Annotated in this window: 44 protein-coding genes and 1 pseudogene (1 of these 45 running past the window's edge); 21 read left to right on the top strand and 24 right to left on the bottom strand. The window is 40.1% G+C overall.

What is annotated here, in order from left to right; translation table 11 throughout:
* Together GQR53_RS09470 and GQR53_RS09465 are read left to right on the top strand one after the other, a co-directional pair.
* Positions 1-472, top strand: the 3' portion of a protein-coding gene (locus tag GQR53_RS09470; protein ID WP_165743780.1) for a carbohydrate kinase. The gene continues 446 nt to the left of window position 1, outside the view; 472 of the gene's 918 nt are visible here — the last part of the coding sequence; the start codon falls outside the window, past its left edge; it ends in the stop codon at positions 470-472.
* A gap of 258 nt (positions 473-730) precedes the next feature.
* The gene (locus tag GQR53_RS09465) at positions 731-2,200 is read left to right on the top strand and encodes a carbon starvation protein A (RefSeq protein ID WP_165743779.1); all 1,470 of its coding nucleotides are present in this window, start codon (positions 731-733) and stop codon (positions 2,198-2,200) included.
* Between the two features lie 84 nt (positions 2,201-2,284).
* On the opposite strand, the gene GQR53_RS09460 is transcribed toward GQR53_RS09465, so the two are convergent.
* A complete protein-coding gene (locus GQR53_RS09460; protein WP_165743778.1) occupies positions 2,285-2,803 on the bottom strand; it encodes a TetR/AcrR family transcriptional regulator in 519 nt (172 codons plus the stop codon).
* 390 nt (positions 2,804-3,193) lie between these two features.
* Here GQR53_RS09460 and GQR53_RS09455 point away from each other — a divergent pair, with 390 nt between their 5' ends.
* From GQR53_RS09455 to GQR53_RS20865, 4 genes are all read left to right on the top strand, one after another.
* Positions 3,194-3,814, top strand: coding sequence for a glutathione S-transferase (locus tag GQR53_RS09455; RefSeq protein WP_165743777.1), 621 nt, complete (start codon positions 3,194-3,196; stop codon positions 3,812-3,814).
* A 49-nt stretch (positions 3,815-3,863) separates the two neighbouring features.
* Positions 3,864-4,556: a cupin domain-containing protein gene (locus GQR53_RS09450; RefSeq protein WP_165743776.1), complete on the top strand. Its 693-nt coding sequence runs from the start codon at positions 3,864-3,866 to the stop codon at positions 4,554-4,556.
* A gap of 98 nt (positions 4,557-4,654) precedes the next feature.
* A complete protein-coding gene (locus tag GQR53_RS09445; RefSeq protein WP_002960091.1) occupies positions 4,655-5,035 on the top strand; it encodes an STAS/SEC14 domain-containing protein in 381 nt (126 codons plus the stop codon).
* 156 nt (positions 5,036-5,191) lie between these two features.
* Entirely contained in the window at positions 5,192-5,428 is a 237-nt protein-coding gene (locus GQR53_RS20865) for a hypothetical protein (protein ID WP_231619874.1), read from the top strand.
* A gap of 260 nt (positions 5,429-5,688) precedes the next feature.
* Here GQR53_RS20865 and GQR53_RS09435 read toward each other — a convergent pair whose 3' ends face one another.
* From GQR53_RS09435 to GQR53_RS09425, 3 genes are all read right to left on the bottom strand, one after another.
* Positions 5,689-6,636, bottom strand: coding sequence for a carbohydrate kinase (locus GQR53_RS09435; protein WP_010553611.1), 948 nt, complete (start codon positions 6,634-6,636; stop codon positions 5,689-5,691).
* 113 nt (positions 6,637-6,749) lie between these two features.
* Complete coding sequence (locus tag GQR53_RS09430; RefSeq protein ID WP_165743775.1) at positions 6,750-9,140, bottom strand: TonB-dependent receptor; 2,391 nt, start codon at positions 9,138-9,140, stop codon at positions 6,750-6,752.
* Positions 9,141-9,310: 170 nt separating this feature from the next.
* The gene (locus GQR53_RS09425; protein ID WP_165743774.1) at positions 9,311-10,537 is read right to left on the bottom strand and encodes an MFS transporter; all 1,227 of its coding nucleotides are present in this window, start codon (positions 10,535-10,537) and stop codon (positions 9,311-9,313) included.
* 176 nt (positions 10,538-10,713) lie between these two features.
* Between GQR53_RS09425 and gtfA the strand changes: the two genes are divergently transcribed.
* Positions 10,714-12,186: a sucrose phosphorylase gene (gtfA, locus tag GQR53_RS09420; protein WP_165743773.1), complete on the top strand. Its 1,473-nt coding sequence runs from the start codon at positions 10,714-10,716 to the stop codon at positions 12,184-12,186.
* Between the two features lie 95 nt (positions 12,187-12,281).
* Here the strand turns inward: gtfA and GQR53_RS09415 are convergent, their stop codons facing one another.
* Both GQR53_RS09415 and GQR53_RS09410 read right to left on the bottom strand, forming a co-directional pair.
* Positions 12,282-13,313 carry a LacI family DNA-binding transcriptional regulator gene (locus tag GQR53_RS09415; protein WP_165743772.1) on the bottom strand — a complete coding sequence of 344 codons (1,032 nt, stop codon included), beginning with the start codon at positions 13,311-13,313 and terminating at the stop codon, positions 12,282-12,284.
* 114 nt (positions 13,314-13,427) lie between these two features.
* Positions 13,428-14,327, bottom strand: a complete 900-nt coding sequence (locus tag GQR53_RS09410) for a LysR family transcriptional regulator (RefSeq protein WP_165743771.1) — start codon at positions 14,325-14,327, stop codon at positions 13,428-13,430.
* Between the two features lie 97 nt (positions 14,328-14,424).
* Here GQR53_RS09410 and GQR53_RS09405 point away from each other — a divergent pair, with 97 nt between their 5' ends.
* A complete protein-coding gene (locus GQR53_RS09405) occupies positions 14,425-15,300 on the top strand; it encodes a DMT family transporter (RefSeq protein ID WP_010553617.1) in 876 nt (291 codons plus the stop codon).
* Positions 15,301-15,382: 82 nt separating this feature from the next.
* On the opposite strand, the gene GQR53_RS09400 is transcribed toward GQR53_RS09405, so the two are convergent.
* Positions 15,383-16,603 carry a Xaa-Pro peptidase family protein gene (locus GQR53_RS09400; protein ID WP_011329847.1) on the bottom strand — a complete coding sequence of 407 codons (1,221 nt, stop codon included), beginning with the start codon at positions 16,601-16,603 and terminating at the stop codon, positions 15,383-15,385.
* A 188-nt stretch (positions 16,604-16,791) separates the two neighbouring features.
* On the opposite strand from GQR53_RS09400, the gene GQR53_RS09395 reads away from it, so the two are divergent.
* Entirely contained in the window at positions 16,792-17,187 is a 396-nt protein-coding gene (locus tag GQR53_RS09395; RefSeq protein ID WP_033012968.1) for a hypothetical protein, read from the top strand.
* 680 nt (positions 17,188-17,867) lie between these two features.
* A complete protein-coding gene (locus GQR53_RS09390; RefSeq protein WP_165743770.1) occupies positions 17,868-19,190 on the top strand; it encodes a carbohydrate porin in 1,323 nt (440 codons plus the stop codon).
* Between the two features lie 110 nt (positions 19,191-19,300).
* On the opposite strand, the gene GQR53_RS09385 is transcribed toward GQR53_RS09390, so the two are convergent.
* The gene (locus tag GQR53_RS09385; RefSeq protein WP_165743769.1) at positions 19,301-20,203 is read right to left on the bottom strand and encodes an AraC family transcriptional regulator; all 903 of its coding nucleotides are present in this window, start codon (positions 20,201-20,203) and stop codon (positions 19,301-19,303) included.
* A 185-nt stretch (positions 20,204-20,388) separates the two neighbouring features.
* Between GQR53_RS09385 and GQR53_RS09380 the strand changes: the two genes are divergently transcribed.
* The 5 genes and pseudogenes from GQR53_RS09380 (at position 20,389) to GQR53_RS09360 (ending at position 26,255) form a co-directional block, all read left to right on the top strand.
* Complete coding sequence (locus GQR53_RS09380; protein WP_011329851.1) at positions 20,389-21,909, top strand: aldehyde dehydrogenase family protein; 1,521 nt, start codon at positions 20,389-20,391, stop codon at positions 21,907-21,909.
* Between the two features lie 483 nt (positions 21,910-22,392).
* On the top strand, positions 22,393-22,722 hold the full coding sequence (locus tag GQR53_RS09375) for a hypothetical protein (protein WP_165743768.1): 330 nt from the start codon (positions 22,393-22,395) through the stop codon (positions 22,720-22,722).
* Complete coding sequence (locus GQR53_RS09370) at positions 22,722-23,459, top strand: hypothetical protein (RefSeq protein WP_165743767.1); 738 nt, start codon at positions 22,722-22,724, stop codon at positions 23,457-23,459. Before GQR53_RS09375 ends, GQR53_RS09370 begins: the two co-directional genes overlap by 1 nt.
* A gap of 581 nt (positions 23,460-24,040) precedes the next feature.
* The gene (locus GQR53_RS09365; RefSeq protein WP_165743766.1) at positions 24,041-24,553 is read left to right on the top strand and encodes a YetF domain-containing protein; all 513 of its coding nucleotides are present in this window, start codon (positions 24,041-24,043) and stop codon (positions 24,551-24,553) included.
* A gap of 229 nt (positions 24,554-24,782) precedes the next feature.
* Positions 24,783-26,255, top strand: a pseudogene (locus GQR53_RS09360) (S41 family peptidase).
* Between the two features lie 51 nt (positions 26,256-26,306).
* Here the strand turns inward: GQR53_RS09360 and GQR53_RS09355 are convergent.
* The 10 genes from GQR53_RS09355 to GQR53_RS09310 form a co-directional block, all read right to left on the bottom strand.
* Positions 26,307-29,240 carry a TonB-dependent receptor gene (locus tag GQR53_RS09355; protein ID WP_165743765.1) on the bottom strand — a complete coding sequence of 978 codons (2,934 nt, stop codon included), beginning with the start codon at positions 29,238-29,240 and terminating at the stop codon, positions 26,307-26,309.
* A 78-nt stretch (positions 29,241-29,318) separates the two neighbouring features.
* The gene (locus tag GQR53_RS09350) at positions 29,319-31,445 is read right to left on the bottom strand and encodes a glycoside hydrolase family 16 protein (RefSeq protein WP_165743764.1); all 2,127 of its coding nucleotides are present in this window, start codon (positions 31,443-31,445) and stop codon (positions 29,319-29,321) included.
* Between the two features lie 365 nt (positions 31,446-31,810).
* A complete protein-coding gene (locus tag GQR53_RS09345; RefSeq protein ID WP_165743763.1) occupies positions 31,811-32,602 on the bottom strand; it encodes a sterol desaturase family protein in 792 nt (263 codons plus the stop codon).
* A complete protein-coding gene (locus tag GQR53_RS09340) occupies positions 32,595-33,239 on the bottom strand; it encodes a CDP-alcohol phosphatidyltransferase family protein (protein WP_165743762.1) in 645 nt (214 codons plus the stop codon). Before GQR53_RS09340 ends, GQR53_RS09345 begins: the two co-directional genes overlap by 8 nt.
* 16 nt (positions 33,240-33,255) lie before the next feature.
* Positions 33,256-33,894, bottom strand: a complete 639-nt coding sequence (locus GQR53_RS09335; protein ID WP_010553632.1) for an ATP-binding cassette domain-containing protein — start codon at positions 33,892-33,894, stop codon at positions 33,256-33,258.
* A gap of 39 nt (positions 33,895-33,933) precedes the next feature.
* The gene (locus GQR53_RS09330; RefSeq protein ID WP_165743761.1) at positions 33,934-35,688 is read right to left on the bottom strand and encodes an ABC transporter permease subunit; all 1,755 of its coding nucleotides are present in this window, start codon (positions 35,686-35,688) and stop codon (positions 33,934-33,936) included.
* Complete coding sequence (locus GQR53_RS09325) at positions 35,685-36,983, bottom strand: ABC transporter substrate-binding protein (RefSeq protein ID WP_165743760.1); 1,299 nt, start codon at positions 36,981-36,983, stop codon at positions 35,685-35,687. The genes GQR53_RS09330 and GQR53_RS09325 overlap by 4 nt, the downstream gene beginning before the upstream one ends.
* Positions 36,970-37,788, bottom strand: coding sequence for a DUF547 domain-containing protein (locus GQR53_RS09320; RefSeq protein WP_165743759.1), 819 nt, complete (start codon positions 37,786-37,788; stop codon positions 36,970-36,972). Before GQR53_RS09320 ends, GQR53_RS09325 begins: the two co-directional genes overlap by 14 nt.
* A gap of 1 nt (position 37,789) precedes the next feature.
* A complete protein-coding gene (locus tag GQR53_RS09315) occupies positions 37,790-39,943 on the bottom strand; it encodes a bifunctional TVP38/TMEM64 family protein/FAD-dependent oxidoreductase (RefSeq protein ID WP_165743758.1) in 2,154 nt (717 codons plus the stop codon).
* 24 nt (positions 39,944-39,967) lie between these two features.
* Entirely contained in the window at positions 39,968-42,328 is a 2,361-nt protein-coding gene (locus GQR53_RS09310; RefSeq protein WP_165743757.1) for a TonB-dependent receptor, read from the bottom strand.
* A gap of 417 nt (positions 42,329-42,745) precedes the next feature.
* Here GQR53_RS09310 and GQR53_RS09305 point away from each other — a divergent pair, with 417 nt between their 5' ends.
* Positions 42,746-43,159, top strand: coding sequence for a hypothetical protein (locus GQR53_RS09305; protein WP_002960120.1), 414 nt, complete (start codon positions 42,746-42,748; stop codon positions 43,157-43,159).
* A gap of 94 nt (positions 43,160-43,253) precedes the next feature.
* Here GQR53_RS09305 and GQR53_RS09300 read toward each other — a convergent pair whose 3' ends face one another.
* On the bottom strand, positions 43,254-43,679 hold the full coding sequence (locus GQR53_RS09300; protein WP_008134499.1) for a hemerythrin domain-containing protein: 426 nt from the start codon (positions 43,677-43,679) through the stop codon (positions 43,254-43,256).
* A gap of 346 nt (positions 43,680-44,025) precedes the next feature.
* Here GQR53_RS09300 and GQR53_RS09295 point away from each other — a divergent pair, with 346 nt between their 5' ends.
* The 3 genes from GQR53_RS09295 to GQR53_RS09285 are packed head-to-tail and all read left to right on the top strand — an operon-like array spanning position 44,026 to position 44,842.
* Complete coding sequence (locus tag GQR53_RS09295) at positions 44,026-44,280, top strand: hypothetical protein (RefSeq protein WP_165743756.1); 255 nt, start codon at positions 44,026-44,028, stop codon at positions 44,278-44,280.
* Positions 44,281-44,339: 59 nt separating this feature from the next.
* Complete coding sequence (locus GQR53_RS09290; protein ID WP_165743755.1) at positions 44,340-44,594, top strand: hypothetical protein; 255 nt, start codon at positions 44,340-44,342, stop codon at positions 44,592-44,594.
* A gap of 29 nt (positions 44,595-44,623) precedes the next feature.
* Entirely contained in the window at positions 44,624-44,842 is a 219-nt protein-coding gene (locus GQR53_RS09285; protein WP_007377212.1) for a DUF6500 family protein, read from the top strand.
* Between the two features lie 36 nt (positions 44,843-44,878).
* On the opposite strand, the gene GQR53_RS09280 is transcribed toward GQR53_RS09285, so the two are convergent.
* Together GQR53_RS09280 and GQR53_RS09275 are read right to left on the bottom strand one after the other, a co-directional pair.
* Complete coding sequence (locus GQR53_RS09280; protein ID WP_165743754.1) at positions 44,879-46,798, bottom strand: GGDEF domain-containing protein; 1,920 nt, start codon at positions 46,796-46,798, stop codon at positions 44,879-44,881.
* Positions 46,799-46,974: 176 nt separating this feature from the next.
* Positions 46,975-48,630: an RluA family pseudouridine synthase gene (locus GQR53_RS09275; RefSeq protein ID WP_165743753.1), complete on the bottom strand. Its 1,656-nt coding sequence runs from the start codon at positions 48,628-48,630 to the stop codon at positions 46,975-46,977.
* Positions 48,631-48,945: 315 nt separating this feature from the next.
* Between GQR53_RS09275 and poxB the strand changes: the two genes are divergently transcribed.
* On the top strand, positions 48,946-50,670 hold the full coding sequence (gene poxB, locus GQR53_RS09270; protein WP_165743752.1) for a ubiquinone-dependent pyruvate dehydrogenase: 1,725 nt from the start codon (positions 48,946-48,948) through the stop codon (positions 50,668-50,670).
* Positions 50,671-51,647: 977 nt separating this feature from the next.
* On the opposite strand, the gene GQR53_RS09265 is transcribed toward poxB, so the two are convergent.
* The 3 genes from GQR53_RS09265 to GQR53_RS09255 all read right to left on the bottom strand — a co-directional run bounded on the left by GQR53_RS09265 (position 51,648) and on the right by GQR53_RS09255 (position 55,212).
* Complete coding sequence (locus GQR53_RS09265; RefSeq protein WP_002960134.1) at positions 51,648-52,874, bottom strand: threonine/serine exporter family protein; 1,227 nt, start codon at positions 52,872-52,874, stop codon at positions 51,648-51,650.
* 116 nt (positions 52,875-52,990) lie between these two features.
* Positions 52,991-54,220: a glycosyltransferase gene (locus GQR53_RS09260; RefSeq protein WP_165743751.1), complete on the bottom strand. Its 1,230-nt coding sequence runs from the start codon at positions 54,218-54,220 to the stop codon at positions 52,991-52,993.
* Complete coding sequence (locus GQR53_RS09255) at positions 54,217-55,212, bottom strand: LacI family DNA-binding transcriptional regulator (RefSeq protein ID WP_165743750.1); 996 nt, start codon at positions 55,210-55,212, stop codon at positions 54,217-54,219. The genes GQR53_RS09260 and GQR53_RS09255 overlap by 4 nt, the downstream gene beginning before the upstream one ends.
* Positions 55,213-55,378: 166 nt before the next feature.
* On the opposite strand from GQR53_RS09255, the gene GQR53_RS09250 reads away from it, so the two are divergent.
* Positions 55,379-57,671, top strand: a 2,293-nt coding sequence (locus GQR53_RS09250; protein ID WP_165743749.1) for a prolyl oligopeptidase family serine peptidase, incomplete at its 3' end; no start/stop codon positions are given.

The following is a 57,671-nucleotide window of genomic DNA, read 5'->3' as shown; positions in this document are numbered from 1 at the left end:
TGATGTAGCAAACTTTAAGGTATTTGACGTAAATCTACGTGCACCGCATTACAAGCTAGAAACACTTGTAGATTTAATGAATAAAGCAGACTTTATTAAGTTAAACGATGAAGAGCTATACGAAATTGCAAAAGCGATGGGTTGTAAGTTTCATTCGCTTGAACAAAATTTAGCGTTTATAGCACAGCAAACAAATACCGATTACTTATGTGTAACCAAAGGCAGCCACGGTGCTTTATTAACAATCAAAGGCGAAAATTTTTATAATTCAGGTTATTTAATTAGCGTAATTGACACTGTTGGCGCAGGGGATTCGTTTTTAGGTTCGTTAATTTATCAGCTTTGTAGCAACGACGACGCGCAATATGCCGTTGACTTTGCATGTGCCGTTGGAGCAATGGTCGCCGAAAGTTCTGGTGCAACACCTACTTTAACGCATCAACAAATTAGTGAGTTTATGAACCCACTTTAAAAAACATTGTGTGTGAAAGCGGTTATACGTAAAAGTTTAACCGCTTTTTTTGTGCCTAAAATAAGACGCAGGCGATAAGTGAGTGTTAAGTGCGCAGGTTGCGTAAATAGTGGCTTATATTGATTATTGTATTAGCTAAACGTCTTATTGTTTGAGGGTTAAAGCTTTGTTATCGTTCGTCGATTATTCACGGATTGAAAAGGCGGGGCGACACACAATGCGCTCTATAACTAAAATACAAAAAGAGAAACGTGCTTTATGATCATCTTTTTTATCTGCCTCACTATTTTAATACTGGGCTATAAGTTTTACAGCCCATTTGTTGAAAAACAAGCCGGTTTGGATTCAACTGCTGACACACCACAAAAACGCTTTAGCGAAGGTGTTGATTACGTAGCTATTCACCCTGTACGAGCATTTTTAATTCAGTTTTTAAACATTGCTGGCGTAGGTCCAATATTTGGCCCAATTTTAGGTGCTTTATATGGACCCGTTGCACTAGTATGGATTGTACTTGGTAATGTTTTAGGTGGCGCTGTACACGACTTCTTCTCAGGTGTAATGAGTATAAAAGAAGACGGTAAAAGCCTACCAGAAATCGCAGGTCATTATTACAACGTCGTATTTAAAGGCTTTATGCTAGTATTTACTGCCATGCTACTGTTTTTTGTAGGTGTAGTATTTATTATGAGCCCTGCAGGTTTGCTAAGTAACCTTGATTTTTTTGAAGGTACAATACTGGCAAACAACACCTTTTGGGTACTTGCTATTTTAGCGTATTACTTTTTAGCGACCTTGCTACCAATTGATAAAATTATCACTAAGTTTTACCCAATTTTTGGTGCGCTAATGATTGTAATGACAGTGGCAATTGCTATTTCATTACTTATTAATGCGCCGCACTTACCGGTACCAAGTGACTTTTTAGCTTACTTTGAAGCTGACCACGCACATGACTTTTTAGAGCCAAACCCAGATGGACTACCAACATGGCCACTGTTATTTATAACAATTACCTGTGGTGCTATTAGTGGTTTTCACTCTACTCAAGCGCCTATTATTGCGCGTTGTTTAACTAACGAAAAATACGTACGTCCAGTTTATTACGGCGCTATGATGTGTGAAGGTATTGTAGGTTGTGTATGGGCACTTGCTGGTATTGCAGCGTTCCCAGATGGTTACGCGGGCTTAAAAGCATTGCTTGACCAAGGTGGTCCAGGCTTAGTTGTTAACCATGTAGCTAACAGTTACTTAGGCGTATTTGGCGGTATAATGGCAATTATTGCAGTAGCCGTATTCCCAATTACTTCTGGTGATACAGCGTTCCGCTCACTACGTTTAACAGTTGTTGATGCGTTTAATATTCCACAAAGTTTACGTAATCGCTTATTAGTGGCGGTGCCTATACTTGCTATAGCGTACTTTATGACTAAGCTCGATTTCTCATTAATTTGGCGCTACTTTGCATTTTCAAACATGCTGCTTTCTACAAGCGTATTATGGCTTGCTACTAAGTACTTGTTTGACCGTGGTACATTCCATTGGATTGCCAGTGTTCCTGCTGTTATAGCAACAGCGGTAACGGTTTCTTATATTGGCACTGCGACAATTGGTCTTAACTTATCAAGCGATTTAGGTAAACCTATTGGCGCTGTAGTAACAGTGATTGGCTTAATTGTTTTAGCTATTGTGCACTCTAAGCATAAAGTTAAACCAACAGCGGTTTAATAATCACATAAGTTATTTCAAGCATTAAAAAAGCGAGCTATTGATTATCAATAGCTCGCTTTTTTTGTGTACTAAATTTAGGTATTACTGAGTTGCAAGTTCAAAGTAACTATTATCATCGAGCGTTTTGCTTATCATCATAGCGCCCTCAAGCAGGCTCACTGTTTGAATAGCTGCTTGAGCGGGGTTAGGCTCACCATTAGTTAAGTGTGCAGCGCTAAGCCATGTTAGGTTTTGATTAAAAAAGCGTTTTACTTCAAGGCGTACTTTATCTGGAAGGCTATCGCTTTCGGCTCCTAGTAAACCACATAAACACATTTTTTTATCGGTTACTAATGCACGTCTAAAAAGCTGTGTGTACACATCAATAGGATTTTTACCGTTTGCTTTAAGTTCGTTTGGCTCGCCTAAAGCTGCTAAAAAAGAATCAGTATATTGATGAGCAAGCTCTGCACCTAAATCGGCCTTAGTCGGAAAGTGATAGTGCACACTGGCGCTTTTAATGCCGACTTCGCAGGCTAGCTCTCTAAAACTAAAATTACTGTACCCGCCAAGTCGCACCTTGTTTTCAGCGGCTTTTAATAAAGCTTCTTTTTTACTCATTTTTAATATTTCCTATCTGCAGTAATACCAGTTTTTTTAAAAACATGATCATTGTATCGCATTAAATAACTCACTAACTGCGTTAAAAATTATTCATACAGAACAACTGCATGTCATGATTTTCGCCTTGTTATTGCGCTATTTTCTTAGCGCAACAATAGAACACTTATTTAATGCAATTGGTACAGCAAAATTATCGACCAGTAGGTAGTTATTTACAAGTGTTTTTACTTTTAAGCAACTCCCTAATTTTATTATGAATTAAGTTAAATCCCATAAATCAGAAAAATTTAAACGTTGACTTAAATTTAGTTTAATATTATAAATTACCTATCAGTAGGTAGGTAGCTGCCATTAACTCACTTTTAAACAATAAAGATAGAGATTGCTATGAAAATTTATGATGTAGAAAACTTTCCAAATCCACTTCGCGTTCGTATCGCTTTAGCTGAAAAAAATGCCACTTCAAATGTTGAGTTTGTACCTGTTGATTTATTAAATGGTGAACACAGAACAAAAGCCTTTTTAGCTAAAAATCCATTAGCAGGTGTACCCGTATTAGAGCTAGATGACGGCACGTTTATATCAGAAAGTACCGCTATTACTGAGTATATTGATACCGCATTTGAAGGCACATCTTTAATGGGTGAAACCGCAAAAGAGCGTGCAGTAATTAACATGATGCAAAAGCGTGCAGAATCTATGGTGCTTGACGCTGTGGCAACTTACTTTCATCATGCAACTGATGGCTTAGGTCCTGAGCTTGAAATATATCAAAATGTGGCTTGGGGTGAAAAACAAGGCGAAAAAGCGCGCCAAGGGTTTAGCTATTTTAATGATGTACTAGCGCAATCGGCGTTTGTTGGCGGCGAGCAGTTTAGTATTGCTGATATTACATTGTATGCTGGGCTGGTATTTGCTGGATTTGCACAAATAGTAATCCCAAATGAGCTTACCCATTTAGTTGCATGGCAAGAAAAAGTAGCAAAACGCCCAAGTGTTGCAGCTTAATTAGGTTATTAATTTAAAATTTAAGTGAAGTTACGCTTAGGAGCCAAACATGAAAATAGCTGCCGATTTTAGTAAACGAGTTGTGGTACATAGCGAATCGCTCCCGTGGGTTGCATCGCCAATGGCGGGCGTTGATAGGCGAGCGCTCGATAGAGTGGGCGACGAAGTTGCTCGCGCAACGACCATTGTTCGTTATGCACCTGGCAGTGAGTTTTCGCCGCATGTACATACAGGCGGTGAAGAGTTTGTTGTGCTTGAAGGGGGATTTCAAGATGAGCATGGTGACTTTGCGGCAGGTTCTTATATCCGTAATCCACCGCAATCAAAGCATAAGCCGGGGTCTGAAAATGGCTGCGTTATATTTGTAAAGTTATGGCAGTTTCAACCAGATGATCGAACGCACGTGCGTTTGCAAACAAATTTGATGCAAAGTACGGTGCATCCTAGTTTTAAAAATGTTGCCGTAACCCCTTTATACAAAGACGACTTTGAAGAGGTAAGCTTGTTGCACTTTAAGCCCAACGCCTGCATGGTTATAAGCGCAAAAGGTGGAGCTGAGCTGCTAGTACTTGAAGGCTCATTTGATGAGCAAGCCGATACCCTTGTAAAAAACAGTTGGTTAAGAGTACCTGTTAATAGCTCCGTTAACGTTAAAGCGGGAAGTAATGGTGCAAAAGTATGGCTTAAAACGGGTCATTTAACTGATGTAGAAAACCAGATATCTCGCGTACAAAATGCGTGATTGAGTCGTTTATTTGAGATTGTTTATTGATCTAGTTCAGGACTAATTAATTTTAGAAGGTGTACTTTTACCGCTCAGCCTATTTAAGGAGAGCAGTAATGGTACACACAACACATGGTTTATCGATTGGTCTTGAACGTGCAGGAAGAGAGTTTTTTTTAAAACTTAAAGCCGTTGGTACGCTTACTCACGACGACTACAAAATAATTACCCCAATGATAAATTCAGCTCTTGGCGAAGTTAAGCACCCAGTTGTAAACGCCTTAATAGATGGTAGCGAACTTGAAGGTTGGGAATTACGCGCAGCGTGGGACGACCTCAAGTTAGGTGTTAAGCACTCTAAAGAATTTAAAAAAGTAGCTATTTACGGTAATAAAGAGTGGCAAGCTCGAATGGCTAAAATAGGTAACTGGTTCATATCGGGTGAGGTTCAATACTTTGAAAATGCTACCGCAGCCATAGATTGGCTAGATGAATAGCTTTATTGAAAACTTAAATTAAAGCACTCTTTTAGAGTGCTTTTTTGCTCTATGGGTAACATTGTTAGGTAGTTACATTCGGTTTATTTCAATTGTTAACACTGCTGTATTAAAATACACTAATTATTATTGAGCAAACTACACATTATAAAAACAATGAAACAAGTACTTACCTTTATTACATTCCTGATATTTTCTACATCGATACATGCAAAAGACAGCACCATATTTACGCCCGTAAGCGATTTATTTTTAGCTGTATCTAACTTTGATCACGCAAAAATGCGCGCGGCTGTTGATGATTCATTCCTGCTTTTAGAGCACGGAGAAGTGTGGACTATTGATGACTTTGTAAATGTTGTTAAGCCCGCTGATTACATACGAACAAATTAATTTAGTGTTATAAATTCGCGTGTAGAAGGAGATGTTGCTTTTATTAATTACTGGAATAAAGCCAATATTAAAAACACCGAAAGAAGTATTGATATTTATTGGTTAGAAAGCGTTGTTGTATCAAAAGTGGGCGATAAATGGTTGTTATCGCAAATGCACTCTACTCGGTTACCTCAAGATGAAATACCTAAAGGTGTCACCTTTATAAAGCAACAGATATAACTCTGATTTAAAGCCCCGTAATATGGGGCTTTAATCATTTAAAGTACATCAGCCAGTACAGGTAATGCCGGAAATGCCCCTTTTGCTAAACACGCTTTAGAACCACATTTAAGAGCAAAGTGCAGGGCGTCTTTTACGCTCGCTTTATCATTTAGTTTATCTGCTAGTGGTAAATCACTTCCTAAGTTATTTAAGTAGTATAAAACCCCCGCTATAAATGCATCCCCTGCGCTTGTTGTATCTACGGCGTTTATTTTTGGTGCAGATTCGTTAAGTGTAAATGCGCTGTGGTAAACCTTGGCAGGCTCTGGCCCATCGGTTAAAAACACCAGTTTTACTCCGGTATTTAATAGCGTTTGAATGTAATCATCGCTCGTTGTATCACTATGCTGAGCTAAAAAATTAAGCTCATCACGCGAGAGTTTTACTATGTCACAATAGGTGTAACAAGCTTTTACATTGCTTGCTATATCGCTTGTGTTTTCCCACAAGCTGTAGCGTAAATTTACATCAAAACTGACGAGCTTATTATTCGCTTTTGCAAGTTCTAGCGCTTTAACTGTTGTGTTGGCAATTGCTGATTCGGTTAATGTGTTTGAACAAAAGTGTAGTGTGCTTATTTCTTGCCAATTTATATGCGTTAAATGCGCCGGGGTTAATAGTACATCGGCTGTGTTATGGCGATAAAAGCCAAAACTACGCTCGCCGGTTTCATCAAGGCTTACTATAACCATAGCGGTTTGTGAGCCTGCAATGGTAAATAAATAGTCTGTATTTACATTGTATTGCGCTAATGCATTACTTAATTGATTGGCAAAATGATCGTCCCCTCTACCACCACAAAATGAAGCTTCACCTCCGAGTTTTGCATAGCCAACAGCTACATTGGCAGGTGCGCCACCTGGTATAGGTAAATAGGCAGAGTTATTAGCATCTTGTGGCAGCATATCAATTAATAGCTCGCCTAAGCACAGAAGTTTGGTCATTTGGAATATCCTAAAAAGCCTAGCAAGGCTAGGCTAAAAAACGTGAAGGGTGTTAATTATTCATTCTTTAAAAGGCGCTACAGTGATTACTCACTGCAGCGCAATACACACATTTAGTTAAAAGCGTATTTTAAAGTTACCGACGTTGTGCGGCCGTTAATAGCACGGGCACGAATAATGTTGTTTTCAGGTACTGAGCCTTCTTCGGCTTCTGTAATACCTACTGTATCGAAGAGGTTATTTACATTAAGGGCAATGTTAAGGTTTTCAGATAAGTCATAACTTACAAAGCCATTTACTTGTGTGTAACCGTCAAGTTTAAGGTCGTTATTATCTTGTGCATATGCATCGGTAGTACCAATAAAGCTAAGGCCAGCAGAGCCTTGCTCATAGTTATAACGTGCCATTAATGAATAAATTAAATCAGCTTGACGACGCGGTGTATTACCTACTACCTCAGGAGCAAGTGCGTCTTTGGCTATTTCTGCGTCGGTCCAGGTTAAATTACCACGGAAATCCCATGCATCAATAAAGTAAGTAGATTCTATTTCGATCCCTTTTGCTTCGTATTCACGGTCAAAAAATGTTTGTGATGTTGCTTCAAAGTTTTGCTCTTCAGTTTCGGCAAAAAACGCAGTAGCAAACACTGATAATGAATCAAAGCGCTTTTTAACACCAAACTCAAATTGGTTCACTTCATCAACAGCGTCTTCTTTTGCAACAGAGCCGTCGGCGCGTACTTTACCAAATAAAAGTCGGTCGGCGTTTGCTCGCCCGCCCTTACTTATACGTGCAAACGTGGCAAGGCTTGGGTCAATTTGGTAATTAGCACCAATTGAATAAGACGAATAGTTCCAGTCATAGTTTACTGGGCTTGCGTTTGCAGTATCAATTCCAGCAACATTTTGTTCCGGCACAGAGATCACACCGTCGCGGTTCATATCTACTGTTGAAGTCACTGCACCTGCGTATGTTCCGCGAGCTTCACCGCTATCGTAGCGAGCACTTGCATCAATACTGACATCACCTAGCTTAGTCGAAAATGCTACGTAAGGGGCGCGAGTATCGTATTCTGTATCGTAATCACGTTGACAACAGTTACCAAATGCACTGTAGGCGTATAAACCGTTTTCAGATAACTCAGTGCCATCGGCACCTGTTACATTTAATAATGCAGCATTGTCACCCTTGAGCTCCATTACGTAAGAATTCCATAACCACGACATAGCAATGTTTTGCGTAGATGCATAGTAACCAAATGTAAGGCTGGTATCATCGTCGAACGATTTAGTTAATTTAAAGTCATTAACTATAGAGCCGAAGTCATTCATTGTGACATCAAATGTCACCATCTTCATTGCTAAACCATCGTTAAACGCTTCACCGGTGTTCGCGTTACTCAAGGTTGCACCTGCGCCACCAATGCTTTCAGCTATTGATGTTGCACTACCGACTTGTTCTGTGAAAGGTGAATTAAAGTTACCGCTAATTGATGACTTACGGAAACGGTTTTCAATACGCCAATCGTTATCTAAATCAAATACAGCTTCAAAACCAACAGAGTCAACCTTTGGATTCATACCATCACGGATATCGCCGCTGCTAATTTGGTTTTCACCATTTAAGCGCACTGTTTTAGTAAATAACGCTGAGTGAGGGGTGTCTGACTGCGCATCAAAGCCAGCAATAGAGTCACCATTTGAGTACATTGGCATAGGAAGGTAGCCAACACTCTTATCGTCTAAGTGTTTGTAATAAAGGCGAACGTAGCCATTTTCAAAATCTTTTGTAAGGTTAGCTTTAATTTGGCCACCTTTATTAGACGTGTAACCTGTTTCGCGCGGGCCTTCGCCTTGTCGAACAAAACCACCAACATGAAAACGCACGCTATCGGTTAAGTAAGTGCCGTATTCAAAGTCTGTACGAACGCTGTCGTAATCTAAGCCTAGTGTTGTAGACACACTGCCAGATTCGTTTTCGCCATTTTTAGAGATAAAGTTAATAATGCCACCAGGTGCATTACTTGCTGCAGTAGATGCTGAGCCACCACGAATCGATTCAATTGTTTGCACCGTATTATCTAATCGCATAAAAATATCAGAATTACCAAAAGCGATGTCACCGTATTGCATTACAGGTAACCCATCTTCTTGTAATTGTAGAAATTTAGCACCGCCTGATGCTACAGGTAAACCACGAACAGCAATATTTGCATTACCTTCGCCACCTGTCGATTCTGCACGAATACCAGGAATGATTCTAAAAGCCTCGGCTGTTGAGCGAGGAGTAGACACCTGAACTTGTTCAAGTGATACGCTACTAACTGAAACGCTTGAAGCCATGATTGTTGTTCGACGTGGTACGCCGGTTACAACTATTGTTTCAAGACCTTTGTTTTGTGATGCTTCAGGTGTTGCTTGGTCTGTTTCTTGTGCGTTAACGCCTTGACTTACGGCAAGTGCTAAAGCGCTGATTAAATATAAAGGTGTATTGTGTGTTGTCATGTGAACGCCTCGTTGTGTTGATCCCAGTAGGATTTGTTATTTTCACTTAATCGATTAAGTAAAAATAACAAATATTTTACAATAAGCAAATCATTTTGTGTTTAATTTGTTCTTTTATTATTCATATTTTGATTTTTAAGGTGTTTTTATTGTATTGAAATACAAGTTTATTAAGCTGTTGGGTTACTTTCTTGTAAAGCACTCATTGATGGGTCGCGTAAATAATTGAACAACATAGCTACAAATAAAATCACGGCAAACCCTGTTGCTAAGTAAAAGCCATAGCGCACATGGCCAAAGTAATCGCTGATCATACCCATAAATAAAGGAGCTAAAGCAGCCGATAATGCGGTAAAAAACAATATAACGCCGGCTACGGCTCCATGGCGCTCAGCAGGGAAACACGATATACCTTTAGAGTTTAAAGTTGGATAAACCATAGACATAAATAAACCTGAAAGAGGTAGTAACCCTACAGCCCAGTCAACACCACCAATAAGTGTACCCACATAACAAAGCGCAATGCCTAAGCTTAAATAAGCCATAACACCTTGCCAGCTATAACGGTTTAGTAACCATACGGCAATAAAGCGACCTGCAGCACGTAGTATAAAAAATATAGTAAGTGCATAAGTGGCAAGGAGCGGCCAAGAGCCTGTGTAGTCTTTTAATAGCGTTGGCATCCATACATAAATAGCCACTTCAGTCGCTACATACAGTGCAATGGCTAAAGAAAAGCCAAGTGCATAAGGGTTTTTTACCATTTTCAGGGTAGTGGCAAGCGAAGCAGGCTTTTCAGTTGTTTTAACCACGTCAGGGTAGTCTGCGCGCCATGCTAATAAAGCAAGTATTAAACACATTACGCCCGCAGTAATATACAGGTATGTCCAACTTACGTTTTGCACTAATAAAACACCAACTAGGGCAGGGCCTACAATAGCGCCAATGCCAAAAAATCCCTCAACCTTGTTCATGGTTTTAGTATGGTCGTCGTTACTATGTGAAATATCGCCAAGCAATGCCAGTGCGCCGGTTTTAAATAAACCAATGGCCAGACCTATGCAGCAAAGCAATACTAAAAAGAAGGTAAAACTGGTGCTAAATGCAAATAAAAAACAACTAGCAGAAAATATTAATAAACCCAGCATAATGGTTTTTTTACGGCCAAGGCTGTCAGCTAAAAAGCCTAAAAATAATCCACTAAAGGCTATTAATGCCATGGGAGCGTAATGAAATGCACTAGCTTGAGTCATGCTCAAACCGAAGTCCTTTATAAGTTCGGGGATTATCATGCCGACTGCGTCAGAGGTCATGGCAAACATAAAAAACATCATATATGTAAGCCAGCGTATTTGTTGCAGTGGGCCGCTGCTTACGTGTGTGTGTGATTTTGTCATGTGTTTATTCCTCGTTAAATTCTCTATTAACACTTCGTAAGTCAGTCAGTTGCTTACTGTAGTATTACGTGAGCCACGAAATTTGTATGTAAAATTATTAAAAATTACTTGTAAATTTTTACTCGCTAGTTAAAGATATATCTTAATCGATTAAGTTTCAACATGGTAATCACACAATGATGAAGAATAAAGTTCAATTGATCACATATGCTGATCGAATCACTGGCCAAAATATAGGCGCGCTAACCACACTTTTAAACGGTCCTTTAAAAGGCGTATTTGGTGGTGTGCACTTATTGCCATTTTACAATCCTATTGATGGCAGCGATGCTGGCTTTGACCCTATTGATCATAGTGAAGTTGATTCTAGAATAGGCACTTGGGAAGACATACAAGTATTAGGTAAAGATCTCGACTTAATGGCAGACCTAATTGTTAACCATGTATCGGCGCAGTCTTTTCAGTTTCAAGATGTATTAGCTAAAGGTAAGCAATCAGAATTTTGGGATTTATTTTTAACCAAAGAAGATGTATTTCCAAATGGTATGAGCGAAGCTGAGCAAAAAGCAATTTACCGCCCACGCCCAGGTAGCTGTTTTACGCCAATGCATTGTGGCGACGGCCAAATGTATGATTTTTGGACCACTTTTACCGACAATCAAATCGATATAAACGTAAAAGTAGAAGCCGGTGTTGCGTATTTAAATAACGTACTTACTAAATTTTCGGCTAACAATGTAAATATTATTCGTTTAGATGCGGCGGGCTACGCCATTAAGCAAGCGGGCACTAATTGCTTTATGCTTGATGAAACATTTGGTTACCTAGATAACTTATCTAAGCAAGCAAACGATTTAGGCATGGAAACCATTGCAGAAATACATAGCCATTATCAAACTCAGGTAGAAGTGGCAAAACGTGTAAATATGGTTTACGACTTTGCGTTACCACCACTTATTTTACACAGCTTATTTAACAACGATGTAGATGCACTGCTCAAATGGTTACAAATTTCGCCACGTAATTGCTTAACTGTACTTGATACACATGACGGTATTGGCATTATTGACGCAGGTCCAATGGGCGACAAACCAGGGCTATTAAATGCACAGCAGATTGATAACCTAGTCGAAACAATGCACGCCAACAGTAACAACCAAAGCCGCCAAGCTACGGGCGCTGCGGCGAGTAATGTCGACTTATATCAAGTTAACTGTACGTACTACAACGCATTAGGCGCTAAAGACTTTGATTACTTACTGTCGCGTGCAATTCAATTTTTTGCACCAGGTGTACCACAAGTGTATTACGGCGGCCTATTTGCTTGCGAAAACGATATGGAATTACTGACAAATACAAATGTTGGCCGTGATATTAACCGCCCATATTTAGATGCAAATATAATCGATAAAGCCTTAAATAAGCCTGTAGTAAAAGGTTTAATTGAATTAATTAAAATTCGCAATTCACACCCTGCATTTGCAGGTGAGTTTAGTGCGCAAGGTGAAGGCAGTATGTGTTGTTTATCGTGGCAACTAGGTGAGCAAACTATTTCACTTACTGTTGATTTTAAATTACGCCATGCACTGATTACGCAGGTAAACGGTGATGAAGAAACAACGATTAACTTAAATTCATTTTTAGCTTAATGCTATAAAAGTAATTTACAAACGCCATGTAAAGCAAAAGCCAAGCTACTTAAGCTTGGCTTTTTAACACATAAAACAATTACAAGGCTTGTAAGCTAACTACTGGCACCAATCTCTAATTCGTAACTGACTTCCTGAGTTTTTTCTTCTTTAGAAATAAATAATTCAGCGGCTATAACGCCTTTTTCTTGGCTGTTTTGATGAATGGTGGTGAGGCGAGGTACAAACCGGGCTGCTTCATCAATACCATCAAAGCCTACAATACGCAGTTCTTTACCTATTTTTATGCCTTGTTTTATTGCTTCTCGCATTGTGGCAAGGGCAATTAAATCACTCATACAAATTATAACGTTAGGACGAGGGGAGGCACTTAAAACTTCTTTAGCAGCAATAATTGCAAAACGTTCGCTACTTTCAGGAATGTTCCAAATACGATCGTCAGCTACCGTAATATTTGCCTCGCTTAAAGCACGTTGATAACCACGTAAACGTTGATGCGAAATAGATTGTCCGGTTTCAAATTCGTGATGCTCATACACCCGGCACAATACGTTTTCATCAAGTAATCTAAGGCCTAATATAGCCACTTTATCGTTTTGATTATGCAGTACGTGTTTAGCTATTTCGTAACTTGCTTGCTCGTTATTAATATTTACAGAGGCATTGCGAGCAATATCAAAATCAATTGTCACTACATGTTTAGACACAGTTTTTAACTGCTCAACTAACGCGTTATTACGAGGGCGGCCATAACAAATAAAGCCATCTACAAAGTCGACTATGTTATTAAGGGTATCGCTATTACCTGAAAACAATAAAACATTAATGCCGTTTTTTTCAAGCACTGAGGTAACACCGCGCATAAAGCTACTAGCTACAGGGTCCGACACCATGTATTCCACACTATCGGGCAGTACTAAAGCGACAATATTAAATGTGCCATTACGCAATGATTGCGCGGCCTTATTAGGCCCGTAATAGCCCAAAGTTTTACACGCTGCAAGAATATCTTCTCGGCGTTTAGCCGATAGCTGATCAGGGCGATTAAACGCATTAGAAACCGTAGCATTAGACACACCTAATTCTAGAGCGATACTTTTTAAGGTCCAGTGGGCCGGTTTTCTCATGAGTTATGATTATCCTTTAAAAAGACTGTGCTTAAATTAATAGAGATAGTATAAAATCAAATAATAGTTATAGCTATAAACTGGCATGAAGTATGATGACTTAATACTTTCATTTTATTTTTTAACCTCGGCCCACTGGGCTTTTAGCCAGCGGCTTAGGGTAATAATATCGGTTTGTTTTGCTCGCGATTTTTTATATACAAAATAAAATTTACAGCCGGTTTCAACTCCATGCAGTGGCAACTTAACTAAGTGGTTATCGTGCTGTGAGGCAATAAAAAACGCATCAATAAGCGTAATACCTAAATTATAACGCGCAGCTTCTGCGGCCAGTATAACGTGACTAAAGTGATTAACTCTTACGTTTTTAGGTAGCTCAAAGCCGCCGCTTTTACACCATTGCTGCCAGTCATTGGTGCTACGTTGCTCTGACTCATCATACTGCACCGACAACAGCGGGTGCTTCCATAATTCATTGGGCAGCGATTGATTTTTTAATTGCTGCCACATGCCTTTGCCACAAGCAGGGTAAAGCTTTTCTGCAAATAAAAATAAGCTGACAAACTCACCTTTAGGTGGCGTTGTGGTAATAAAACAATCGGCAACACGGTCGCTAAAATCCGCCTCATCTACAATCATATTTAAAGTTAAGTCGATATCTGGCGAGTCATGTTTAAAGCTTTCTAATCGCGGTATTAACCACTTAACAGCTAATGAGCTATAAAGTGCTAAACGAAGATGCCCAGGCTCGCCGTAACGTATTTTTTGTGTGGCAGAGGCTAAACTGGTTAATGAATGACTCACTTCTTGATAGTAACGATTGCCCGCGTCGGTTAACGAAAAGCTACGACCACTGCGGTTAAATAGCGGCTCGTTTAAATATTGCTCTAGTAATTTAACCTGATGGCTCACGGCACTTTGCGTCACATTTAGATGTTCTGCTGCTTTAGAAAAACTATTTAATCGCGCTACAGATTCAAAACACTGAACAGCACGTAATGGGGGTAATTTCATTATTAGTTAAACTCATACTAAAAGTATTTTAATCATTATACATAATTAAACGAATTGCTCTATGCTAGCGTTTTTAATTTGCGGGCACGGAGTAACAATGCAAAAAATATCGGTTGGCTTAGGCATGACATTACTTGTGGTGGGTAATATTATTGCGGTTTTTTCTGATGCTATAATCAAAACTTTACCAGCAGAAAGCCCCACGTTTCAGTTTGTATTTATGCGCCAACTTACCGCAGTATTAATTTTGCTCCCGTTTTGTTTGTCGGCGAATAAAAAACATTTATTTGCCGGTTTAAAATGGCATGCGGTACGCGGACATGTATGGTTATTTGGTATTATATTTATGGTGTTTGCGCTAAAAGCTTTACCGCTTGCAACCGCTAACGCTATTTTTTATGCAGCGCCTTTATTAATGCTGCCTTTAGCAGTAATGATATTTCGTGAACAGCTAACAAAAAGCAGCATAGCTGTGGCTGTTATTGGCTTTATAGGGGTACTTATTGTTATTCAGCCTACCGACATTAATTGGGCGGCTATATTTGCACTTGTAGTCGCAATTACACTGGCAATAAATAATGTACTAATACGAAAGTTACCTAAACACCATAGTATTATGCAAACTTTGTTACTTACCAATTTAGTAGGTATGCCTGTGGGATTAGGTTTGGCGCTGTGGGAAAACGAGCCATGGCATTGGGCCGCACTTATTACTGCGTTTGGCTCTACACTGTTTATTTTAATTTATGCGGGAATTTGCGTGTATGTTTATAGCAAAATCGAATCGAGCCAAGTTGCTAGCGCTGAATATAGTGGCTTAGTGGCAGCTGTCGTTGTTGGGTTATTTTGGTTTGGCGAAGTACCTACACTTGGCTTAATAATTGGCGCATCGTTAATTATTTTACCCTTAGTATGGTTGGCTAACGTACAAAAAAACAAACAGCGATTGGTTAAACGTCAACTCACAAAATAAACTACTGCGCGTGGTGTGCACTGCGCAGTAGTAAATAGTCGTTTAAGCCAAATAAACAAATATAAGTTAATTAGAGCTTATATTACTTTTGTAAACCAAACGGGTCGTCAATACTGTGGCTAGGCTCGGTAAACCATTTTGCACCACTGTCGGTCATATAAAAATGATCTTCTAAGCGCACCCCAAATTCATCCGGTATAACCAGCATTGGCTCGTTACTAAAACACATGCCAGCGGCTAGTGGCGTTTTATTACCGCCTACCAAATAAGGCCATTCGTGAATATCTAAACCAATGCCGTGGCCTGTACGGTGCGGGCAACCAGGTGTTTGATAATCAGGGCCTAAACCTTGCTCAGCTAAGTAGCTGCGCGCAGCTGTATCTACGTCTTCACATGGCACGCCAATTTTTGCTGCATTGAAAGCTGCAATTTGTGCTGCTTTTTCATTATTCCAAAATTGACGTTGGCGATCAGTTGCTTCACCAAACACATAAGTGCGGGTAATATCAGATAAGTAATCATGTACTTTACAGCCAGTATCAATAAGTACCATGTCGCCTTTTTTGAGGATTTGCGGATCTTTTACCCCATGCGGAAATGACGTTGCAAGCCCAAATAACACGATACAAAAGTAGTTACCCGGCGCGCCTACTTTTTGATGCGCTAGCTTTATAAACTCTTCAACTTCAGTGGTACTAATACCCTCGTGCAGCATGCTTGCCGTAGCTTGGTGAACCACTAAGGTCATATCCATAGCGCGTTGCATTAATGCCAGCTCATTGGCTGATTTATGCATTCTACAATGTGCTGTAACAGGTTGAGCATTCACTAAATTTAAGCCCGTTTGCGCTTTATTAATACCATCAAAAATAAAGAACTGCGCGCTTTCGTCAATACCAATAGTGCCATTAGCCGCAATACCCATTTCCGTTAATATATTAACAAATAACTGATATGGGTTTTGATGCTCTTGCCAACCACGGATTGGCCCGTCAATTACTTTAAAACCATTGAGTGAGCCAATTTCAAAATAAGGAGCTATGTATTGCACTTCACCTTTAGCAGGCAAAATTGCGCCAACTAAACGCTCACTTGCATACCAACGCATACCGGTAAAATAGGCGAGGTTAGTACCTGCATTTAAATAAATGGCATCAATGCCATTGTTTTGCATATACGTTTGCGCTTTGGCTATACGAGATAAATATTCTGCCGGTTGAATAGGGGTTAAATCGCTGGTCATATTGCTTAAGCTAGCGAGTGCTTGTTCTTTGGTTTGGGTGCCAATACCAATTGTGGTCATAATGATCTCCTCTTTTATGCGGCTATTGTGCTTGTGCGGCAGGTTAACTGCAAGTTGCTTGCGGTAAAACTTTGTAATCTGAGCATGTATTTAATAAAGCCAATGCGCTATATTAATCTAAGTGCTAGGCAGTTTGATTGCTGCGTATGTTGTTAGTAAACTATAAAAATAAAAACAAAGGTGGGTGTATGGCTCTGTTGTGGTTGGGGGTTTTATTTATAATAATTGGCACTTTGCCATTTGTACGCTGGTTAAAATGTAAAGTAAGTAAACGCCACTGGCGGGTTTGTGTGGTAGAACAAATAACTGCCGTGGCAAATAATCAAATAACAGCACCCGAAATGTTGCATCAGCCAACTATGCTAGTGAGTTTTCGTTTTGATGGGCAGGTGCACAGTGTATTAGTGGAATATCGTGAAAAAATGTTTACCCGTTTTAAACAAGGTAAAACCTGCACACTGTTAGTTGACAAAAATAACCCGCAGCAGGTTTATAATAACGCAATACTTTGGCAAAGCTACGGATTAGTATGGTTATTAGCCGGTATTAGTTTATGTGCTTTTAGTTATTTCAGCTTGATTTAAATCCTCTCGTTATCCCTTAATAGCGTTTAAGTGCAGCGCTTTTGAGGGAGCTTACCATGCGTTTTATTACTCTGTTTACTCTTCTTTTATTTCATCCTAACACTCGTTTTACAGCTACCAGATTAATTTTACAGTTGCGCAGATAATCAAAAAACTCGTCATTAGTTTAATTATTGCGCGGTGGTTTTTCACGCTGAAATGTAAGTAAGTGGGTTCATTGTTTTCTCTGTGTTTTTGTTATGTTTGCTTTGAGTTTTTCTTTGTTAATCAATGGTTTGTGACCCATGTAAAATATTATACTATCGCTGTTTGCTATATTGAATAACCCCCAGTGGTTGGATAAAATCCTTTTCAAATTGGTTATTACTGATCACAGCTCATTTACTACGAGTTATCGTAGCTGATCATTATTAGCGCCAAAATAGTTAGCTTAAAGTTAACGGCTTTATGCCTTTAATTTTTACTGACACAAAGTTAACTAAAAACTCCATCTTTAAAAGTAACTAATTTCGTATTTGTAGCTAGCAACCAGCACTGCTTAGCTAAATTACGGCTGCATTTTAATTAAATAGCGCTGCAAATACATTTAATGTAACCCCACAACGACTATGGTAAACATGAAATATAACAAACGAATTAAACCCTCTTTATCACTACTTTCAATATGATGCGAAGCTACAATGAGTGTTCACGCAGCAGAGCGCCCCGCTGGTTTATCGGATGAAGATATTGCATACGTTAAACAGTTAATTAATAATGAAATGCAAGCTCAGGATGAGGCTAAAGCTAAGCAAGAATTGGATAATGGGTTTGAATTTAATGGGTATTTTCGCTCAGGTACAAACACCATTATAGGGAGTGGCAGTAAAAATAATGGCTCTTGTTATTCACTAAACTACCCTAAAAATGATGGGGTTTATTATCGCTTAGGTAACGAATGCAGAGACTACAGCGAGTTTCAGCTGACTAAAAAACAGCAGCTAAATGGGGTTAATTTTAAAGCCGTATTTATGATGGACTTTGCCGGGGATTCAAGAGATCCAACCGCAACGGAGGAGTGGTCTAGACGCTCAAGGCAGCTTTATGTAGAAACAGACAACTTACTCGATAATGGTACGCTATGGATTGGCCGCAGATATTATTACGATAAGGCCGTTGGTAGCGTACATATATTAGATTACAAACATATGCAAAGCTCGGGTAACGGCGTGGGTGTGTCCGACATTACGGTAAATGAAACCGATAAGCTGCATCTTGCTGCCATCACTTATGGTGGCGAGGGCGAACTTACAGGTAACAAAGCCACTGCAGATACTAACTATCAAAACTTTATGGCCGACGTACGCTATGAAATGGATGTAGGCGATGCGGGTAAAGTGGTATTTGCACTGCAAAACTTATTTGTAAATGATGCAATTGATGAAACAGGGCTTACCGATGGCAGAACGTTTACAGTGCAATGGCAAAAGCAGTTAGGCAATGTTGATCAAAAAACAGTGATTCAATATGGTACCGGCGCCATGGCGCAAAACCCAGGCGCTGCCGGTACTGATGGCGGAAGCTTTGATTATGCGGCAGATAGCAGCTCAAGTGGCTTTCGTATTTTTAATAATGGCTTAATTGATATTACTGAAAAATTTAAACTAGATTACATGGTAATGTACGAAAAATCATCTGATTACCACACCCTAAAAAGTGTTGGTGTGCGCCCGCATTATTCAATATCGCCACATTGGAGTGTGCTTGGTGAGTTGGGTTATAACGCTTATCAAACCAAAACAAACGGCATTGAAAATGATGAGCAAACACTTATGAAATATGCGCTAGCATTACAAGCAACAGCCGACTCTACCGAATATTGGTCGCGTCCATCATTACGCTTTTATCTAAGTAACTTTGATTGGAACAAGGCTGCTGGGCAAGAATCTGGGTTAAGTGTTGCAGGCAAAGAGGGCGACGAAAGTGCCTTAGTTGCAGGCGCTCAGGTTGAAATTTGGTTTTAATACGCAGTATTAATGCGCCATAAAAAATACAATAAAATAAGTTTCGTAGGCGTATTTAGTGCCTACGAAACGTTAATTAACCTCGCTATAAAATTAATCTAAACCACCACTTAATGGTTTTTCTTGGCAATGTTTGCTGGTGGTACGCCATAGGCTTGCTTAAATAATCGGCTAAAATGGCTAGGGCAATTAAAACCCAGCTCATAACACGCTTGGCTAACCGTGCGCCCCTGTAACAATTTACTATAGGCTTTTTTAAGCCTAAGTTGCTGTTGCCACAGTGATGGGCTCGTACCAAACGCCAACTTAAATTGTTGATAAAACTTGCTGCGACTCATACAGGCAATTTTACACAGCCTCTCTATATCCAATGCTTCATTTAAGTGCTCTTCTATGTATTGCAACGCATTATTTACCGGTGTTTTAAGCTGCGGATTATTGCCGTGTTTTAGCAATAAATCTCGACTTTGCTGCTGTAGCAAACGGGTAATAAGCTCGTTTAACGATAAGTCGATTAAATAACCTCGCTGCTCGTCGGGCTCACTAAATAAATGCACCATACGCGCTAAAAGTTGTTGGGTTTGGCTATTGTGCTGGCTATGTACCAGCTGTGGTGTATAGGCAAATAAGTCATCGCTGGCAAAGCGTTGCTCAATATTGAGTGCATTAGCCACCTGCGTTATTTTGTCTGTGCTTATTTCAATAGCAAGGCAGGTAGTAGGCGCGTTTAAAGATGCTTGTTCAAAGTCAATTAATACCCCTTGCTCTGGTGCTAATACAAAGGATTCGTGAGGTAAAAATGCCTTATGATATTGGCAGCTCTCTACATGCATTACCTTTTTACCACTAAGCATGGCGCAAAAAAGTAATTCTTTTGAATGCAAAGCTACTTTTTGCGCATTTTCATAAGTATCGTAAATACTTAGCTCGCTATTATCGGCAGCAAAGGTCACTTTATTTTCAATTAGCACCTTTAATTGCTGACGTTGCTTATTTAATTGCGGAGTATGCATTTTAATCCCTTTTAAATCTGGACTCATAGACAACTTTTGTGGACAGCAATACATGCTTTTAAGTGTTTGATAGTCTAATGTCAATCAATGCTGATTAATTATAAAACAGCACTTGATTAAATATAAAGCAAAAAGACTTATTTAATAGCTCGACTTTTAGCTAATAACAACAAGAGAGTGTCACTATGATTTATGCAAATCCAGGCGAAAAAGATGCACTAATTACCTTTAAAGCGCAATACGAAAACTACATTGGTGGAGAATGGGTAAAGCCAGTAAACGGCCAGTACTTTGAAAATATTAGCCCTGTAAACGGCAAAGTGTTTTGCAAAGTAGCGCGCTCCGACAAAGACGACATTGAGCTTGCGCTCGACAAAGCCCATGCAGTAAAAGCGCAGTGGGGCACTACATCGGTTACCGATCGTAGTAACGTATTACTAAAAATAGCCGACCGTATTGAACAAAACTTAGAGTTACTTGCAGTTGCCGAAACGTGGGACAACGGCAAAGCAATTCGCGAAACACTCGCGGCCGATATTCCACTAGCCGCCGATCACTTTCGTTATTTTGCAGGTTGCCTGCGCTCACAAGAGGGCGGTATTAGTGAAATTGATGAAACTACCGTTGCCTATCATTTTAATGAACCGTTAGGTGTAGTTGGGCAAATAATTCCGTGGAACTTCCCAATACTAATGGCAGCGTGGAAGCTAGCCCCAGCCTTAGCTGCGGGTAACTGTGTAATACTAAAACCAGCAGAGCAAACCCCTGCCTCTATTTTAGTGTTAATGGAAGTGATTGGCGACTTACTGCCAGCGGGCGTACTCAACGTAGTTAATGGCTTTGGTAAAGAAGCAGGTGAAGCCCTGGCTACCAACACCCGTATTGCTAAAATCGCCTTTACGGGGTCTACCCCAGTGGGTTCACATATTTTAAAATGCGCCGCCGAAAACATAATTCCATCAACGGTAGAGCTAGGTGGTAAGTCACCCAATATTTTCTTTAGCGATGTAATGGACAAAGACGACGCTTTTTTATCTAAAGCAATAGAGGGCGCAATATTGGCCTACTTTAACCAAGGTGAAGTATGTACTTGCCCATCGCGACTATTTATTCAAGAAGATATTTACGAGCAATTTATTGAACGCATTTTACAGCGTACAGCACAAATTAAACGCGGTAACCCGCTAGATACCGAAACCATGGTAGGTGCGCAGGCGTCTAAAGCGCAATTTGATAAAATATTAAGCTACATCGAAATTGGTAAAAAAGAAGGCGCCGAAGTACTTACTGGTGGCAACGTAGAGCAGTTAAGCGATGATCTTAACGGCGGATATTACATTCAGCCTACGCTATTAAAAGGCACCAACGACATGCGGGTATTCCAAGAAGAGATTTTTGGCCCGGTTATTTCAATGTCGACCTTTAAAGACGAAGCCGAAGCGTTGGCACTTGCCAATAGCTCTGAGTTTGGACTAGGCGCCGGTGTATGGAGCCGCAACATGAACCAAGCGTATCGTATGGGGCGTAAAATTGAGGCAGGCCGTGTATGGACTAACTGTTACCACATGTATCCGGCTCATGCCGCGTTTGGCGGCTATAAAAAATCAGGTATTGGTCGCGAAAACCACAAACTCGCACTGGGTCACTACCAACAAACTAAAAACCTATTAGTAAGCTACAGCGAAGATCCGCTCGGCTTCTTTTAATTTTAAGTACAAAGTTTAAATAAACAACCGTTAAGTAATGACAGCGCTGCATATTTGCAGCGCTTTTTTGTACATTGGTTTAATGAATTTAAAATGACTCAACGCGTTATCGCTCTTAGCACCAATCGTGTTTTTTGCATGTTTTTATTATATATGTGTTCTTTTTTCAGTGTTAAAAAAGGGTGTTTCATACAAGCTAAATTTATAACTAATAACTGTATAAATTGGCAATAGTTGCGGCTTTGTCGGATAACATTATTAAAAGTCGTTCTGAGGTATTTAAACAAGGGCAATTTTATAACACACGTAATTACTTGTTTAAATTAGAGTTGTTTGATGGAATTATTAAGCAATGTAATATACGCCGTTTTGGGGTGTTATAACCCCCCATAGTGGTGTTCAATAAGCTGTTATGCGCCTCTACGACGACAATCTGTCGCCCAGATGTCGTAAGCTAAAGAATAACGAGTACAAGGAAACAATATGCCAAATTTTGACCAAGGCTTTGAAACCACTCGCCTTACTATGCTTGCCAAGCAATATCCTGAGATTGTGAAAGCAACCGGTGAAGTGATTTTCTGTGCGGAAGATAATGAAGATCGCTTGAGCATCACTCGTTGGAAGATTGAAGACGACATTTTTGAGGAGGCCACTGAATCAGGGTTCAAAGTACACCTGATTGAATTGCTTGATAATTTTATCGAGTATCGGGGGCAGTTTAATGAGCTACCGAAAAAGGAAGGTGTCGTACGTTTTGGTGATGGTTGCCTGAATATTGAATGGCTTCCAGATGGCTCTACGGAGCTTTCTTAATGGATGCATTATTTAATGATTACGCAACGATCTTGAGAGATCTTAATATTAACTCATTCAACCTTGAGGAGGACAAATACTCTGGTGTTTTTTTACCGGTTCCATTTGATGAGTACTGGAGTTCAAATCTAAAAATTATGTTGGTTGGTCGGGAGACTGCCGGATGGAATACTGATAGCAACAAGAATAAGATTAATCGTGTCGCTGATTTTGTCGAAAAAGATAAAGTTTGCGAGCTTGTGTGTGAAGCAACTGAGCGTTATAAAAAACATCTTCTGGTGAGCAAGGGTGGAAAAGTTATTACAAAAACGCGAAGTCGCTTTAAGCAATATTTTTTCCGGCTGGCGAAGGAGCTTGAAGTTGATCCCAAATCCATTATCTATGCAAACTTGTTTGCGTGGGACTACAACAAGAAAAGCCCTAGAACACGCCCGAAAAATGAGCTCGAAGAAATAACGTCAATATCAAAAAAGTTGCTTGCAATACAGATCATACACTTTAAGCCAGATGTTGTAATTTTTGCGGCTGGCTTCGCTGGTATTGATCCAGCAATAAAAAAATTATTCAATGATAACTTTGGTGGCTATCGAAATAAAGAAGTGATTTCTAGAAAGTTCTGGGAGTTTGAGGCAGCCGATGCCATATGCTTTAGAATTGCCCACCCCAGAGCAACGCATGGGCATGGTGAGTTTCGCGAGAAGGTAATTCATAGGATTAAAGCTTGTGCGGCAGGTTAATAATTCGCATAACAAAGCATTGCAGCGGACATGCCGCTGAATGCGGCGTTGAGGCTGTAGAATTACTCTTTTTAGGAACGTATCCAACTATTCTTGGTTGGTTGCTTTTTAATCTTGAATCCATCTGTTTGCTGTGATCTAATAGATATTATTCACCTATGGTAAACCGTAATGGTTCTTTCTTTGGGTGAGAAGTCAAGCCTGACTTACCCTGTCAAAATAAATTCATTCCTATCAATTTCGCTGAGCAGATTCTGCCTGGCACCTTTGAGTATGCCCTTTGTTATATTGTCGAAAAAAGAAGAATTAATCAGGCACCCATCTTAAACTTTGCACTTTTTGATGCCTAGATTTTAATAGGCTAAATAAAGTGGGTGTCATCATAATTTGGTGCCCTGACATAAATAAAAATTATTCGTAAAAGTGACCTATTAATAAAAGATAGATGCTGTATTTGTATGGCAGATTTAGTTGCATAGTGTTGTTTGATTTATTAAGGTGACTGCCTAGTTTGTGTGATTCAGGTGGCTGTTTAGCTTATATGATTCTTAATTTATTCAGCACCTTAAGTAGAGGGAAATATGTTTTTTGAATCTTGGAGTGAAATAGCGCGCATTGTCACCACAACTTTGATTATTTATCCCTTTTTAATCCTAGCGACGCACTTAGTGGGTAAACGCCCATTTGCCAAAATGAACAACTTTGACTGGATAATCACCGTAGCAGCGGGCTTCATCTTAGGTTCAGCTATTTTATTGAAAGACGTAGTCATAGTTGAGGTTTTAGTTGCGGTTAGCCTGCTCCTCTTTTTACAGTATTTACTCACTTGGATGAGCGCCCATTTTTCGACCTTCGACAAAGTAGTAAAAACCTCTCCACAATTAGTTTTTTTCGACGGTGAATATATAGAGGCCGCTATGAAAGATGCTCGACTCACAAGCACTGAAGTGGAAGCAAGTGTTAGAAAAGCCGGTTTTGGTGATTTAAGCACAGTTATGGCGGTGGTTTTCGAGGCCGACGGTGAGTTAAGTATTGTGCCGAAAAGTGAAAACTATGCTCAACTGATTATGAAGTTACGAAATCCTCGGGATTAATTGGACAATTTTTAGCGGCCGATGATTACCATAAATCGCGTAACTTAATTGGTATGGCTTTTTTACTGTATCAGACACATTGCTCACCTACTAAATAAGGTTGGACGATTCTTAAGTTTTTAACTTAGGTGTCAGGTATGTATTTACACATGTACCTTAAATCGCTTTTTTAGTATTGTTAATGAACAATAACGTAACCAGTAATTTATTTTTAGCTAAACGGATTTTCATGACTATAAAAACAAAAATAACCAATCATGTATTGCTCTGCGCTTTACTACTATCACCATTTATAAATGCTGCACAAGAACCCATTCTACCTACTACACCTGAGCAGTGGCGCAGCATAACAGAGCGCGATATTAACGCGGCTTATAGTATTACTGCACAAAATCATCCTGGTATGTTTGATGTTAATAACCCAACTTTCCCTGATTTATTAAAACAAGCAAAAGCAGAGGCGCTTGCACTCTCGTCACAAGCGAGCGGTCCGCAAGCTCATGTAGCGGCAATTGCACGCTTTAGCACTGTGTTACAAGATGGTCATGCTGGTGCGTTTTCAAGCGTAGATAGACCCGCGCGCCGCTGGCCCGGCTTTAGAGCTGTATGGCGAGGTGATGCGCTAAAAGTGTATTACAGCGAAACCAACAATATTAGTAAAGGCGACGTTGTAAGCCAATGTGATGGGCAAAGCACTGATACCTTAATGCCTGAGAGAATATTTAAGTTTCATGGTGAAGTTGCACAACCTGGGCATTGGTGGCAGCAAGGTTGGCGGTTACTCATTGACGAGGGCAATCCATTTTTAACTCCTCTAAAAGAATGCGAATTTGTTAAAGCCAATGACGATACCTATACACACGTATTAAATTGGTCTGTGAGGCCTAAGTCAGCAAGTAAGCATTTAGAAAATGCCTACAACGGTGATGAACTCCCCATTGATTTAACGTGGCCTGAAAAAAACATTGGTTGGATTGCTATGCTTAGCTTTTCATCAACCGATAAACAAACTACTGCCTACAATAAAGTGTTTGAAAAAATACAACAGCAACGTAGCAAGTTACTTACTGCAAAAGCCGTGGTATTAGATTTGCGCCATAACCAAGGTGGCTCATCTTATTGGAGCTCACAAATAGCAAAAGGATTATGGGGCCAAAAAGTAGTAGAGCAAAAAGCAAATAATACTTCTCAAAACACGCAAGTGTGGTGGAGAGCATCAAAAGATAATACTGACTATGTATAGTCTTTATTGGACGTTGTAAAAGATCAATCCGAAGTACTGAAAACTCTCAAAACCGTCTCTACTGGCATGGCTTTATCACTTAAAAATGATGATCCATTTTATGTAGAGCAAGAAACTAATACGCTAAATAACATACCACAAAAGCCTTTAGTGAGTGACTTTAAAAACAAGGTGTTTGTTATAGTGCCGCCGCAATGCGCCAGTGCTTGTTTAGATGCACTTGATAAGTTTAAGCTTTTTGAAAATACAACGTTATTTGGTGCACCAAGTAGCGCTGATTCTATGTATATGGAGGTACGCTTAGCCGATTTACCTTCAAGCTTGGGGAAAGTGATTGTGCCAAATAAAGTATATGTAAATAGAGCGCGTGGGGCAGGGGATTTTTACAAACCCGATGTGGCGTATAAGGGCCTTGATTGGACAACCAATGTGTTGCTTGAGCAAATAAAAACGCTATAAAAAAAGCCGCTTGTTGTAACAAGCGGCTTAACCTTCTAACTAGGAAATAGTTTAGAACGTGTAACGAGCACCAATTGAGTAACGAGGACCGTATTGATTAGCAAATAAGAACTGCTCTTCGTAACGTCCGTAGCCTTCTTCGGTTGCATTGTTTAAGTTTATGCCATCAAAAAATACCGTTACGTTTTCGTTTACATCGTAGTTAACGCTCATATCCCATTGGCCATACGCTTTAGCATATTGCGGAGGCGCATCAGCTGAACCTTGCGCTTGGCCTACACCAATTAGGTATGAGTCGCGCCATGCGTAAGTAATTTTCACTGATAGGCCGTCTTTTTCGTAAAAACCTTGAAAGTTAGCTGAGTCACTTAAGCCTGTAAGCGGTGCTTGTTGATCAAGGCTTTCGCTATTAAATTCAACGTCGCCATCTACAAACGTCGCGTTTACACCAACACCAAAACCGGTTTCACCAATTAAGTGCTGAACAGCAACTTCAAAACCATCTACCGATTTACTGTCGGTGTTTTGTGGTTGACTAATATTCCATGTAATTAGCGGATCGTCGCTGCTTGGCTCAATAACGCCATTTGCATTGCCGTAACCGCTGGCAATCATCTGTGCAAAAATAGCGTCGGTTGTTGCTTGCTCACCACGTGATTCAATATCGCTTACGGCTTGTAAGTAACGAGGGCCGTTTAAAATATCGTGCAAGCCATCAATAGTAGTTTGCGTAATGGTGGTTTGAATAAAGTTATCAACGTCTTTTTTAAAGTAACCAACAGATGCGTAGCTGCCTTCTGCGTAGTAATACTCAAGTGATAAATCAAGGTTTGTTGATTCAAACGGCAATAAGTTTGTATTACCTTGGCTACCTGTGCGAGAACCTGGTTTTGGGCTGCCTGTTAAGCTGCGGCCACCGGCTAAATTACCCAGTGGTGCACGCGACATTGTTTTACCCCAAGATACGCGGGCTACTACGTCTTCAGTTAAATCAACACTTACGTCGATTGAAGGCAGTAAAACATCATAATCACCTTGTTGCTCTAAGAAGTTATCATCGCCGCCAGCAGCGTATTGCATGATCCACTCAGAAGCACTGATCCAATTAACTTGATCTTCAACGCGTTGACGTACAGTACTGGTTACGTCTGTTTGCTCATAGCGTAGGCCTGCATTTACTTTTACGTAGTAGTTACTTACGTCAAATTCCCAGCTTGATTGAACATAAAAGCTATTAGTGATTTCTTCTACATAACTTTCGCTATCTATGCCATCCATATAGGCATTAGCTGCGTATGCATCGCCGCCTGTTACATCTGCTGTTAAATAAGCAATTTGGCGTGCAACAGCTTCATCGAAGTCATACGTGTAGTAGTAATTAGGTTGTAAGTCACTACCGCCGCCAGCAAATTGGTCTAAAAGACCCGATGTATCGTGACGGGTAAACATGCTATCTGGGAATATTTCTGTATACGACGGGTTAAAACCAGGGCCACCTACTAAACCACTCCATGCGGTATAGCCGCCGGTGTTTTGCTCAGTACGTGATGCGCCAAATTTAACTTTAACTAAACCAATGTCGTAGCTTTCGTTATACCACGTAGTATGTAGTTGTAACTGTTCAATGTTTGACTCACCCGGTGAGTGAGTAAACTGACTAAAGTTTGAGTCAATTTCGCCTGGTGTTAGTTCGCTTGTGCCGTTTAACCAGTTAACTTGAGCACTTGGAATATCGCCTGTGCGGTAATCGTAAATTTTATTAGCAAGCTGATCTGAGCCCAAAATCACTTGGCCGGTACTGCCTAGCCCGTCATCGGCGCCGTTGTCAGTCTCATTTTTAGAGTCGTGGTAATCAAGCTCTACGTGCCATGTGTCGTTAATTTCCCAATCAAGATTTAAACCAAGTGAGCGTGCTTTTACTTCTGTAGTACCTTTATTGGCTGTGAATGACGCATCGTTACCGCTAATATCAGCATAAACAGCTGTACCATTTTCATCTAGTTCGTAGCCATTAATATTGCTACCAAAGTCGTTCCAAATACCCCAACCAATGCTCTGAGAACCTGTAACTGCTTTACTTGCAGTGTAATCAAGTGTTGCTACAAAGCCATCTACCGGTGCATATTGAAAGGTAACTTGTCCGTTTGTACGTTCACGTTCTACATCTTCAATAGCGTAGTTCATGTCTTTAGGGAAGTAGTAGTTACCTGCAGGGTCTGTGCGGTTATCAACTACGTTGCTGCTATCTAATTCAGGTAAGTCTACGTTTGCCTGCCAGCCTTGAATATTGGCACTTTGTTTTTGAAAGTCACGCTCTTGGTGCGAAAATGAAAAACCAAAACCAAAAGTGTCATCTACAAAAGTATTGCTGTAAACAGTAGAAAACTCTGGTGTTACGTCATCGCCAGCTTCGTTTGACGAGTCGTGATTTGCTTTAACGGTAGCTGAAAAGTTTTGACCCGGCTTTTGAAAAGGGCGCGCGGTAGAAATATTTACCGTTGCACCTAAGCCACCGCTTGGTACGTCTGCACGTGCTGTTTTAAATACTTCAAGCGCACTTACGCCCTCAGAGGCAACGTTTTCAAGATTATATGAGCGTGTATAACCTGTGCCTGGCATTTGGCGGCCATTTAGGGTAATTAAGTTAAACTCAGGACCAAAACCACGTACAGTAATTTGGCTACCTTCACCGTTTGCACGACTTACCGATACACCGGTAATACGTTGTAATGATTCTGCTAAGTTGGTATCTGGGAATTTACCCATTTCTTCAGACGAAATGGCATCAACAATGCCAGAAGAGTCGCGTTTCATATCCATAGAACGAATAAGTGAACCACGAATACCTTTTACTTCAATAACTTCTACATCAGATGAAACGTTTGTTTGTGCTTCTGCCGCAATAGCTGTGTTTAATGTGCTCGCAGCAATGATGAGAGACACAGAAGCCGCAAGTTGGCTCTTTTTAAAATTGAATGTGTTCATAATAGCTCTGCTTTATAAAATGTTGTTCAAGAGAGGAGGTGCAGTGTAAGCACCTAGAATTTGTCAGTGAAATCTTAATTATGGGTTTGAAACTGTCACATTATCAACACGATATGTTGCGCCAGCCCCTTGGCCCCAATTAGGAAAAATCATTAATACATCTATTGCACTTACATCTAAACCGGCAGCTGATAAATCAGAAAGCGTATAAGTATATGTTTGCCATTCGTTTAAAACAGGGGCAATGCCTTCAACACTTTCAGTAAGTGCAAGCTCTACAGCAGAATCACCTTCGTTTGACTCAACTTTGAAAAACCATGGGGCATCGGGTGTGCTTGGCATACTCGTAACTTTCATATCAAACGTAATTTGACCAACCGTTATGATAGCGCTTGCATCAAATGCCTCGCCGCTTCCACCAACAGATGTGCGGCTATTAAAGCCCATTACGGTAGGCGTATCATTTATTGTAAATTCTGCTGTTATACCATGCTCTTCATCATCCATTACTTCCACGGGTGTTGAGCCGCTACAGCAGTCCCACATTGGCCAATCAAGATTTTGGGTATCAGAGAACACATCAAGTTCTGGGAAATCTTGAGTTATTTTTACATCATCAACTCTATAAACAGCACCATTACCAGTGCCCCATGCGGGGAAAATCATAACTACATCAATAGCACTAATATCTAAGTTTGCTGCAACAAGATCGGTTAATTTAAATGTGTATGTTTGCCATTGACCTACAACAGGCGCAATACCTTCAACGCTTTGGGTAATAGGCAATTCGGCTGCAGTAGGGGCATCTCCTGCGCTTTCAAGCTTAACAACCCATGTAGAGTTTGCATCAGCAGGTGCGCTAGTTACTTTCATTTTAAATTGAAAATACCCTTGTGCTAACAGGGGGGTTGCATCAAAAGGGGAGGCTACACCAGCTTCATCAGTAATGTTTGCCGCTCTTGAAATAAAACCGTTTACAGTTGGGTTTTCACCAACACTAAATTCAACTGTATTACCTTGCTGTTCATCAACAACTATTGCAGGAGTTGAACCTCCGCAACAATCCCACGCAGGCCAATTAATATTAAAAGAATCACCAAATATGGTTAATGGAGTAACTCCTCCAGCTATAGGAACTGGTGCATCACTCTCAAGCAAGGCATCGTCTAAGCTATCGTAACCTGGGCGAATGGTTTCACAACCTTTACCTGTATCAGGGTTTGATGCACATTGATAAACACGTACATAATCAATAGCAAAGGTTTGGCCGTTTTCAAATGCGCTAGCATCTATACCTAAATCATTAACGTTTTCAGGCCAGTCGCCACCTACGGCAAGATTTAATAATAGGTGAAAGTCTTTATCGAAAGGAGCGCTATCCCAATGCGTTTCAAGCTCGCCAGAACCTTGTTCAAAATACTCTGCAAACCAACCACGATGTTTTAAGCCTGCAGGCTCACCTTTTGAATTATACAAAACTTCTGATTGGCGCTGCGTTGCGTAAAGGTAACCATCTACGTACCAACGAATTTCGCCTTCTTGCCATTCAATAGCGTAGGTGTGAAAGTCATCTGCTGGGTTAGTATCTTCAGGGAATTTGTATTCTTGCCCTGTGTAGCTGTTATCTGGCCACGCGCGTCCGTAATGAAGAGTGCCGTGAATGCTTGACTCTATACCGCCGTCTTCATCCGGTGTTTTAAGGTTTACTGATTCTAAAACATCTATTTCGCCAGAACGAGGCCAAGTACCATAAACTTCATCAGTTGGCAGCATCCAAAATGCTGGCCAGCTACCTTGTCCTGATGGAAGTTTGGCGCGCACTTCAAAGCGACCATATGTAAAGTCGGCGTTGTAACGCGTATTTAAGCGCGCTGAAGTGTAAGGTTTTTCTGCACCTTCTGTCGCTGGTAGGGCAACAATGTTTAACACACCGTCTGCAATAAATGCATTTTGCTCACTATCGGTGTAACACTGTTTCTCGTTGTTACCACCGCCATCGCAGTTTAATTCATAGTTCCATTTGTTTGTATCAATGGCAGAGCCTTCAAATTCGTCGCTCCAAACCATTTGCCAATCTGATACTGGCTCAGAGGCATCTACATTTTCAAAATTTGATTTAGTGGCAGAGTCGCCACCACAGCCAGCTAACGTAACTAGAGAGATAGCGGCAAGTAAACGTGTAATGTGCGTTGTTTCAATGTTCATAACTGAACCCCGGTTTCAACAGATTATTGTCAGATTAATTGTTTTTCATACTGTAAGCGCTTACATTTTTGCATTGTGTTTTGTAAGCGCTTACAAATGATATTGTGCAGTGCGTTAATGGTCAACATATTTGTTTATTTTATTTACAATTAGTTTACGGTAAGACCAGTTTACCAATTGAGCTACTCATAAAAAATAACATTATATTAATAGATTAATCTCATTTAAAAAGATTTTAAAGTGGTATTTTCAACTCTTTTTTTGACTGTGGTTGAAAGAATATATTAATTTTATAATTTGGTATGCATTATTAAACCTCTAAAAACTGGCTTTTTTTTAGGCAAGCCGGTTACAAATATTATCAGTTATTTGTTTTTAAATGGCATAACGAGTAATCCCCAAAGGGAGGCGTTTTGTTTTTGGTTTGGGTATTCTTTTAAACCAATATCGATGTCGTAATCTGCTTTTTTTGCTTCACTTTTGTAGCTACCAAATAATTTATCCCACCAAATTACACTAAAACCATAGTTTGAGTTAGTTTCATTAACTACTTGGCTATGGTGAATTCGATGCAATATTTGCGTCATTAATATTAAACGCAGTGGTTTTTCAATGGCATTAGGTAGGCGTATATTTGCATGATTAAATAGTGCTAAACCATTAAGTGCTATTTCAAAAATAAGTACCGCAATAGCAGGTACGCCAAGAGCAGTTACTGCAATGAGTTTTATTAGTATGCTCAGTACAATTTCGATAGGGTGAAAGCGCAAGCCCGTACTGGTATCTACATGTGCATCGGCGTGGTGTACACGGTGCAAACGCCATAAAATAGGCACCTGATGAAATAATCTATGCTGCCAATAAATTAATATATCGAGTAAAAGTATGCTCAATATAATAATTAAACTGCTTGGTAGGGCTATTTGATTAAATAAGCCAATGCCGTGCTCTTGAGTGTAAAGTGCGATAGCGGTTAACCCAATAGGGGCCACTAAGCGCGCAATAACTGATGAAGCAAACACTAAACCAAAATTAGCAAACCAACGTGTACTGCTTTTAATAGGTGCTTGGCGAGCAGGCTTTTGCCATTCTAGCAGCATCATAATAACCAAAATGCAAAAAAAGAACCCTAAACGCCACCAAATTTCATTACTCATTGGCTTGTGTAACCTCATCAGCTTCTTGGAGTTTTAACGTGTTATAACCACCATGTATACGTGTAAAAATAGTAATAGCGCACGCAGTGGCAAAAATACTCGCCATTATGGCAAAGTGCTGCGGCCAAATACAAAAGGCAATAAACAGCGCTATGGTTTCTGTGCCTTCGGTTAAGCCGTTTAAGTAGTAAAAGCTTTTGTATTTAAATTGCGGTTTTTCGAGTTTAAATTTTTCGGCGGCTATGGCAAAGGCTAAAAAGCTTGAGCCTGTACCAATAAAAGTTACAAGTAATAACGATCCTGCTATCGAGTTTTGCTCAGGGTTTGCCAAAATAAAGCCAAGCGGAATAGCCGCGTAAAATAAAAAGTCGAGTGTAATATCTAAAAAGCCGCCGGCGCTTGAACTTAAATTAGCATGGCGTGCTAGTGCGCCGTCAAGCCCATCTAAAATGCGATTTAAAGCAATGGCAGCTAATGCGCCGTACCACATTTCAAAAGCAAGTAATGGCACAGCGAGCAAGCCAATTAAAAAGCCAAATACTGTTAGCTGATCGGGTGTTATGCCGCATTTATGTATCAGCATTACCACAGGCTTTAACAGTGGTTTTATTACAGGGGTGATAAATTTATCTAACATAGGGTGCCTTGTGCGCTTAAAGTACAGTATTTAAGGTGAAAAGTTTACCGTTTGCAGCGTCGTAATCGCTATGATCGTGCGTTACCATAATGGCAGGCAGTTTATGTTGGCGTATTTGGCTAAACACCAGTTCACGTGTATCAACGCGCAGTTGCGTGTCGAGCTTACTAAAAGGCTCATCGAGTAAAATAGCTTTTGGCTCACTTAATAACAGTCGTAATAGCGCAACGCGTGCTTGTTGGCCGCCCGACAAGCTATCGGGATGGCGATTGGCCATTCCTTTTAAACCAACTTGCTCAAGTGCGTGTGCTATTTTTTCAATGCGTTGTTTTTTATCCCCTTTGGGCATAGCAAAAGCAATATTACCCGTCACACTTAAGTGCGAAAACAATAAAGCGTCTTGATACAGTACGCCAATATGGCGTAAATGCGTGGGTAAATCATTTATATTTTTACCGTTAAGCCACACCTCTCCAGTGGCTTTAAAGCCACTGGGTAAAGTACCTGTAAGCCAATTTAATAAGCTTGATTTACCACTGCCCGATGGGCCCATAATTGTTAGAATTTCACCGCCATTAACTTGCTCGTTTAAGCTAAGTAGTCGCTCATTTTGGCGATAAAGCTGACAATTTTTAATCTGTAAAGATGACTGCATTAAAAAACCTTTAACTCAATACTGTTTAATATAGGTACTTTACACTCGTGCACTTTTAAAAAAGTACTTAGGTAAAACCCATGCCAGTATAAATCCAATAAGCGGGAGTGCCATTTGCATAATAGCGTATACGGCACTAGTGCGCCTACTTGCGCCATTTGCCAGGGTAACGGCTTCGGTTGTTATGGTGGCTATACGCCCGCCACCGGCTAAAAGAGTTGGTAAGTATTGGCCAAAACTGATCGCTAACCCCAATGCGGCTGCAATTAAAATAGGTGCAAATAACTGCGGTAATTTCACCTTAAAAAACACTTTGCTAGGCGCTGCGCCCAAACTTGCTGCAACGCGCGCAAAGCGAGAGTCTAACCGCCTATAAATGCTCGCGAGTGACAAAAATACGTAAGGCAAAACAAACAGTAAATGGGTAAACACCACATTAAAAAACGCGGCTTGGTTATTTACCCATTGTTGTATCCATACTAGGCCAAACAAAAAGGCAATACTGGGTACTAATAGCGGTAAGTAAATAATTAAACTGGTAAAGCGAGAGATGGGTTTGTCGCTTAACTGCTCCGACTCTAAACACAATAAAGTAACCGTAATGGCAAATACCGTTGTTACTAAACCAATAGCTAGGGTATTAAAAAGCGGGTTGCTCATTTGCATTAATGCACTGTTAAAATGCAGTAGTGTAAATTGCTCAGGGAGTGCATCGGGAAAGCGCCAAAAGCCGGCAACCGACCACAAAATAAGGGCAATTAGCGAGAGTAAAATAAAACCGATCACTAAAGTAGTGAGTATTACCGTTAGCTTTTGCCAATAAAATCCGCCGTATTCGCGCACTCCGTTAGTGAGTGAATCGCTAAATAATACTTTTATCGCTTTTTCGCCGCCAAGCCAAAGCGCAAGTAGCCCACCCGTGAGTGCCAGTTGTAGCAAAGCACCGGCTGAGGCTTTAATACGTAAGTTTAAATCGACATCGTTAAACCAATGCATAATAGCTACCGCTAATGTTGGCGGTGTATTTGGGCCTAAAATAAGTGGCATTTCTACACTGGCGCTGGCATAAGCGAGCACAGCTAAAATAGGTAAACGCAGCAGTGGGTAAAGGCTAGGGAGTATTACTTTAAAAAAGGCGGTCATGGGGCAGTAACCCAAATTAAGCGCAACTTTATGTTGCTGGCGTAATTTTTTGCCAAGCTCAGGCTGCGCCAGTACGCCTAGTGCCATTAATAACAAAAATGGCAGTTCTTTAAGCGTTAACCCTAAAATTATACTAATGCCGAATGAGTCATGCGGAAATAGGCCGTTTGGTGCAAGTTCCCACCCGCTTAACCAAGGCGATATAATTCGCGAAATCATGCCTGAAGGGGCAATTAAAAAACCTACCGCAATAGCCGCTGCAGCGTGTGGGATCACTAAAATAGGGCTCAGTAAACGCTGAATGCGGTTAAGCCAAGGGCTGTTAAAAAAAGCGGCTAAAATCATCAAAGTAATAATAAAAGCAAGTAAGGTACTTATTAAACCGGTGCCAATACTTAGCATAGCCATATTTACTAGGCCGGGTGTTTGCCAAAGCATGGTAAAGCCTTGCAAGCCAAATGTAGTTTGATCAAGTGCAGGGGCATAACCAAAGGCGGGTAGTAACACACTAATTAAGCCGCCAAGTACGGGTAAAATAAGTAAAACGAGTAAAAAGCGTGGGCTTAATTTTACTATTTTACTAAACATATCATGGCTTTTACGGGCGTGAGGCCCATGGCTTGTCGCCACTTTATTGCTAACAACATTCATTGGCTTACCCCATAGCGAGTTTGCCAGCCTTGCATTATGGCATTTACCCAGCTTGGGTGTGGCTCGCTCAATGTGCGCTTAATACTGTTAAAAGGCAGTGCGCTTGGGTGCGGTTTAGCTGTTTTAAACAAGGCTTGCTGATCAGGCGTTAGCCTTGATTGAATAAGTACGCTTTTATCGCCCCATATATGCGCTTTTTGCTTTTGAGCTTGCGCCTCTGGGCTTAATAAAAAGTTAGCGACTAATTGCGCACTTTGCGGGTGGCTTGCATTGTAAGGAATAGCCACAAAGTGAGTATTACTTAAACTGCCATCAGCCATTGCATAGCTGCGAATGCTTTTTGGTAAATCGTAGCGTTTAACGGCTGCGGGCACTTCGGGTGCTGAAAAGGTAAAGGCAATACTTAGCTCGGTATCGTCTACTAAACGGCGCATTTGCGCGCCACTTTGCATAAAGTGCGTGCCACCACGCCAAAGCGTAGGGTGTAGCTTATTTAAAAAGTTCCACAATGGGGTTAATACTTGTGCTGTGTTGTTAGCGGTAGCCGCTTGGTTTAACTGCGCTTTAATATTTTCGCTGCTTTGCTGATGCAGTATTACTAAGGCGTATTTTAAAAAGCTCATCCCTAAAAAATCAGGCGGCTTTGGGTAGCTAAAGCGCCCCGGGTTTTGTGTGCTCCAGTTTAATAATTCGTTTAATGTAGTAGGGAGTTTATTGTTTGTTTGTTCATTTATTGCAAGGCTGTCGTAATAAAAGGTGAGCGATGCTTGCCCCCACGGTGCTTCCATACCGTTTGTGGGTATGCCAAAGTCAAAATTAACTGCAGGGTTATTAGCGGGATCTGTGTATGCAAAGTGTGGCAGTTTATTTGCCCACTGTTTTAACAACAATGCGTGCTCGCTCATAGTGGCAAAGTTAGCGCCGTTTATCCATACCAGATCAACACTGCCTTGGTCATTATTATGTGCTGATTTTTCGGCCAACACACGGCTTACTGCTTCGCTGGTGTCGCTGAGCTTTACATGCACTAAGTTAATATTATATTTAGTTTTAACTTGCTGGGCAGCCCATTGAATATAGGCATTTATTTGCGCGTCGCCGCCCCAGGCATAAAAGTACACGCTTTGGTTATTACCAAGCGTTTCAATATTTTCCCAGCGAGTGAGTAGTTCTTTACTCATATTATGGGCGCTGTTATTAGCAAAAGTACTTAAGCTTGTTATTAAGCAAACGCAAAACGCGACACAGTAAACACTGTATCGCGTAGCTGTTTGCCAAAACTTACTGGCGTACATTTAAATCCCAGCTGTAGTCTAAAAATTTTACTTTCATGTCATTATTTCTAAGCGCTTTTTGCTGAGCGGGTACTAGTTTAAGTGCATCGCTATATTGCAAAAAAAACTGCAGTAGCGTGTCTGCACCTCTAAAACCTTTTTCAAAATCATCGCCGTACCACTTAAATATTGAAGACACGCTTAGCGTATTTTCTTGAGCCATATTGCGTGTCATATCTGATAAAAAGCGCACTGTTTGCTCTTGCAATTGGCTCACTAAATCAGTGGCTGTATAGGCTTCTTCTCGAAGCGCTGGGCAACCAATACTCGCGCAATTTACTGCAAAGTGAATACGTGGGTCGTTGTATCTACCGCTGCCACGTATTAAACCATGCTCTATATCATCAAGGCTGCGAGTTTTGCCAAGTAATGGCACAAACTCTTTACTCCATGGTGAGCTAAAAAAGCTCCCTAAGTCTTTAATTGACTTAATATCAGGGTACTTAGTCAATATAAGTTCAACAGTCCACGCATTATAAGCATTGATTAAAAAAGCGAGTTGCTTAGGCTTTTCCCATGCGTCAAATTCGCTTTGCGTTACAGCCGTTAACGAATCTAAATACGTTTTTAGCTGTGCATGCTCACGTTTTATAGCAGCGTAATCAACCTCAGTACTGTGATTATGATTAATAGCGACAACATGCTTATTTAATAATGCATTCCAGCTATCGTGCATGTTTTGGGCTTGGGTCGAAAATGATGTTGCAAACGATGTTACAACTAAAGCCGAACCAAGTAGCAATGCTTTTAGAGGTGTTTTAAACATATTAGCCTCTGCGCCATGTGTGGTATTTTTCAAGCAAGTTAAGCACTTTTTCAGGTGCATGAGCGCGTTTCCACTCACCTGCTGCGTATTTGTTTCCTTCAGCCCAAGTAGGGTAGCTGTGTATAGTACCGAGTATTTTGTTAAGACCTAAGCCGTGTTTCATTGCCAGTACAAACTCAGCAATTAAATCGCCAGCGTGTTCAGATACCACGGTAACGCCCAATATTTTGTCTTTGCCTTTGGGTGTAATCACTTTAATAAAGCCTTTTGTAGCGCTGTCGGTAATTGCACGGTCTAGCTCTTCAAATTCAAAGCGAGTAATTTCGTAATCTATGCCTTTGTCTTTTGCGTCTTGCTCGTTTAAGCCAACACGTGCTACTTCTGGGTCAATAAACGTAGTCCACGGAATAACACGGTAATCTACTTTAAACTTTTTAAGGTGACCAAATAAGCCATTTACCGCTGCGTACCAACCCTGATGAGCTGCCACATGTGTAAATTGGTATGGACCTACAATATCACCCGCTGCAAAAATATTAGGGTACAGTGTTTCTAGGTATTCGTTAGTTACTACTGTGCGGTTTGTTTCAATGCCTAGCTCTTCAAGACCGTAACCTTTAAGGCGTGCACTTCTACCAACGGCACATAATAGCTCGTCGTATTCAATATCTATTTCTTTGTCGTTATGTTTAACAACAATATATTTTTTACCATCGCGAGCTTCACAGCTTAGTGCTTGGTGCGATGTTAAAATATTAACGCCACTTTCGGTTAACGCTTCGTGAGCAAAAGTAGACACTTCAAGATCTTCTTTGATCATGATGCGCTCCGCCATTTCAATTTGCGTAACGCTTGAACCTAAACGTGCAAAGCTTTGTGCTAATTCGCTACCAATTGGACCACCACCAAGTACTACAAGTTTTTTAGGTGCCTCATCTAGCTCTGCAAATTTATTCCACAATGTATCGCTTGTTACATAGCCTGTTTCTTCAATACCAGGTAGTGACGGTACAAACGGGCGTGCGCCAGTGGCAATAACAATAGTACGAGCGGTGAGTGTTTGCGTGCCACCGTCGTTAAGTTTAATTTCTACAGTCCACGGGTCGATTAATTTACCGTAACCTTTTACAACATCTACGCCTAGGTTGGTGTAACGCTCAACGCTGTCGTGCGGTGCTACATCGGCAATAACTTTATGTACACGTGCCATTACTTTTTTGAACGAAAACTGCGGTGTCGCATTTTCTAGGCCGTAGTTTTCACCATGGCGAATTTGTTCTGCAATTTTAGCGCTTTTAATGACTGCTTTACTTGGAACACAACCATAGTTTAAACAGTCACCGCCCATTTCGCCCGCTTCAATAAGGGTTACTTTTGCTTTAACAGCAGCGGCTATATAACTTGTTACCAAACCACCTGCGCCTGCGCCAATAACAATCATGTTACGGTCGAAGCTTTTAGGTTTAGTATAGTTTTTGTATACACGACGTTTTTTAAACACGTTTAAGATCCCTTTAGCAATAAATGGGAATACGCCCAATAAAGCGAATGATAAAATTAAGTCCAACGATAAAATGCCCGATAAACTCTCTATTTGAGCAAGCTGCGTACCTGCATTAACAAATACAAATGTACCGGCTAGCATACCCACTTGGCTTACCCAGTAAAAAGTCCATGACTTGATGGCTGTTACGCCCATTAACAAGTTGATTAAAAAGAACGGAAACACCGGCACTAAACGCAACGTAAATAAGTAAAAGCCGCCTTCTTTTTCAACGCCTGCATCAATGGCTGCTAAACGATCAGGAAATCGCTTTTTAATGGTGTCGCGCAATAAGTAACGTGATACTAAAAAGGCCAATGTAGCACCTATGGTTGATGCAAACGATGCAACCAATAAGCCTTCAACTAAGCCAAATAAAGCACCCGCTGCCAGTGTTAAAATAGCCGCGCCCGGTAAAGACAATGCAGTAACCACCACATACAATAAAAAGAATCCGCCAATTATTAATAGCGGAGATTGCGCTTTATATTGGCTAAACTGATCCATCGAGCCTTTTAAGCCCTCAAGCGTAAGTAGTTGGTGCAAATCAAAATGAAAGAACAGGCCGATGGCGACCGCTGCAATTAATAACAAAAGTATTTTTTTAATCATGTTCTCTCTCTTTCAAACTTGTCTTTAAAAATTATGCGTAAGCGTCAGCTTGGCGTTTATTGGTAATTCAGGAAAAGCCAAGGTTGCACCAAAATAACCGCCTTCAAATACAGGGCGCCAATTTTTTTGATTGGTAACGTTGTTTACATCTAAGCGTAACTTGGTGCTAGGCGTAAAAGCATAGCTAGTATTTACGTTTAATGTGTACTGATCGCGAATATGTACGGTTGCCAAAAAGTCTAATGGGTAACTCTTTGTATATAGACCTGAAAAACCCGTTTGCCATTTCGAATTAATTGAATAATTTCCGTTAAAGCTAAAAGATTGCTCTGGAATGCCTTGAACTTGGCTACTTGAAGGCGCAAATGCGGTAAAACTAGGAGCGCCCACACTGGTGCCTGCAATAATATCAGGGCGTGAGTTGTCAAATGCATCGGCTACTTGGGCAGAATCTTGACTACTTGCAGAATTATCGTAGCGGGCGTCAATGTAGCTATAACCTGCGCTTAACCAGTACGGGTAGGCATCGTAAAATACTTGGCTTTCAAAACCTGTGGTGCGAATACCGGTATTACTGCCATCGCGGTTACGTAAACTACGGCGTTGACTAAATATTGCGCCATCAGCGTACCAATCGCTATTGGTTGGTGCATATTTTAAACCAAATTCAACTAGGGTATTTTCGGTGGCAAAATTTTGTGCACTAATGGTATTGTCGCCACCAAGTGTAGTGCCGCCAGCCATGCTATTTGATGTGGCTTCGTTGTAACTTGCTGCGCCATAAGTGGTGTAATCATCGCTGAGTCGGTAATTAAAACTTACTTGCCCTGAATGCAAAGTGTCGTTAATGCTGTCGCTGGCGGCAATTTGCCCTACAGGTGCTATTGGGTCGTTTGCTTCTACGTCATAAAAATCAACGCGGTAGCCAACACTTGTATGAAACTTATTAGTCCAATCAGAATCTTGCTGAATAGCAAAACCCGTTTGCCATGAGCGCGAATCGGTAGTGTCTGATAAGTTAAAGTCGCCACTGCCGTCGTTATTAATATCGTACTGACCACCCGGCGATACAAATACACCTGGGCGAAGTTCAACAAAGCGTGCTTGTTGTGCATCAGTTAAAGGAATGCGGCGATTTGAAATTGGGCCAGTTAAATCAATAGGTAAGTCGGCTTCTGTTGTAAATTGGCTGTAGCCTAGCACGCGGTTGTAACGCACATCAAAAGCAAAAATTGTTTGCTGTTCGTTGCTCCATTGGTAAGTCAGTTCGGTACGGTTTTGCGCGGTATCGGCACCATCTATAATTTCAACAAAGCTATTTTGTGCAATTTCTTCGCGTTGTAAGTGCTGAAAATACGTAATATTTTTTATAGATGCATTGTTTGAAAGTTCACGCTTATAAATGCTGTGTAGTAAATAAGTAGTGGCTTCGTTTTGATTGTCAGGGTCGGTAAGTACTGTACTACGGTCTATTTTTACTTGCCCAGTAGGTGAAACAATAGAACCTGCCGTTGGAACTGAACTGCCATTGGCTTGCACGCCTTGGCCGGTAATATAAAGGCCATCATCAATTAAGGCTTGAGTAGGGCGGTTAATACCTGCGTTATCGGTAAATTCAACTTGGTATAACTCAAAGTTAATATCCCAGCTGCTCTTGTCATCAGGTAACACCTTAAGTGCTGCAAATAGGCTGTCGCTTTTCGTGCCCGAAAAGTCGTAGTAACTGCCGTTATCAATGTGTTCAGCGCTTACTCTAAAACCTACTTTGTCTTTTACTATAGGTGCACTGTAATCAACTAAAACGCTGTACTGATCCCATCGTCCTGCAGATACCGTTGCTTTGCCTTTACTGTCGTCAGTTGATGCTTTTTTAGAATGTAAGTTTACAAAACCACCGTTGCGTTGGCTTGAGCCAAATAATACCGGTGGCGCGCCTTTTACTACATCTATTTGTTCTATAGAGTTGAACGATAACGGCACGCCAAAGCCATTATTACCTGCTTGGCGGCGTGTACCATCTTGGAAAAGCTCACCTAGTTGCCCACGAATAGTAGGTAAACTTGGTGCCCCAAAACCACTGGCTGAATAGGTATTAGGGCTTACTGCAAGTACATCTTGTAAAGTCGTAATATTGAGTTGTTCTATTAACTCGCTTGAAATTGGTGTTACTGAACGAGCTATATCTCGTAGAGCTAAGTTGTCGCCAAAAGGGCCGTCTACAGTGGCATTTTTAACCGAAAGACCTTGAGATTTAATAACTTGGCTTGCCACCTCAATACGCTCAATTGCGCCTTCTTTTGCTGATTTTGATTCTTCGGCTGCAAAAGCATTAAGTGGTGTATTTAATATGGTGGCTAGGGAAAGTGCTAAATATGCGTGTTTCAAACGTTTTCTCTCTACGGTTAAAATGTTGTTGGCGATAAAGACCGAAAGGATTAAAAATAACTTTCAGTAAAATTTTGATTCTTTTTGTTTTTTAGAACATAACAAAACAGATGCATTACAAAGTTGGTAATTAAGTACTATTGTTTTATTAGTCGATAAAATATTAATAGGGCGATTGTATTAGAGTGAATGTAAATGTTTGCTTTTAATAGGATTTATTAATTATAGACTACTTTCAACCTGCTAACATTTTAAAAGAGTTAACTTTTATGCAGCATTTTTAAATTACTTAAATAAGCTTCACTTTTAGTACAGCATGGCTTAACTAATGAATTTAATTAAAAATTTTTGAAATAAAAATAACTTATACGGTCTAGCTTACTTCTACGTTTATTAATATTCATTTAAGGAAATTTTATGACAGGTTCAATGAATTCTGATGTGCAAAACCGTTTGCAGTGGTCACTTTTATCTTTGCGTTTAGGCGTGTTTATTGTAATGGTTATGTGGACATTCGATAAGTTTGTTAATCCTGGGCATAGCGCACGTATTTTTGAACATTTTTACGGTATTAGTGGCTCTACAGATATAGTGGCTTACATTATTGGTGCGGTGCAGTTAGTGCTTGTTTTAGCATTTTTAGCAGGTATTAAAAAGCGTATAACGTACGGTATCATTTTTGTAATGCATGGTTTATCTACACTTTCTTCGTACAACCAGTACATAGATGGCTTTAATAACTTATTATTCTTTACTGCATGGCCAATGTGGGCTGCGTGTTTTGCACTTTACTTATTACGCGACCAAGACGTGAAATTTACTGTAAAGTAATAAAGTACATGCAAAAAAATTGGTTATAAGCCATAGGGCTTATAACCAATAAGTACACAGGGAGTGTGTGGAAGTAGGTTTGCATGTTATGCAACTAATGCATTGCGTCGTTGTATTGCTCAGCAAGGCTCTCTTTTTGCCCTTCGGTAAGTGCTTTACCCGCTAATTGAAACACTTCGTGTTCTTCTTCACTTAAATGATGATGTACCAAATGGTGTAGCTTTTTAGCTGCAACTAACCATGCTGACGAGCTCATTTCGGTATCTTCAAGTTGTTCAATTAATTCATCAATTTCGTGATGTTCAGCTACGCTGTGGCGCGCTTTTTCATGAGTTAAGTCATCAAACATAAGTGGGTTATAAAAGTAACGTTCTTCAAATTTTGCGTGATTTTCTAATTCTGTTTTTAGCTCATCCATTAGCGTGTGGCGCTGCTCTGTGTCGCCGTGTGTTTGAATAAGCGCATCTACCAATTCTCGTTGTTTGTCATGGTCATGACGTAGTGCTTCAAAAATATTCATAACTAGTCCTTTTACAATTTATTTGCTTATATCATTAACTAGCAAACTAAATGCCAAATATTAAGTTATTGTATTTTAATAAATTTAATTTAATTTTTTATTCTTTGGCTGCGATCACTGTAAATTTTACAGTGATATGAATGCAATAATTTCAGGCTTTTGCGTAGTTCAATTATAAAAGTGAGTATAAATTCCTACAGAACCTTACAAATATTTACTGGTTGTTTATTTTATTGCAGTGATAAAGTAACAGCGTTATTTAGGTACAACCTATATGTTACTCCCACATATAACATCAATCGGTATAAATGCAGGTAGCACGTTAACTTAATAGGATAGTTTAAGGATGAACATAAAAAGCCCCGTCGCCGCATTACTACTGTGCGCTTTACTGAGTGCATGTAGTACAGCCCCGCGTTCTGACTCTAACTTATGCATTGAAGAGGCTGAAATGGTTGATCGAAATGGCGCTCAAACAAGCTCACAGGTTTACAATCAATGCATTAGCGCACAAATTAAAAAGGATGAAAAAAATAACACTTTTTTTGATGCCATCGGTACGTTCTTTTTTGAATTTTTTGTAATGGTGGTAGAAAAGTAAATAGGCTAACTTGCAGCTGTAATTTAAAGTAAATAAGTTGCGTAAAAATAGGATTATTTATGAAGCAATTATTGATAGCAATTTCACTTTTTTTATTACTAAGCGCTTGTGCGGCGCAGCCTTACGCAGGCTCGGCAAAATGTATGGAACAAGCAGATATTGCATACGAAACCGATACACGTAAAAATGAGACATTAGATAATGAATGCAAAGCTGCAAAAGTAAATACGCCTAATAAAGAGCTTGAGAATCATGGCTTGGTTGATAGAAGCCTTTTACAGCTAATCGTTAGCTTTTTAAATGGCGTATTTTAATAGTAAAAGTATAATTAAATAAGGTATGTATGAGGGAAGAACTAAGAGCAAAAATAATTACTGTGTGCGATAAAAAAATAGCAGCTAAAGGCGAAAATGTAGGGCTTTCTTTTTATGCATTTTTTGCCAATAAAAACGACGACCCAGAGCTACTTATGGAGGCCGCTACTTGGTGGATACACACTCATAAATTAGATCATTTTGTAAAAGCACATAAAATTAAACAGATGGTTTTAGATGGACTTTAGTCAATTAACTGAGCAAGTACTTTTAGCTGTATTTATCTAATCAACAACGATTTGGTTTCTGCCGTTTTCTTTTGCTTTATAAAGTAATTTATCTGCATGCTTAATAAGAACATCTAGTGTGCTTTTTAAAGGGCTACTTACAGAGGCTCCCACACTAAAAGTGATTTTTGTATTACTAGGAAGGTCTTTTATATTACTACAATGCTCGGTAAACCTAGTGGCTAGCTGGTCAAATATATCTCGAATAGCTAGTTCGTCAACCGAATTTAGTGCAAACAACCATTCTTCGCCGCCGTAGCGGCCAAACTGATGATCACCACTTAGTGTTTCTTTTGCAGCCTTTGCAAAGGAAATAAGAACTAAATCTCCAACATCGTGACCAAATTGGTCGTTAACTTTTTTAAAGTAGTCTAAGTCAACAATTGCTATCGTCATTTTACCTTCATCAAGCTTTGCTTCTGCTGCGCGCATTATTCCTCTGCGATTAGGGCTATTTGTTAGATAATCTGTTAATGAAATATCGTGATATTTTTGACGTTGTCGAGCTTGCCGATAAAATAAAAATAATGAAGCAATCACTAAAATAAACGCAATAGCAGCGCTGAGTCGCCAAATTATTTTTTGTTGGTACTCTTCTTTAGCTTGTAGTTCACTAATGTCTTTTTCGTACTCTAGTTGCTGTATTTTTTCTTCTTTTTCTTTTACTTCAAACTGTACCTGTAGTGTTTTTATATTACTTTCACTGGTAGCTTCGTAGTGTTTTTTTGTATAAAGGAGCTTTTGTTCAATTGCTTCAAAAGCCTCGTTAGTGTAGTTAAGGCGTCGCTTTAGCTCATAGCGTTTACTTAAAAAATCGGCTTTATAAATACTGCGGCTGAATTTATCTAAGTTTAAAAATACCTCATCGTTTGCTTCATTTGCTTGATCAAGTAAATCTAGTTTTATATATATGTCAGCTAACAAAATGAGCGATGCGAGTTGCATGTCGTGTACACCTGCAGAACGAGCAAGCTCAATGTTCTCTTTAGTTAAAGTTAAAGCTTTATCGTAGTTTGCTTGTAAGTACTCAATGCTAGCAATTGAGTATTGGGCAAAGGTTAAGCCTTTTTGCATATTAGCTTTTTTAAAATAGAGCAATGCTTTGTCTAGGTATATTAAGGCATCTTTAGGTTTTTTTATCTCGAGCAATATATTGCCTAAACTCCAATATGCTTTTGCAGTAAAAAGCCCGTCTTGTGTTTGCTCATATGCCGCAACCGCTTTTTTTGCATAATATATGGCTTTGTCTTTTTCGTTTAGATAATTATATGCATCGGCTATTTTTCTAAAAAAGTATCCCTGAGATGCTGAGTCGTCATCTTTTAATGCTAATTCTAGCCCCTCTAGTGCAACATTTAGGGTCTTTTTCAATGCGTCTGTATCGGTGTAATAGTAAGCAAGTGCTCGTAAAATAATAATTTTTTCTTTAGATGAATGCTGTTGCAGGCTCTCTTCTAATTTTGTGGCTAGCTTGTGTGCTGGAGCTGGGTTTGCATCCCTCGCTAGAGACTTGAGTTGTGATTCGAGAAATAATAAATATACACTTTTTTGGTTTGGTAACTCTTTGTTCTTTAAGTAATAGGATAAGTGAGTATTTAACGCTGCGTATTTTTCTTGTCTAAAAAGTAACTCCGCATACAAAGCGGCCGCTTCTAAATGAAGCTTTTCCCAATTTTGATCTTTGCTTATTTTAAACGCTTGAGTGAGTTTGTCTCCATTTTGAAGATAGTCTAATTCATTTAGTTTTATGTTATTGATGAGAGTTTGAGTTGTGTCAAAGTCTAGCGCATGTGAAGTTGCATTTAATGAATCGCCGTTAGCAGAGGCAAGTTTACTAAAAAGTAAAAATAAAAGAAGAACAATATACTTTGCCCATAAAGTATTACCTAAAAGCTTTATTTGTGTATTGTTAGCCATGTTAATCCTTTGCTGATTTATTTTTATTATTGAAATACTTATTCACAGTGCTTAATAAACTTGGGTTTGAACAGTTTTTATACTTCTCATTGAAAAAATAAGACCACAAACGATATCAATTTAATTAATAAAAACAAACACATTGTATAATATAGTCGCTGTAGTTATGGGTTTTATTAAAAATCAGCGGCTACTTCAAACTCTAATCGCTCGAGCGTAATAGGGTGAGTAAATGCTAAGTATTCTGCATGTAAATGTAATCGTTCGGCTTTTTGCCCGTAATGTGTGTCGCCTATAATTGGCATGTTTAAACCTAAGCTGTGCGCACAATGCACTCTTAATTGATGAGTTCGCCCTGTTTTAGGGTATAACTGTAATCGGGTAATATTGTTGTTACGCTCTAAAACCTGCCAGGTAGTAAGTGATGGCTTACCGTGTGTGTAACACACCATTTGGCGCGGTTTATCATCAAAGTCGAGCACTAAGGGTAAATCAATTACTCCGCTATCCTCAGCTACGTTACCATTAACTAATGCGACATAACGTTTATCTATGGTGCGTTCAATAAACTGCTTTTGCAGTGCTTTGTGCACGCGTTTATTAAGTGCAATCATCAATAACCCAGAAGTCGACATATCTAATCTGTGTACAATTAGTGGGCCTGATGCCTCTGGAAACTGCGTTTTGATTCGCATATAAACTGAGTCATCAATATTAACGCCAGGCACTGATAAAAACTCAGCGGGCTTATTTACCACAAGTAAGTCGTCATCTTTATAAACAATACTTAAATCTTTACCCTGAGCTGGGTTGATAAGTAGCGGGTTATCTTCAACCATTAAACCCTTTAGCATGTGCCCAAGTATTGGTTGGCATTTACTGTAACAAGAAGGGTAGTAGTTTTTATGCTGCCTAATTGCTGATTTAGGTGCTGCTCCCCACCAAAACTCTGCCATAGCAAGTGGCTTTAAGTCATGTTTATAGGCGTATTGTAATAATTTAGGCGCTGCACAATCGCCAGCACCCGAAGGAGGAGTGTGCTCAGGTAATGCTGCGAATATGGCATTTAAGTCTGTAGTTTCACCATTTGCATTTAAAAATTGGTACTGCGCAAATAACTTTTTTTGTAAGCTTTTAGAAAGCGTTTTACGGCGCTTTTTTAAATGAGCAATTTCATCAGAAATATTGATGTGTGTTTGCTGCAGTGACTCGATTATATTTTGCCAATAGGCTTTAAGTGCCAGCAGTTGCTTTTTTTCTACGATACTTTGCCCTGCAAGCTTATTTTTTAACTGCTCAAAATCACTTTCGCTAAGCTCTAATTCGCCTTCGGTACGTTGTATTTTACGTTGCTGACGACCGGCTTGCATTACTGCCTGTTGGGCTAATAGTGCTTGCTGGTAGCTTTGTGTTGCATCATCAAGTTTGCTATTAACTTCAAGCAGTTGTTCATTATTTTCTAATTGCTCAATTTGAGCATTAATATCGTTAATTATTTTACTTTGAGCCAAATAGGTATCGTCTTGCAGCTGCATACTAGAAACAGGCGGCACAAAGCTAATATTGCCTTTATCACCTTCAATTTGCCCCGAATAAGCGCTTAAAAAGCCTAATTGTTGCTTAGCATTTTGCACCACTAAAACCCCAAACATTTTACCTGCATTTTCTGCTTTTAAATGCGTTAACGTTTCAAGTTGTTGCTGTAATTGTTTTGTGGCTGCTACAGCTAATGGTTGCGGCTCGTAATAAAAAGGGAAAGTAAACTTTTCAGGAAGCGCGAGAGCATCAATATTTTGAGAAAATAATGTAAAGCAAGAAGCAGAATTTGGCATAGAAGTAAGAGAAAAGCATTCAGTAAAATAATTGAGCGCATAATAACATATTCATAGTTAAGCCACTAAAAATCTCGCACCCGCATATTCATAAACACTTTAAAGCGGACATTCATGTTTTATGTATCAGTATGGGGCGCAGCAGACTTAGGCGTTTGTTAGTAAAGTCTCAGTAGTAATATATCTATCATTATCAAAATATTTAAGCTTATCGATTCTCAATAATTGAGCGCATTTCGAAACGACGACTTACCTGATAGATCAGAGACGAAAAATCAATTTACAGAATAACTGAATATTTAGGAGTTCTATATTATGAGTCAAAATATCGCAAGTTTTATCACTAAAACCCTCGAACAAGCTGGCGTAAAACGTATTTGGGGAGTAACTGGCGATTCACTTAACGGCATTAGTGAAAGTCTGCGAAAAATGGAAACAATTGAATGGCTAGGTACGCGACATGAAGAAGTTGCCGCATTTGCAGCTGGTGGCGAAGCCCATTTATCAGGCGAGCTTGCGGTGTGTGCGGGTTCTTGCGGGCCAGGTAACCTTCATTTAATTAATGGCTTATTTGATTGTCAGCGCAATAATGTACCAGTATTAGCAATTGCCGCACATATTCCTTCATCTGAAATTGGCAGTAGTTATTTTCAAGAAACCCATCCGCAAGAATTATTTAAAGAATGCAGTGTGTATTGTGAAATGGTGTCGAGCCCTGAGCAAATGCCGTACCTGCTAGAAACAGCAATGCGACAAGCAATATTAAATAAAGGCGTGAGTGTACTTGTGCTACCTGGCGACATTGCATTAAAAGATATGCCTAATGCTATTAAGCCAAAATGGAACGTGCCAAAACCAGCAACGTATACCCCCGCTTTATCTGATATTGAAGCAATGGCGACTCATCTTAATAAAAGTAAAAAAGTAACCTTATTGTGTGGTGCTGGTTGTAAGGATGCCCACGACGAAATTGTTGCGCTAGCCGAAAAATTACAAGCACCGATAGTGCATGCCATGCGCGGTAAAGAATTTATTGAATACGATAATCCTTACGATGTTGGTATGACCGGATTTATTGGCTTTGCATCGGGCTATCATGCAATGCAAGAAGCCGATACGTTATTAATGATTGGTACTAGTTTTCCTTATCGTGCTTTTTATCCCGAAAATACCACCATATTACAAATTGATAATCAGGCTGCGTCACTCGGGCGACACGTGCAAATTGACTGTGGCGTGTTAGGGGATACTAAAAATTCAGTGACCACACTGCTTGATTATATTAAAGGTGAACGGACAAGTTCGCACTTACAAAAATGTGTTAAAAACTACAAAGAGTCTCGACAAGATCTTGATGAACTTGCCAGTGGCAAAACCTCGCAAAATTTAATTCACCCGCAATACCTAACACGTTTACTCAACGAGCAAGCAGCTGACGATGCTGTTTTTACTTGTGACGTAGGTACGCCAACAGTGTGGGCTGCGCGTTATTTATCAATGAATGGTAAGCGTCGCTTAATTGGCTCGTTTAATCATGGCTCTATGGCAAATGCGATGTCGCAGGCAATGGGGGTTCAATCTGTTGATAGAGATCGCCAAGTAATTGCAATGTGTGGTGATGGTGGCTTTTCGATGTTAATGGGGGATTTAATCTCACTTAAGCAGCTTAATTTACCAATAAAGATTGTTGTTTATAATAATCGCTCACTTAGTTTTGTAGCTATGGAAATGAAAGCCAGTGGGTTTTTATCAAGCGATACCGATTTAGAAAACCCAAGTTTTGCTAACATTGCACAGGCTTGTGGCTTAAAAGGGATTCATGTGGATGACCATGAAAAATTACCATCAGCAATGAACGAGATGATGAACCACTCAGGACCTGTTGTTTTAGAAGTCGATACTGCAAAACAAGAGCTTTCAATGCCACCGCAAATCAAATTAGAGCAAGCAAAAGGCTTTAGTGTTTACATGATGAAGGCGTTAATAAATGGTAAAGGTAACGAGATTGTAGAGCTTGCCAAAACTAACTGGTCACGCTAGTTAGTTACTCCCCTATTGAGTACTTTTGCTCAATAGGGAAGTATAAAGCAATAATGTCCTCTATGATTTGCTTATTGAAAATGTATACCTTTCACGTAATGTAAAAAACGTCTGACATACTTTCTTAAATATTAATAAACCATAGTGCTCTCTTGTAACTTGTTGAACTAAAAGTAAAATAACATGAAGTTTGTATAGAGTAGGTAATAGTAATAACCTATAAGGTCAATTACGTGTTTATAAAAGTAGGTATAGAGCGTTGATTAAAATTGAAGACTTTTCTTTAGCATGGTGCTAGATTAGCTCATCCTATGGTGATTTTTCTAAAGATACACTAAATAAACTTATTCCGTTGAACGAAGATCAAGCAAGAGCATTAATTGCTACTACACCTATTAACTTTCCGGTCGGAGCAAAAAGATTCGACTCCACACAAGGGAGTGAGTTAACACGCCAATGGTTAAAGGGCTTAGTAAATGATTCGCAAACAGTAACAATTTGCTGGGATTAAGAAACAGCGCTTACCCTACCTTGGCTAGTTTTTTGTGATTACTGGGATGATTCTTGCTATCCATCAAGTGATGACATAAATCTGTATTTAACCTGAACTCTGGTTAAGAGATTTACTAAAATATTGAATCATAGTGATATTTAAATTTATTTTCTCTAGCCAGAGATTTTTAGTGGAAAACAAGGCGAATTTACGCGTCAATAGCTGGCCTATTGCAAGTAAATTCAACGCAGTTAGCGCTGAAAATAGCTGCTTGAGATAGATTTATTATCCAGAGTTCAGGTTATTTAGAAAGCGGTGAACTGTTTTTACGTTGGAATCACTATGAGGTTTTTGAGTTTGACTCAAGTGCAATGTAATGAGCTAAAACACTTAGCATTGGCCTCAATTGCTACTTAGTAGTTGTTTTTAGTTTAACGTTTTACTCGCTTTACTCAATTAAAGTAAAGCGAGTGCTTAGTATCACTTACAAACTCTTTTTAGGCGGTAGGGCTACGTTTGCAAATATTAGTCCTGCAACAAGCGACATAAATATTAAAAACGTTTGCTGGCCTATATGCTCTGCGTATATAAAGTCTTGGCCTTCAATGAGTGAGTTTAAGCCAATATAGGTTTTGCTACCTGGTACTAATACAATCAAGCCTTGCATGGCCACAATAGAGGCCGGCGCATTAGCAACGCGGTTAAACAAGTTACTAAAAATACCCACCGACAAAGCACCCACAAACGTACCTAATGTGTAATCAAGGTACATAGCCGAGCCAATACTGGTGCCGTACGCTATAAAGCCTGATGCTATAGACCACACAGCGTGCTTAAGTTTGGTTCTAAAAATAACGATTAAGCTGCTACAAAGTAAAAATATAGCCAGCCATGCTGTCCACTTTGGTAATGGTTCAGGTTGTACAAAGTCAGCTTGCCCAAAGAGTGCAAAGCCAATGCCTATGCCAATAAAACCGCCAAAATAGAGTTTAAATAACAGCATAAACGAGTCCATGACTCGTGCTGTACCCGACACTAAATGCCGCGCTGCAAGCTCTGCTAAGCCAAGCGCAAGTGCTAAACCGGGTATAAATACAATAATGGCTGAAAGTACCACCAAGCGTATGTTTATTTCAGGTGTTATATACACACTTACTGCACACGCAAGTATTGCCGATATTATGGCTACCAATGGCTCAAGCATATGGGCTACGCGTTTTGAGCGCCCAGACCAAAGCACAAACAAATAAACAACTAAAGTAAGAAGCGATGACCAAATAACATCAGTCCAGCTAGTACCCATTAACATTGCAAACGCACCACCAGAAGTTGCAAAGGCAACGCCCGTAACAAGTTTATTGTATGGGTTTGGCATGTCGTAGATAGCATCTAGCTGGGCGTCAACTTCTTGTAAAGTTAGCTTGTCGTCAAGCATTTGGTTTACAAGATCGTCGGTGTCGGCAAGTGAGCCTAAATCGTGATCGCCAGGGTCTACACGCGCAACATGGGTGTACTCGTCTTCGTGGCCATCAGTCCAAATAACAAACGTTACCGAAGTTGGCGACATAACAAACGACGATTTAAGTCCTAAATATGTAGCCACTTCCATTAGGTGGGCTTCTAGGCGGTAAGCAGGCGTACCATACTTGTGAAGCATTTTACCCAATTTAACGATAAATTTGCGTTTTTCTGTAAAGGTTGCAGTTTTCAAATCTTTTTGGACCAAATATTGCGATAACTAAGCTAAAAATATAGACAATACAGCTAAAACTGCCCACGTTTGTTGGGCGCGATTTTAAACACTAATTGGTGTGTGTCTAGTCATTTTTAATCTAATTTTTTATTTTTTTCAGCTATCCATTGCGACATGTATTGAGTGCTGCGCATTGTATGATGTTTGAGCATTTGGCCTGTAAAGTTTTTTTCGCGATGAGCGTTTAAATCACTACTTATTGAATCGACTTTTTGAATTAACGCAGCGCTCAATTGTACTTTATTGTACAGCGTATTAAGGAGCGTGTTGCCATTTTGCTGCGCTTGTTCAAAGTCACTTTGATTGGTGTACATTTCAACAGCAGCATTGGCAAAATCGTCGGCAGTGTTGGCTATTTTACCAGGCCATGGTAAATCGTTATGCATGCCCTCTGCACCAATATTAGTGGTAACGCTGGGTGTTTGCATAATCATGGCTTCAAGCAATTTACCTTTTATGCCTGCACCAAAACGCAGTGGTGCTAAACATACGCGTGCGCTTTGCATTACATCAAACGCATTATCGGCCCAGCCTTTTATTAAAAACCCTGTTTTAGGGTTATTTAGTGCCGTGGCTTTTGGTGGTGGGTAAGAGCCATAAATATGTAGTTCTGCTTTTGGGAGTTGCTTGCGAATAAGTGGCCATATTTTTTGTAAGTAAAGTACAGCATCCCAGTTTGGCGCGTGTCTAAAGTTACCTATGGTCATAAAGTGCTGGCGCTGCTCAAACGTTTTTGTACTTGTAGGTAATGAGCTTAAATCGACCATAAATGGTAAATGGTGTAATAAGCTTGGCTCTATTTTAAATACGCTGTTTAGCAGGCTCATTTCATAACTTGAAATAATTAAGCTTAGGTCGCAGCGTAAAATAGCGGCAATTTCGCGTTTTGCTATGTCTGAGTGTAAATCGCTGGTTGTAAACTCGCGCTCACCTTTAAACGCTTCGTGACGAGCGTTACGCAAACATTGTAAATCTTCGGTATCGAGAATTTTAACGGCATTTGGGCAATGTTTATCGACGCGCCAGCCAAATTGTTCTTCCATCATAAAGCGGTCAAACATGACTATATCTGGGTTATAGGCTTTAACGTATTCGTCAAAGCTGTCGCAGTTTAGTGCAATGCTTTGGCTGGTTATACCAAAGTCGTCAAGGTTTACCATGTGGTCGGTGCGCTGCGCGGGCGTTGCAAATTCAACGTCCCAGTTTTGCGCTCTAAATGCATTTAATAACGACATCATGTGCGTTCCCGCAGCAGACGAATTTGGCTCTGGCCATACGTAGCCAATTACCAGCACTTTTTTCATTGGCTAGAATCTCTAATTTGTAAGTTTACATTTACCAGTGTTTTTACTGGCGGGGCTGTATTTTGTTGTAGCTCTTGCAGTATTAAAAGGCACCGCTTAGCTATATCAGTTGTACTAATAGCTACGGTGGTTAAGTGATTATTTATAACCGCGCTATTAGGAATGTGGTGGCAACTCACTACTTTAATAGAGTGATGAGTTAATGAGTTAATAGCGGCAATAACACCTTGAGCAATAATATCGTTTGCACACACCACTGCGTTTAATGTGGGGTTGTGTTTATATGCTTCTATAAATGCATTTTTAGCGCTAAGGACTGTGTTTACTGCGCAGTCAATGGGTGCTAATGGTGTAATGCTGTGCTGCGCGCATGCGGTATTAAAGCCACTTTGCAGTGCTTGTGAATCACTTAAAGTAAGTTCATTGCCTATAAATGCTATGTTTGTCACGCCTTGTGCGAGTAAATGCATACTGGCTACGTGGCTGGCTTTTTTATAGTCGGGTAATACACACGGAGCTGCGCTAAAGGGCACTTCACTCATTAAGGTAATTACTTTGTGTTGCGCGCTGAGCGCATCAAGCCATTTGGGGCAAGTATTAGCAACGGGGCAAATAAGAAATGCAGCTGCGTTGTATTCTTTTAAGTTTTTAACTGCGTTTGCTTGTAGCTCAAGACTATTATTACAGCTTACAATCATGGCTTGTAAGCCATTGTCGTTTAACAAAAGTTGTAAGCTGGTAGCAAGGTGTGCCATAGCTGGGTTAGTTAAATCATTTATTACTATGGCCACTAAGTTAGAGCGTTTTGAGCGCATAGCAGCGGCATCACGATTATAAACGTACCCTAGCTCATCTATCGCTTTGAGTATTTTTTGTTTACTTTTATTGCCCACTTTATCGCTTTGGGTAAGCACCAACGATACGGTTGATTTTGATACACCAGCACGCTCTGCAACATCAAAAATGGTGACTGATTTGGCTTTGTTATGCATTGTATTTTAAGTACCGCAGTGGTGAATAAATAGCGCTGTAGTTTAGCTTAATCAGCACTATTAAGTCATCTTTTAGAGGTGTTTAACTTACCTTAATACTTTATGAACAAAGCAAAACGTGTTTATATACGCCTATAAGAGTAAAAAATAACAAAAGGATAAAAACATGAGCGCTTTTAGGCTGTTAGTTGCCTTTATTTGTTGTGTGGCATTAGTCCCAACAAGTTACGCCGAGCAGGGCTATCAAACCCCATCACCCGAACTTGCAGCATTGGTTGACGCTAAGTTAGCACCCACTAGTTACTTATCGAGCGATGGCCAGTGGCTAGCGCTTTTTGAAAGCAAACGTGTAGTAACCCTTGATGAACTTGCAAAAGAAGAGCTTAAGCTTGCTGGTATTAAGCTAAACCCCGCTAATTTTTCGCGCTCTCGTGTGAGTGCCAAATTTAGTGCTGTGGAGCTAAAGCATGTTCAAAGCGGGTCGGTTATTAGTATTAATAACTTACCTAATGGCATTATCCGCTCACCTAAATGGTCATCTAATAGTAAATATTTAGCCTTTGTTGTTGAGCAACCAACCCAAGCCAACTTATGGCTTTACAGCGTTGAAACCAAACAAGCAAAAGAGTTAACTAGTGCTGCGTTAAATTCGGTACTAACTGCATCGTCATATAAATGGCTGCTAGATAGCAGCGCCATTGTTGCAAATCTTGCTGTTAATTTTGGTAAACCAAGGCTTGAAAATAACAGCCAAAATGTAGTGCCTGTTATTCAACAAAGTACTGGCGAAAAAGCGCCAGCACGTACTTACCAAAATTTATTAACCAGCCTGTTTGATGAATCACAGTTTAAGTTTTACGGCCAAGGGCAATTGGCTTACATAACGCTTGATGGCAATACTCAAGCAATAGGCAGCCCTTCTTTATTTAAATCGTTTTCGGTATCACCTGATTCTACCAATATTTTAGTTGCCGGTATTAATGAGCCGTTTTCGTATCAAGTGCCTTACAGCCGCTTTGCAAGCACGTGGCAAATATGGGGTATGCGCGGCTATGCATTAGCAGAGCTGGCAAAGCAGCCACTTGCCGATAATATTCCACAAGGTTACGACAGTGTACGCACTGGCCGCCGTGATTTTGAATGGCGAGCCGATCAAGGCGCTGAAGTTATTTGGGCCGAGGCGCAAGATGGCGGCGACATGAAAACCGACGTAGAGCATCATGATTATGTTTTCAGCTTACGTGCACCATTTAAACGCGAGCCTAAATTATTTGCCAAAGTAGAGCGCCGTTATGCGGGAATGGAGTGGGGCAACGAAAACGTAGCCATGCTGACAGACTGGCGCTTTAGCGATCGCCAAGTACGTACTTACATAGTGCAACCACGAAATGCCGACAGAAACCGCGTGCTATTTTCAGAGCGTAGTTACAACGATGCGTATAAAGACCCAGGGAATGCAATTTACGAGCGCAACGATTTAGGCGCAAACGTAATTAAAATTGTAGGCGGGCGTTATATTTACCTGCGCGGTAATGGTGCTTCAGAGCAAGGTAATGTGCCGTTTTTAGATAGGTACGATGTTAAAACAAATAGCAGCAAGCGTTTATGGCAATCACAAGCGCCATACTATGAGCGTGTTCGTTCACTACTTGATGACGAAGGTGAGCGCTTTATTACTATTCGCGAATCTAAAACTGAGCAACCTAACTTTTTTATACGTGATTTAGATAACGACACGTTAACGCAACTAACGACATTTGAGCATCCGTACCCTGCATTTAAAGGCGTAACTAAAGAGCAATTACGTTATAAACGCGACGACGGTGTTGAGCTTTCGGGCACGCTTTATTTACCACCAGGGTACGATAAAACACAAGGCCCGTTACCGGTACTTATGTGGGCTTACCCACTTGAATACAAAGATAAAGCCGTTGCATCGCAAGTACGCGAATCGCCTTATGCATTTACCTATATTGGTTATTGGGGCCCAATGCCTTACCTTGCTAAAGGGATTGCCGTGTTTGACGACCCTAAAATGCCAATAGTGGGTATTGATGGCAGCGAGCCAAACGATAACTTTAGAAAGCAGTTAGTATCAAGTGCGCAAGCAGCTGTTGATGTATTAGTTAAAAAAGGTATTGCCGATAAAAACAAAATTGCCATAGCAGGGCACTCATACGGTGCATTTATGGTGGCTAACTTATTGGCTCATAGCGATTTATTTAAAACAGGTATTGCCCGCAGTGGTGCGTATAACCGCACATTAACGCCGTTTGGTTTTCAAGGAGAAGAGCGTGATTTTTGGCAAGCACAAAGTGTGTACGCTAATATGTCGCCGTTTTTCCATGCTGAAAAAATTAACGAGCCAATGCTAATGATCCACGGTCAAGAAGATCCTAATTCAGGGACCTTCCCAATGCAAAGTGAGCGCATGTACGCAGCCCTAAAAGGTTTAGGTA

It is taken from the genome of Pseudoalteromonas sp. Z9A6 (genome assembly GCF_011378805.1).
Taxonomy (GTDB): domain Bacteria; phylum Pseudomonadota; class Gammaproteobacteria; order Enterobacterales; family Alteromonadaceae; genus Pseudoalteromonas; species Pseudoalteromonas distincta.
The sequence above is the reverse complement of the archived record's forward strand: the minus strand, read 5'-3'. Positions and strand labels throughout refer to the sequence as shown.

Coding starts and splice junctions, on each gene's coding strand:
- GQR53_RS09465 (WP_165743779.1), top strand. CDS start 731: ATGATCATCTTTTTTATCTGCCTCACTATTTTAATACTGGGCTATAAG.
- GQR53_RS09460 (WP_165743778.1), bottom strand. CDS start 2,803: ATGAGTAAAAAAGAAGCTTTATTAAAAGCCGCTGAAAACAAGGTGCGA.
- GQR53_RS09455 (WP_165743777.1), top strand. CDS start 3,194: ATGAAAATTTATGATGTAGAAAACTTTCCAAATCCACTTCGCGTTCGT.
- GQR53_RS09450 (WP_165743776.1), top strand. CDS start 3,864: ATGAAAATAGCTGCCGATTTTAGTAAACGAGTTGTGGTACATAGCGAA.
- GQR53_RS09445 (WP_002960091.1), top strand. CDS start 4,655: ATGGTACACACAACACATGGTTTATCGATTGGTCTTGAACGTGCAGGA.
- GQR53_RS20865 (WP_231619874.1), top strand. CDS start 5,192: ATGAAACAAGTACTTACCTTTATTACATTCCTGATATTTTCTACATCG.
- GQR53_RS09435 (WP_010553611.1), bottom strand. CDS start 6,636: ATGACCAAACTTCTGTGCTTAGGCGAGCTATTAATTGATATGCTGCCA.
- GQR53_RS09430 (WP_165743775.1), bottom strand. CDS start 9,140: ATGACAACACACAATACACCTTTATATTTAATCAGCGCTTTAGCACTT.
- GQR53_RS09425 (WP_165743774.1), bottom strand. CDS start 10,537: ATGACAAAATCACACACACACGTAAGCAGCGGCCCACTGCAACAAATA.
- gtfA (WP_165743773.1), top strand. CDS start 10,714: ATGATGAAGAATAAAGTTCAATTGATCACATATGCTGATCGAATCACT.
- GQR53_RS09415 (WP_165743772.1), bottom strand. CDS start 13,313: ATGAGAAAACCGGCCCACTGGACCTTAAAAAGTATCGCTCTAGAATTA.
- GQR53_RS09410 (WP_165743771.1), bottom strand. CDS start 14,327: ATGAAATTACCCCCATTACGTGCTGTTCAGTGTTTTGAATCTGTAGCG.
- GQR53_RS09405 (WP_010553617.1), top strand. CDS start 14,425: ATGCAAAAAATATCGGTTGGCTTAGGCATGACATTACTTGTGGTGGGT.
- GQR53_RS09400 (WP_011329847.1), bottom strand. CDS start 16,603: ATGACCACAATTGGTATTGGCACCCAAACCAAAGAACAAGCACTCGCT.
- GQR53_RS09395 (WP_033012968.1), top strand. CDS start 16,792: ATGGCTCTGTTGTGGTTGGGGGTTTTATTTATAATAATTGGCACTTTG.
- GQR53_RS09390 (WP_165743770.1), top strand. CDS start 17,868: ATGAGTGTTCACGCAGCAGAGCGCCCCGCTGGTTTATCGGATGAAGAT.
- GQR53_RS09385 (WP_165743769.1), bottom strand. CDS start 20,203: ATGCATACTCCGCAATTAAATAAGCAACGTCAGCAATTAAAGGTGCTA.
- GQR53_RS09380 (WP_011329851.1), top strand. CDS start 20,389: ATGATTTATGCAAATCCAGGCGAAAAAGATGCACTAATTACCTTTAAA.
- GQR53_RS09375 (WP_165743768.1), top strand. CDS start 22,393: ATGCCAAATTTTGACCAAGGCTTTGAAACCACTCGCCTTACTATGCTT.
- GQR53_RS09370 (WP_165743767.1), top strand. CDS start 22,722: ATGGATGCATTATTTAATGATTACGCAACGATCTTGAGAGATCTTAAT.
- GQR53_RS09365 (WP_165743766.1), top strand. CDS start 24,041: ATGTTTTTTGAATCTTGGAGTGAAATAGCGCGCATTGTCACCACAACT.
- GQR53_RS09355 (WP_165743765.1), bottom strand. CDS start 29,240: ATGAACACATTCAATTTTAAAAAGAGCCAACTTGCGGCTTCTGTGTCT.
- GQR53_RS09350 (WP_165743764.1), bottom strand. CDS start 31,445: ATGAACATTGAAACAACGCACATTACACGTTTACTTGCCGCTATCTCT.
- GQR53_RS09345 (WP_165743763.1), bottom strand. CDS start 32,602: ATGAGTAATGAAATTTGGTGGCGTTTAGGGTTCTTTTTTTGCATTTTG.
- GQR53_RS09340 (WP_165743762.1), bottom strand. CDS start 33,239: ATGTTAGATAAATTTATCACCCCTGTAATAAAACCACTGTTAAAGCCT.
- GQR53_RS09335 (WP_010553632.1), bottom strand. CDS start 33,894: ATGCAGTCATCTTTACAGATTAAAAATTGTCAGCTTTATCGCCAAAAT.
- GQR53_RS09330 (WP_165743761.1), bottom strand. CDS start 35,688: ATGAATGTTGTTAGCAATAAAGTGGCGACAAGCCATGGGCCTCACGCC.
- GQR53_RS09325 (WP_165743760.1), bottom strand. CDS start 36,983: ATGTACGCCAGTAAGTTTTGGCAAACAGCTACGCGATACAGTGTTTAC.
- GQR53_RS09320 (WP_165743759.1), bottom strand. CDS start 37,788: ATGTTTAAAACACCTCTAAAAGCATTGCTACTTGGTTCGGCTTTAGTT.
- GQR53_RS09315 (WP_165743758.1), bottom strand. CDS start 39,943: ATGATTAAAAAAATACTTTTGTTATTAATTGCAGCGGTCGCCATCGGC.
- GQR53_RS09305 (WP_002960120.1), top strand. CDS start 42,746: ATGACAGGTTCAATGAATTCTGATGTGCAAAACCGTTTGCAGTGGTCA.
- GQR53_RS09300 (WP_008134499.1), bottom strand. CDS start 43,679: ATGAATATTTTTGAAGCACTACGTCATGACCATGACAAACAACGAGAA.
- GQR53_RS09295 (WP_165743756.1), top strand. CDS start 44,026: ATGAACATAAAAAGCCCCGTCGCCGCATTACTACTGTGCGCTTTACTG.
- GQR53_RS09290 (WP_165743755.1), top strand. CDS start 44,340: ATGAAGCAATTATTGATAGCAATTTCACTTTTTTTATTACTAAGCGCT.
- GQR53_RS09285 (WP_007377212.1), top strand. CDS start 44,624: ATGAGGGAAGAACTAAGAGCAAAAATAATTACTGTGTGCGATAAAAAA.
- GQR53_RS09280 (WP_165743754.1), bottom strand. CDS start 46,798: ATGGCTAACAATACACAAATAAAGCTTTTAGGTAATACTTTATGGGCA.
- GQR53_RS09275 (WP_165743753.1), bottom strand. CDS start 48,630: ATGCCAAATTCTGCTTCTTGCTTTACATTATTTTCTCAAAATATTGAT.
- poxB (WP_165743752.1), top strand. CDS start 48,946: ATGAGTCAAAATATCGCAAGTTTTATCACTAAAACCCTCGAACAAGCT.
- GQR53_RS09260 (WP_165743751.1), bottom strand. CDS start 54,220: ATGAAAAAAGTGCTGGTAATTGGCTACGTATGGCCAGAGCCAAATTCG.
- GQR53_RS09255 (WP_165743750.1), bottom strand. CDS start 55,212: ATGCATAACAAAGCCAAATCAGTCACCATTTTTGATGTTGCAGAGCGT.